Genomic DNA, 53,592 nt, shown 5'->3' on the forward strand with positions numbered 1-53,592 from the left:
GGGCCTGCGCTTCGCCATCCGCGAAGGCGGCCGCACCGTCGGCGCCGGCGTCGTGTCGAAAATCACTGAGTAAGGCGCGTAAGCGAATGATCAGACGGAAAGGGCGTCCCTCGGGACGCCCTTTTTTCGTTTTTGCCTAAGCTGATTGTAATGCTACTTATCTCATATTGAGGCATCACAACTAGAAAGAGGTCACAACATGCACTTATTCGCGCGTTCAGTTGGTCTAGTCGCTGCACTTGTTTTTTTATCCACATCAGCGTCGGCACAGCAGATCGCGGACAGGATTTATCTTGGAGGGCCCGTGTTAACGATGAACGACAAGGCTCCGTCGGCTGAAGCGGTCGCAGTCAAAGACGGACGCGTTCTTGCCGTGGGGTCGTTGTCTGATTTGTCGATGCATCGCGGTGAAAAAACCGAAACGTTTGACCTGGAAGGCCGCGCGATGCTTCCGGGTTTTGTAGATAGCCACGGTCATGTGGTCATGGGGGGGTTGCAGGCATTGTCCGCCAACCTTCTTGCGCCGCCTGATGGGAAAGTCGTTGATATCGCCAGTCTGCAAGCCACGTTGTCTGACTGGGCCGACGAAAATGCGCAAGCCGTTGAACAGGTCAAAATGATCATTGGCTTTGGTTACGACAATGCTCAATTAAAGGAACTGCGCCACCCTACGCGACAAGAACTGGACATTGTGTCTGAGGACTTGCCGGTCATTATCGTTCATCAGTCCGGGCATTTGGGAGTAGCAAACTCGAAAGCTCTGGAGTTAGCAGGCATCACAGCCGCTTCAAAAGCCCCTCCGGGCGGAGTGATTCAACGCGATGACGCCGGTGAGCCAAACGGTGTTCTGGAAGAGTATGCATTCTTTTCGGTCCTTGTGCCCATGTTGGGAAATCTGGGTGAAGAAGGCCTGGCGGCATTTGCCAAAGCTGGAACTGAGCTTTGGGCAATGTTTGGATACACCACCGGACAAGAAGGCCGAACCTCAGGAGAAATTGTTGACGTTCTCAAGAAAGTTGCCGCCGAAGATGGGCTCCCAATTGACGTGGTAGCTTTCCCGGATGTTCTTGAGGCTAGGGAATTTATTGGTGCAAACACCTCCAAGAACTACGACAACCGGGTTCGGGTCGGGGGCTGTAAACTAACGATTGACGGCTCGCCTCAGGGTTTCACGGCTTTGAGGGATCGGCCCTATTATGATCCGGTCGGAAACTACTCTGCCGGTTATGCAGGGTATGCCGCTATTACGATGGAGCAGCTACAGGACGCCGTTAATTGGTGTTACGAAAATGGGTTCCAAATCCTTGTGCATTCTAACGGGGAAGGGGCTTCTGACATGCTGATAGCAGCTCTCGAAGAAGCACAGATGAAGTATGGCGACCCGGGAAATCGTCCGGTTCTGATCCACGGTCAGTTTCTGAGAGAGGATCAGGTTGCGAGTTTTAAACGCCTCGGCGTATTCCCATCGCTATTCCCGATGCACACGTTTTACTGGGGGGATTGGCATCGTGATCACACCGTTGGGCCGGTCAATGCAGACAATATCTCACCCACAGGATGGCTGCACGAGCGGGACATGATGTTTGGTACACACCATGATGCCCCGGTGGCCTTTCCAGATAGCATGCGTGTTCTTGCAGCGACGGTAACTCGACGCACACGCTCTGGAGATATTTTGGGGCCGCATCAGAGGGTCGATGTTATGACTGCCTTGAAAGCCATGACAATTTGGCCCGCTTGGCAGCATTTCGAGGAAGATGAGAAGGGGTCTATTGAGGTTGGCAAAGTGGCGGATTTTGTGATCCTGTCGGACGACCCCACAGCCGTTGACCCAGAAACACTGGCGGAGCTTGAAGTGCTTGTAACCGTGAAAGGCGACGAGATTGTTTATGAAGCCGAAGTGGGTGTCCGAGAGGGCAAATTGGACTACTCGCCGTTCTCAAATGATCCTGTGATTGCCCATCTGTATCTGCATGCGGTTTACCAAGGGATGAAGGTAGAGGACGCATGGCTAACCAATGGCGTGTCTGGTGGCGAATAAAACGGTGTTCTTTGTGGCGTTTACCTCTTGCCAAAATGCTCAGGTCCCTGTAGGTCGCGCGAGTTCTCGACAAGAACATCAAGGCGGGGTGATTCCCGCCTTTTGGGTTCGATGAGGGTTGGCGATGCGCGTCTGTCCTCCTCTCAACCTCAACGCCTGATAAAAGGCTGTATCTATGCAAAGCCAAAACATCCGTATTCGGCTGAAGGCATTTGACTATCGCGTTCTGGATGCCAGCACGCAAGAGATCGTCAACACTGCCAAGCGGACCGGCGCGAACGTGCGTGGCCCGATCCCGCTGCCGAACAAGATCGAGAAGTTCACGGTTCTCCGTGGCCCTCACGTTGACAAGAAATCCCGCGACCAGTTCGAGATCCGTACGCACAAGCGTCTGCTCGACATCGTTGATCCGACCCCCCAGACCGTTGACGCGCTGATGAAGCTCGACCTCGCTGCTGGTGTGGACGTCGAGATCAAGCTGCAGTCGTAATCGGAGGGTATGAGAATGCGCTCTGGTATTATCGCAAAAAAAGTTGGCATGACCCGCCTGTTCATGGAAGACGGCAAGCAGATCCCTGTGACCGTTCTTCACCTGGACAACCTGCAGGTTGTTGCACAGCGCACCGCTGACAAAGACGGCTACACCGCCGTTCAGCTGGGCGCCGGTGCTGCCAAAGCAAAACGCACCTCGAAAGCCATGCGCGGTCACTATGCCGCTGCAAAGGTTGAGCCCAAGCGTAAGCTGGCCGAGTTCCGCGTCTCCGAAGATGGCCTGATTGATGTGGGCGCCGAGATTTCGGCAGAACACTTCCTGGAAGGTCAGAAAGTTGACGTTTCGGGCACCTCGATCGGTAAAGGCTTTGCCGGTGCGATGAAGCGCTGGAACTTCGGTGGTCTGCGCGCCTCGCACGGTGTGTCGATCAGCCACCGTTCGCACGGTTCGACCGGTCAGTGTCAGGACCCGGGCAAGGTTTTCAAAGGCAAGAAGATGGCCGGTCACATGGGTGCTGCCCGTGTCACCACCCAGAACCTGGAAGTCGTCAAAACCGACGCCGACCGGAACCTGGTCTTCATCAAAGGTGCCGTTCCCGGACCAAAATCGGGCTGGGTCACCGTCAAGGACGCCGTCAAGAAGAAAGCACCGGAAGGCCTGCCTTTCCCGGCTGCTGTGAAATCGGCTGCAACCGAAGCACCTGCGGAAGAAGCTCCCGCGGAAGGTGGTGAAGCATGAAACTTGATGTAATCAAACTGGACGGCGGCAAAGCCGGCAACATCGAGCTGGATGCGGACCTGTTCGGCCTCGAGCCGCGCGCGGACATTCTGCACCGTGTGGTCCGTTGGCAGCGCAACAACGCGCAGGCCGGCACCCACAAGGTCAAGACCCGCTCGGAAACCAGCTACTCGACCAAGAAGATCTATCGCCAGAAGGGCACCGGTGGCGCACGCCATGGTGACCGTAACGCGCCGATCTTCCGTGGTGGTGGTATCTACAAAGGCCCCGTCGTGCGTTCGCACGGCCACGACCTGCCCAAGAAGTTCCGCAAGCTTGGCCTGCGCCACGCTCTGTCGGCCAAAGCCAAGGCAGGTGAACTGGTTGTGATCGAGAACGCCGAAGCCGAAGGCAAGACCGCCGCTCTGGCCAAACAGGTTGCAAACCTGGGCTGGAAGCGCGCTCTGGTCATCGACGGCGCGACCGTGAACGAAGGGTTCCTGAAAGCGTCCAAGAACATCGAAGGTCTGGATATCCTGCCGTCGATGGGCGCAAACGTCTATGACATCCTCAAGCGTGACACCCTGGTGCTCACCAAAGCGGCTGTCGAAGCACTGGAGGCTCGTCTGAAATGAGCGCGAAGGCAGAACACTACGACGTGATCCGCAAGCCGATCATCACTGAAAAGTCGACCATGGCCTCTGAGAACGGCGCGGTTGTCTTTGAAGTGGCGATCGACAGCAACAAGCCGCAGATCAAAGAGGCCGTTGAGGCACTGTTTGGTGTGAAGGTCAAAGCGGTGAACACCACCGTGACCAAAGGCAAGGTCAAGCGGTTCCGCGGCCAACTGGGCCGTCGGAAAGACGTCAAAAAAGCATATGTGACCCTGGAAGAGGGCAACACCATCGACGTGTCCACCGGTCTCTGATCGGACCCGTTTTTGGGCAAAGCGTTAAGACCCCCGCGAAAGCGGGGGTTTTTCTTTAGCAGCGACACAGAAAATTGAGCGTAAAACAATCATGTTTCGCACAAATCTCTTGCTATGTGGGGTCGGTAGTCTATCCGGTTCCCAACAGACAAGAGACATGGCAGGCGCATGACAGACCCCACTCACTCGACCCGGGAAAATCCGGATGTGACCGCGGCGCGAGACTGGGTGTCTACACTTGCCAAATATCGCGAACCCAATCAGTGGCGCAGTTCCTTTGAACTGGGTGTCAGCATAATCCCGTTCTTTGCGCTTTGGGCGCTGTCCTGGGTGACGCTTTCGGTCAGCTATGGGCTGGCATTTGCGATTGCCGTTCTCAATGCCGCCTTCCTGCTGCGCTTGTTTGCCATTCAGCATGATTGCGGGCATGGCGCGTTTTTCAGGAACCGGCTGGTCAGTGACTGGGTCGGGCGGGTGATCGGTGTGCTTACACTGACGCCTTATGATGTCTGGCGCCGATCACATTCCATCCATCACAACAGTTCGGGCAATCTGGACAAACGCGGCATGGGCGATGTTCATACTTTGACCGTGGCCGAGTATCAGTCGAAAACACCCCTGAACCGGTTCTGGTATCGTGTTTATCGCCACCCCATCACCCTGTTCGTCCTTGGCCCCGGCTATCTGTTTCTGTTCCAGAACCGTCTTCCGCTTGGCCTGACGGGCAGTTTCACATTCTGGGTCAGCGCGATGGGCACGAATGTGGCCATTCTGGCCGCCCTGTTGACGGTGTATTACTTTGGCGGTCTGATGCCGGTTCTGCTGATCTTTCTGCCCTCGACCCTGATCGCGGCAACGGCCGGAGTATGGTTGTTCTACATACAGCATCAGTTCGAGGATACGCATTGGGACACCGATGAGGACTGGCAACTGCACGAAGCCGCCCTCCATGGTAGTTCGCATTACGTCATGCCGTCCGTGTTGCAGTGGTTCAGCGCCAATATCGGCATCCATCACGTGCATCACCTCTACAGCCGTATTCCTTTCTATCGCCTGACCGAAGTGCTGCGCGATCATGAGGAGCTGGCCAACAGCAACCAGATGACCATCCGCGAGAGCCTGGCCAACGCGCGCCTGCATCTGTGGGATGAGAAAAGCCGTCGTCTTCTGTCCTTCGCCGAGGCCCGTGCGCTCTATGGCTAAGAGGGTCGGCCAGAGGTTTTGAACCCCAGCAGGAAGGTTTCCGAATGCATCACACTTGTCTACGTCGCAGCCGTTGCCCCGAGCACGTGATGCGGATAGGGTCGCATCCATGAAACATGTCCCCAAAGAAACGACAGATGAGGCCCTTATTCAGGAGTTCCTGGATAAAGGCGGCAAAATCAGCGTCGGCAAGACCAAACCTGCGCCCGCAGAGCTGGGTCTGAGCAAGAATGTCTGGAATGCCAAGCTGACAAAGGAAGAGAAGGCCGCGCGCGACAAGAAGTGATCGTGCGAGGCCGGTAGGGTACTGAAAGATGTTAGAAACGCAGATGTGACCCTGGAAGAGGGGAACACCATCGACGTGTCCACCGGTCTTTGATCGAACCCGTGTTTGGAGAGAGACAAAGGTCCCCGCGAATGCAGGTATTTTTGTTTGGGATATGCGTAAGCCGCGCCAGCGACTGCCCGTGGGATGGCGCTGCAATGGCTGATCAGCGCGCTTTATGGTGCCAAATACATCCGAACTCATAGCGACGTGCAAACCTCCCCAAAGCGCCAGCCCGCCGGGACGGGCAGTCGCTGGCGCGGCGGCCTTCGGCCTTGTCCCGCGCTGGGTGCACTCATGAGACAACTTATCCCAGAACGGCGTTTTCGGGCGGTTCGATGTTGTCCCACCGCTCGGCGATCGTAGCGCAGGCAGCTTCCATGTTCTGAAATCGTCTTGTGGCATCTGTGGGTGCCGGAATAAACTTTCCGGTTGCACAGTCCAGCGTTAGGCACAGTTTCTCTTCCGGCGCAGTTTCGTCTTGCACGTCGATCATCTTTCGGCAGCCGAACAACACAGACGATTGATAGGCTCCTACTTCTTCATCAAGTGGTTTGCCTTTAGCATAACGGATTGTCCCGAGGCCTGTTCTGAGCCGGTTTGTTCGCGTAACCCGTTCGACACCGAAGCGGATGTCCGGGTTCACTTCGACACCATGCAGGTTAACCTTGAAGTTGGATGGAGAATCCGCGAATTCAGTCGTTTTTGGGAATGTGTCCATGCTGAATACGTTCCCATATGCGATCAAGAAGTCGCCATTGATATCCAGAGTGTGTCGCTCGAAATCAGTATCAGCCATCATATCCAAGATTCGCTGACCTTCGATTCTCAATTCTTCATTGTTTAACGTGCCCGCGAGCAAACCATTTGTGATGAAAGCTTTCGCTCGGTCATGCTGGATTGCACGGGCGATTTTGCGATATTTGCAGTCGCGAATGATCGAGCGTTTCTTACGTTCTGATGCGACCATATAATCACTTAGGTAGCGGCTATTGACTTTGGGCGTCTTGACCAATCGGTGTGTTGGCGATTCACTCATCTAAAACCTCTGAGGTAAATAAAATGGCGGAACTCTATTTTACCGGGAAAGCACAGGATGGAAAGCGCTTGATGATTGCGCCGATAACCTCGACTAGGCTAGCGAGGTGCCCAGAACCTCCAAAAGATACAAGTGGTTACTTTCTGATGGAGGAGCATGAGGACAATTCGACCGGTGTGGTCACTATTCTGGCACATGTCCCAGATGCTGACGCGGCGTTTCGCCTCGGTCGACTGTTCTGTATGACTTAATACCCTCAAGCCAAACCTGACGACATTACCGAGAAAAATTTCAATAAATGAATTCTCGCTTCCTATAGACACCCACCCCCAACACTGCTAAATGCTCCCAATCTTGCGGCCTCGGATTCGTTCCGGGGCCTCTGATATTTGTAACCGGGGACCTTCGGGGCCCTTCACCTCGGGCACCTACGGGGGCCTATCACATAGCAGGGAAACTCCCTGCACTTGCTAAACGGAAGACAGAAAGCATGGCACTCAAGTCGTACAAGCCGACGACGCCGGGCCAGCGCGGGCTGGTGCTGATCGACCGTTCGGAGCTTTGGAAAGGACGTCCGGTCAAGTCTCTCACAGAGGGTTTGACCAAATCGGGCGGCCGGAACAACACCGGACGGATCACTTCACGCCGCCGCGGCGGTGGCGCAAAGCGTCTCTACCGGATCGTTGACTTCAAACGGAACAAATTTGATGTCGCGGCAACCGTCGAGCGGATCGAATATGACCCGAACCGGACCGCATTCATCGCACTGGTAAAATACGAAGACGGCGAGCAGGCATATATCCTGGCTCCGCAGCGTCTGGCTGTTGGTGACAAAGTCGTGGCATCCGCCAAGGCTGACATCAAGCCGGGCAACGCAATGCCGTTCTCGGGCATGCCCATTGGTACCATCGTCCACAACATCGAGATGAAGCCTGGCAAAGGCGGTCAGATCGCACGTGCGGCCGGTACCTACGCTCAGTTCGTTGGTCGCGATGGCGGCTACGCACAGATCCGTCTGAGCTCGGGCGAGCTGCGCATGGTCCGTCAGGAATGCATGGCCACCGTTGGTGCCGTGTCCAACCCCGACAACAGCAACCAGAACCTCGGTAAAGCCGGTCGTATGCGCCACAAGGGCGTTCGTCCGTCGGTTCGTGGTGTTGCAATGAACCCGATCGATCACCCGCACGGTGGTGGTGAAGGTCGTACCTCGGGTGGCCGTACACCGGTTACACCGTGGGGTAAGGACACCAAGGGTAAGCGTACCCGCAACAAGAACAAAGCGTCCCAGAAGCTGATCATCCGCTCGCGGCACGCCAAGAAGAAGGGACGTTAATCCATGTCTCGCTCTGTTTGGAAGGGTCCTTTCGTCGATGCTTACGTGCTGAAAAAAGCCGAAGCAGCGCGCGAGTCGGGCCGCAACGAAGTCATCAAAATCTGGTCGCGTCGTTCCACCATTCTGCCCCAGTTCGTGGGTCTGACCTTTGGTGTGTACAACGGCCAGAAGCATATCCCCGTCAACGTCTCGGAAGACATGATTGGTCAGAAGTTCGGTGAATACTCGCCAACTCGAACCTATTACGGTCACGCCGCTGACAAAAAAGCGAAGCGGAAGTAAGTCATGGGCAAGGAAAAGAACCCCCGCCGCGTGGCTGAAAACGAAGCAATGGCGAAAACGCGCATGCTTCGCACCAGCCCGCAGAAACTGAACCTGGTTGCGCAAATGATCCGCGGCAAGAAAGTTGAGAAGGCTCTGACCGATCTGACTTTCTCGAACAAGCGTGTTGCGCAGGACGTCAAGAAGTGCCTGCAATCCGCAATCGCGAATGCCGAGAACAACCACAATCTGGATGTTGACGAGCTGATCGTCGCCGAAGCATGGGTTGGCAAGAACCTGGTCATGAAGCGCGGCCGCCCGCGTGCCCGTGGCCGTTTCGGCAAGATCATGAAGCCGTTCTCGGAGATCACCATCAAGGTGCGTCAAGTTGAGGAGCAAGCCTAATGGGTCATAAAGTAAATCCGATCGGCATGCGCCTGCAGGTCAACCGCACCTGGGACAGCCGCTGGTACGCCGACACCAAGGACTACGGTGATCTTCTGCTGGAAGACCTCAAGATCCGTGAGTTCATCAACAAAGAGTGCAAGCAGGCCGGTGTTGCCCGTGTGATCATCGAACGTCCGCACAAGAAGTGCCGCGTTACGATCCACACTGCACGTCCCGGTGTCATCATCGGCAAGAAAGGTGCAGACATCGAAGTTCTGCGCAAAAAGCTTGCTCGTATGACCGACAGCGAACTGCACCTGAACATCGTCGAAGTGCGCAAGCCCGAGCTTGACGCGCAGCTGGTTGCCGAGTCCATCGCTCAGCAGCTGGAACGTCGTGTTTCGTTCCGTCGCGCCATGAAGCGCTCGGTTCAGAACGCCATGCGCATGGGCGCCCTGGGTATCCGGGTGAACGTCGCTGGTCGTCTGGGCGGCGCTGAAATCGCACGGACCGAGTGGTACCGCGAAGGCCGCGTGCCTCTGCACACCCTGCGTGCCGACATCGATTACGCACATGCCGAAGCGATGACTCCTTACGGGATCATCGGGATCAAGGTCTGGATCTTCAAAGGTGAGATCATGGAACACGATCCGCAGGCACGTGACCGTAAAGCACAGGAACTCCAGGACGGCCCTGCACCTCGTGGTGCTGGTGGCGGTCGTCGCTAAGGAGGGAAAGATATGCTTCAACCAAAGCGTACTAAATTCCGCAAGATGCACAAAGGCCGGATCAAAGGTCTCGCCAAAGGCGGCTCTGATCTGAACTTTGGCACCTACGGCCTGAAAGCTCTTGAGCCTGAGCGTGTAACTGCACGCCAGATCGAAGCTGCACGTCGTGCCATGACGCGTCACATGAAACGTCAGGGTCGTGTCTGGATCCGCATCTTCCCCGACACTCCGGTTACGGCCAAGCCAATCGAAGTTCGTATGGGTAAAGGTAAAGGTTCGGTCGACCGCTGGGCCTGCAAGGTCAAGCCTGGCCGCGTGATGTTCGAGATCGACGGCGTCAATGACGACATCGCCCGCGAGGCCCTGCGCCTGGCTGCGATGAAGCTGCCGATCAAGACCCGCGTCGTGGTTCGCGAAGACTGGTAAACAGTCCGGGGAAACCCGAACAACATTGCCCCCGTCGAGAAATCGGCGGGGGCTTTTTTTGATCTGTACTTCGCCATTAGGGCCCTAATTCCAAAATTCAATAGCGGCATTGCAAAAAACACGTGACTCAGGGGTGGCATATTTTCTCATCTGGTGAAAAGAAGCGCTGGAAAACGCCAATCCAAACATGGGTTGGTCATTCTCCGATACGTCTTGTGCACGCAACGTGCCTTGGCTTCGAAATTGCGCTGAAAGACCGAGGACAGGTATGGGCCTTACTTGCCGGGACGTGATGGTCCCCCCCGAAGACCAGCAAACAATTCTTCCAGAAGATACCGTAGCCAAAGCGTTCGAGATCATTCGCGACAGCCGCGCCCGGTTTTTGCCGGTGGTGGATGGTGAAGGTAGTTTCAAAGGCGTTTTCACCGCGCCTACATTGATCAAAATGATCCTGCCTCAGGCCGCGCGTATCGGCGTAAGCGATGAGACGTCGCGCGTGCCGATTGGTCACCTCAGCTTCATGAGCCTGACGAAGGAAGATTTTAGCGAGCAGATCAAACGACTGCACGAGGAGCGGGTTGTCGATCATACATCCAATCCGGCCAATATCCCCGTTCTCGCCCCCGATACGCCGGTGATGGAAGGCGTCTTCCTGATCCACAAATTCAAGCGCCACGTCTTCCTTGTCGAGCCTGAGACCAACCGATTTATTGGTACCGTCAGCCCGAACTCGCTGATTGACTACGCGCTGAGCTAACCTCCCCCAAAAACCGGATCAGAACCTTGACCGATCATTCCGTTTCGCATGGAGAACACGCGTTCTCTGTTCCTCAACTGTTGGGGATCGATCCCCTTTGGGTCGCTACCGGCATCCTGATTGCAGTATATGCTGTCCTGATCACCGAAAAAGTGAACCGCGCGATCCTTGCCATGTTGGGTGCGTCCCTGATGGTGTTGTTTGGTGTTCTAAATCAGGCACAGGCCGTGGCGGGTGTGGATGCCAATACGCTGGCACTGCTTATCGGCATGATGGTGATTGTCGGGATCACCAGCAAATGCGGGCTGTTCCAATACGTTGCGATCAAAGCGGCGAAAGTGGTCAAGGCCAAACCGATGGGCATCCTGATCATGCTAACGCTGATTACAGCTGTGTTTTCGGCCCTTTTGGACAATGTGACCACCGTGTTGTTGATCGCTCCGATTACCTTGCTGATCACCGACGCGCTGGATACGCCGGTGTTTCCCTTTTTCTTTGCTGAAATTCTGGCCTCGAATGTCGGGGGAACCGCGACCCTGATCGGGGACCCGCCCAACATTATCATTGGCTCTGCGGCAAACCTCAGCTTCAACGAGTTCGTGGTCAATCTGGCACCGATTTCGGCGATCTGTCTGGTGGTGCTGACCGGCATAATCTATCTTATGAACCGTCGCACGCTTGCACGCATTCCACAGTCGGCCAGCGAAAAGATCATGCGCTTCAATGAAGATGAGGCGATCACCGATATCCGTCTCATGATCAAATCCCTGTCGGTTCTGGCGCTGGTTCTGATGGGGTTCACGCTGGGTCATGGATACGGGATTCAGCCGGGCACCTCGGCTTTGGCGGGTGCCGCGCTTCTGATGCTGTTGGCTTACGGACATCAGAGCGGTGAAGAACAGTCTGAATCCGTTCATCACATTTTTGGTGAAGTTGAATGGGTCACCATCTTCTTCTTCGGTGGGCTATTCGTGATCGTTGCTGGTGTCGAACATGTCGGTCTGCTCGACTTCTTCGGCCAGAAAGTTCTGGAACTGACCGAAGGGGATATGATGTGGACCGCGTTCTTCATTTTCTGGGCCTCGGGCATCCTGTCTGCCATTCTGGACAACATTCCCTTTGTTGCGACGATGATCCCGTTGATCGAATCCACAGCGGATACGTTCGGCGGCCCTGATGCGATTGAGCCACTTTGGTGGTCGCTGGCATTGGGCGCCTGTCTGGGCGGCAACGGAACCCTGCTTGGGGCCAGCGCCAACCTGACCGTGGCAGCCTTTGCCGAAAAGGCTAAGCAACCCATCGGCTTCGTCAAGTTCGCGATCCTGGCCTTCCCGATCATGATCCTGACCCTCATGATCGCCAACGTATATATCTGGCTGCGCTACTTCTATTAAAGCGTTGTGCGTTTCGGCCGATTGCGTGCATCGACCGTTAAACGATTAGTCGCACCCGGCCAGCCGCTTTTCTAAGGCGGCTGGTCTCGCGCTTACGTCCCGGCTGGGCTATAGCCGGGACATGGCACAGATTGAATCACTCTTTGTTACCCGCCTCTATCGCGCCGCTTTGTCCGAGTTCGATCCCAAGATCGACGCGGGTGAGTTGGAAAGCTCTTGCATTGTCATCGCCGAGGATGACGAGGCCGGGCAGGAGTGGTGTGAGGAAAACGGCTATCCCGGCTACACCAGCTATGCCTCGCTGACCGATCTGCCGTGGCGGTTCCCGATCTTTGCTGATCTGGTAAAGGCGCTGGATCAGCACGTGGCGGCCTTTGCCAAGGATCTGGAGTTTGATCTGGGCGACGGCGAGCTGAAGCTGGAGGACCTGTGGATCAATATCCTGCCCGAAGGCGGCATGCATTCCAGCCACATCCACCCGCATAGCGTAATCTCTGGTACGACCTATGTGGCGATGCCGGAAGGAGCCAGCGCGTTGAAGCTGGAAGACCCTCGCTCGGGTCGCATGATGGCGGCGCCGACGCGGCTGAAGGGCGGGCGGCGCGATTTGCAGCCCTTCATCTACATGAAGCCGCAGGTGGGCGATGTCCTGTTGTGGGAAAGCTGGTTGCGCCACGAGGTGCCGATGAACATGGCCGAGGATGAACGGATCAGTGTGAGCTTTAACTATAAGTGGGACTAGCGCGGCCGCCTGTCACGATCACGTTTCAAGACTAAATGCGAATAGTTCTTGCAATGTGCCGCCACATCAACGATGTGATGCACGCTTTCGTTTTTCTATTTCGACCACTGTCTCCCGATTATTCGGCGTTCAGTCTCTCGATCCAGACCGACAACGCCGCGCTGTCGCAATCCCGCGGACAGCAATTTACTAGGAGACTACGGATATGGCCAATGGCACCGTAAAATGGTTCAACACAACTAAAGGTTTTGGCTTCATCGCACCGGAGACCGGTGGCAAAGACGTGTTTGTACACATCTCTGCTGTCGAGCGCTCGGGTCTGACCGGCCTGGCTGACAACCAGAAAGTAACATTCGACATCGAGCCCGGCCGTGACGGCCGCGAGTCGGCTGTGAACATCGCTCTGGCGTAAGTCCCCCGGACTTAGATAGTTGAAGACGCGGTCTCGTGCAAACGAGGCCGCGTTTTGCGTTTGTGGAAGGTAGTGCCGAAATTGCGATCGACTGCGCATTGACGCACTGATGAAGATCGCTGCGAAGGAAGTGATCGGTGTTAGCTTTGATAACAAGTGATATAAACCCGTGCCTCAGGCAGGCCATCGAAACTGCTACTCCAGTATTTTAGGGGGGCGTGTTGGTGCTGTTTCTGCGGTTACTTTACCGAACGGGTTGGAACGTGAGGGAGAGCATTCTGGCGATCATAGGATTACGCGGAATGCGAAACATCACCTCGGTTGAAATGGTCGTTTTGGCGGTGACGATCAGCGCAACGTTTTATGTCCTGCTTCAAGCTTTGGAAGCCTGCAAACAGATTTAGTTTTTACTTGGCTAGTTTGCTTGCATTCCCATGCGCCAAACTTTCCCTTGCCACCCACCCCTGAACCCCCTATAGAGCGGCATCTTGCGATCACCCGGCGTAGTCGGGCGATTCGTATGTCTATCATTCATCCACCAGGTCAAAGGTGACCCTGTAAGGGGCCTTCTGGTGTTTTGAGCAAAGGAAAAAGGCGATGAACGCCCAAGAACTGCGTGACAAGACCCCGGACCAGCTCCGCGAGGAACTGGCCAACCTGAAGAAAGAAAGCTTTAACCTGCGCTTTCAACAGGCAACCGGTCAGCTGGAAAGCACCGCCGGCATCAAAGCGGCCCGCCGCAACGCTGCCCGCGTCAAAACCATTCTGAACGAAAAGGCCGCTGCTGCGGCATCGGAGGAGTAATCCTATGCCCAAGCGTATCCTGTCCGGCACCGTAACCAGCGATGCCAACGCACAAACCGTAACCGTATCCGTCGAGCGTCGCTTTACGCATCCGGTTCTGAAGAAAACCATCCGTAAGTCCAAGAAGTACCGGGCTCACGATGAAAAGAACGCCTTCAAGGTCGGTGACTCTGTTCGCATCATCGAATGCGCGCCGAAATCGAAGACGAAACGTTGGGAAGTTCTGGAAGCGTAAGCTTTCAGGATTTTTCATTTGTCGAAACCCTGGGGGATCTAACCAGACCAGCCCCCACAGGTCGGGAGAAACCACATGATCCAGATGCAGACCAATCTGGATGTCGCTGACAACTCCGGCGCACGCCGAGTTCAGTGCATCAAGGTCCTGGGTGGTTCCAAGCGTAAATACGCCTCCGTCGGCGACATCATTGTCGTCTCGGTGAAGGAAGCCATCCCGCGCGGCCGCGTAAAGAAAGGGGACGTCCGTAAGGCCGTCGTCGTACGCACCGCCAAGGAAGTCCGTCGCGAAGACGGCACCGCGATCCGTTTCGATCGCAACGCCGCCGTCATCCTGAACAACAACAACGAGCCCGTTGGTACCCGTATCTTTGGCCCCGTTGTTCGCGAACTGCGCGGCAAGAACTTCATGAAAATCATCTCGCTGGCTCCGGAGGTGCTGTAATCATGGCTGCTAAACTCCGCAAAGGCGACAAGGTCGTCGTGCTGGCCGGCAAGGACAAGGGCAAAGAGGGAACCATTTCCTCGGTTGATCCGAAAGCCGGCAAAGCTGTTGTCGACGGCATCAACATTGCCATCCGCCACACCCGTCAGTCGCAAGCGTCGCAAGGTGGTCGTCTGCCTCAGGCAAACCCGATCGAGCTGTCGAACCTGGCGCTGCTGGACAAAAACGGCAAAGCAACCCGCGTTGGCTTCCGCACGGAAGGTGACAAGAAGGTCCGCTTCGCCAAGACCACGGGGGACGTGATCGATGCTTGATACCGCAACCTACACCCCGCGCCTGAAGGCTCAGTACGCCGAAACCATCCGCCCCGCTCTGAAAGAAGAGTTCGGCTACAAGAACGACATGCAGCTGCCCAAGCTGGAAAAAATCGTTCTGAACATCGGTTGTGGTGCTGAGGCGGTCAAAGACTCGAAGAAAGCGAAAGCTGCCGTCGAGGATCTGACTGCGATTGCTGGCCAGCAGGCCGTTGCAACCAAGGCGAAGAAGTCGATCGCGGGTTTCCGCGTCCGTGAAGACATGCCGCTGGGTGCGAAAGTAACCCTGCGCGGTGACCGGATGTACGAATTCCTGGATCGTCTGATCACCATCGCGATGCCGCGTATTCGTGACTTCCGCGGTGTGAAGCCGTCTTTCGATGGTCAGGGCAACTTTGCCATGGGCATGAAAGAGCACATCGTGTTCCCGGAAATCGACTTCGACAAGGTCGACGAGGTCTGGGGCCTGGATATCGTAATTGCCACCACAGCGAAAACCGACGCTGAAGCTAAGGCACTGTTGAAAGCGTTCAACATGCCGTTCAACGCATAAGCGCCGGGAGGATTGAGACATGGCTAAAAAAGCAATGATCGAACGCGAGAAAAAGCGCGAACGCCTGGTGGCCAAATATGCCGCAAAGCGTGCCGAGCTGAAAGAAATCGCGAATGACGAGAGCAAGCCAATGGAAGAGCGTTTCAAAGCGCGTCTGAAACTGGCGAAACTGCCGCGCAATAGCTCGGCAACCCGTCTTCATAACCGCTGTCAGCTGACCGGTCGTCCTCACGCTTACTACCGTAAGCTGAAGGTCAGCCGTATCGCGCTGCGCGAGCTGGGTTCTGCTGGTCAGATCCCCGGCATGGTGAAATCGAGCTGGTAAGGGAGACATAGATATGAATGATCCTATCGGCGATATGCTCACCCGTATCCGCAACGCGCAAATGCGCGGTAAGTCCACCGTTTCCACCCCGGCTTCCAAGCTGCGCGGTTGGGTTCTGGACGTACTGGCGGACGAAGGCTACATCCGTGGCTATGAAAAGACGACCGGTGAAAACGGTCATCCGGCCATCGAAATCAGCCTGAAATACTACGAAGGCACCCCTGTTATTCGCGAGTTGAAGCGGGTCTCGAAACCCGGTCGTCGCGTATACATGGGTGTCAATGACATCCCGCAGGTCCGTCAGGGTCTGGGTGTGTCGATTGTCAGCACTCCGAAAGGTGTGATGTCGGACCAGAACGCTCGCTCCAACAATGTTGGCGGCGAAGTGCTCTGCACCGTCTTCTAAGGAGGTCTGCAATGTCTCGTATTGGTAAAAAACCGGTCGAGCTGCCCAGCGGCGTTACCGCCTCTGTGTCGGGTCAGACCATCGAAGTCAAAGGTCCGAAAGGCACCCGCAGCTTCACCGCAACCGATGACGTCACGCTGTCGGTCGAAGACAACGTCGTTCAAATCAACCCCCGTGGCATGTCCAAGCGTGCCCGCCAGCAGTGGGGCATGAGCCGCACCATGGTTGCCAACCTGGTAACCGGTGTGACCCAAGGCTTCAAAAAAGAGCTGGAGATCCAGGGTGTTGGTTACCGGGCTCAGATGCAGGGCAACACTCTGAAGCTGAACCTGGGCTACAGCCACGATGTTGATTTCACTGCTCCGGAAGGTGTCACCATCACCGCGCCGAAGCAGACCGAGATCGTTGTGGAAGGTATCGACCAGCAGCAGGTGGGCGAAGTCGCGGCCAAAATCCGCGAATGGCGCCGTCCCGAGCCGTACAAAGGCAAGGGCATTCGCTATAAGGGCGAGTTCATCTTCCGCAAGGAAGGCAAGAAGAAGTAAGGACGCAAACAATGGCAAACAGCAAAAGAACCCTGTTTCTGAAGCGCCGCCTGCGCGTTCGGAACAAACTTCGCAAAGTCAACGCCGGCCGTGTACGCCTGTCGGTTCACCGTTCGAACAAGAACATCAGCGTTCAGTTGATCGACGACGTTCGTGGCGTGACCCTGGCATCGGCCTCGACCCTGGAAAAAGATCTGGGTGTTGTTGGCAAGAACAACGTCGAAGCGGCCACCAAAGTGGGCGCGGCCATCGCCGAGCGTGCCAAGAAGGCAGGCGTCGAAGAGGCCTATTTCGATCGTGGTGGCTTCTTGTTCCACGGCAAGGTGAAGGCAGTCGCCGACGCCGCGCGTGAAGGTGGCCTGAAGATCTAAGACTTGCGGGCGGGTTTCGATCTGCCCCGATGATCCGGGGGCCTCGGCAACAGTCGGGGCTCACTTGGATTGAACAAACGGCGCCATGCGCCACATGAGAAAAGGGATGCCAAATGGCAGAACGTGAAAACCGTCGGGGCCGTGGCCGCGACCGTGACGAAGCACCGGAGTTTGCAGATCGCCTGGTCGCAATCAACCGCGTGTCGAAAACCGTAAAAGGTGGTAAGCGCTTTGGCTTCGCCGCTCTGGTGGTTGTCGGCGATCAGAAAGGCCGTGTCGGCTTTGGCAAAGGTAAAGCGAAAGAAGTACCTGAAGCCATCCGTAAAGCGACTGAGCAAGCCAAGCGTCAGATGATCCGCGTGCAACTGCGCGAAGGTCGGACCCTGCACCACGACATCGAGGGCCGTCACGGCGCCGGTAAAGTGGTTATGCGCACCGCACCTGAAGGTACTGGTATCATCGCCGGTGGTCCGATGCGTGCTGTGTTCGAAATGCTGGGCGTCAAGGACGTTGTGTCCAAGTCGCTGGGCTCGCAGAACCCGTACAACATGATCCGCGCCACCATCAACGGCCTGACCAAAGAGCAGAGCCCGCGTTCGGTTGCCGCACGTCGTGGTAAAAAGGTTGCCGACATCCTGCCCAAGCGGGACGAAGCCCCCGTTGCTGAAGCGCCTGCTGCTGAAGCAGAAGCATAAGGAGAGCGACCCATGGCAAAAACCATCGTCGTCAAGCAGATCGGCTCCCCGATCCGCCGCCCCGCCGAACAGCGCGCAACCCTGATCGGTCTGGGCCTGAACAAGATGAACAAGACCCGTGAGCTGGAGGATACTCCCTCGGTCCGCGGCATGGTCAACAAGATCCCGCATCTGGTTGAGATCATCGAAGAACGCGGCTAAGCGCAGCATCTTTGAAAAGTTTAAGGCCCCCGTGTTTTCGGGGGTCTTTTTTTTGTGCTTGCGATCAGGTTCGTCGGCTGTGAGTCCATACTTACATGCTGACCTTGCGCGGCGCTGAAGAACAGCTCGCCTTCGAATACCGTTTCGTCGCTTACGGTCGCGGCAATTGGCTGGAGATTATGGTAGGATGAAAGGCTGCAGTGGGCAGGTGACAACACAAATCTGTCAACAATGAACCTGCTGACAACCGGTTGCGTAAGCAAGATCGGGGTTTACGGGTAAAGCTCTGCACATGGCTTGCTTAACCGACTTTCGATTGAATCCAGATCGTCTTGGTTTGCAGGTACTGTTCCAAGGCTTCAGTACCGTTATCTCGCGCCAGCGATCCAGACTGCTTATAGCCGCCAAACGGAGTCTTGATGTCGCCCTCAGAATAGCCGTTGACAGAGACTGTACCACACGGCAGCGACCGAGCCATGTGAATGGCTTGGTCAATATCCTGCGTGAATACGGTGGCGTGCAGGCCATAGTCGGTGTCACATGCGATGGCGAGCGCCTCTTCGGCAGAGTTCACCGACATTATGCCGAGAACCGGCCCGAAAATTTCTTCGCGCGCGATTTTCATCTCTGGTGTTACGTTCTGGAACACGGTGGGTTCAATGAAATGCCCTGGCAAGTCACTGTTGCCACCCAGTATCTTAGTTGCGCCATCATCGAGACCGCTTTGGATATAGCGCATGACCATTTCCTTGTGGTCGCTCGTGATCATCGAGCCGATATCGGTGGCAGGATCCAGCGGATCGCCCAGTTTGAACGCCCTAACACGGTCAATAATGCGCGATGAGAACTCCTCGACCAACGGCGCAGCGATCAATTGACGCATGTTGGCCGAACAATTCTGCCCGCCATTCCAGAAGGCCGCCATTGCGGCATGGTCAATCAGATCGTCATCCATGACGGCGTCACCGAGCACGATGAATGGGCTTTTGCCACCCAGTTCCAGGCCGACAACCTTGAGGTTGCTGTCTCCGGAATAGCGCATGAACATCCGGCCCACTTCGGTCGAGCCGGTGAAGGACACAGTGTCTATATCGCTGTGCAGACCGACGGCTTTTCCGGCGGTCTCACCGTAGCCCGGAATGACGTTGATGACGCCTGCTGGCACTCCGGCTTCATGCATCAGCTCGGCAAGGCGGAGAGTTGACAGTGGTGTCTGTTCGGCGGGTTTAATCACGGCGGAGCACCCCGTGGCGAGAGCCGGAGCGATCTTGAAAGCGGCCATCAGCAGCGGAAAGTTCCATGGTAAAATCGCCCCGGCCACGCCGATAGGTTCCTGCACCACCAGCCCCAAGGCCCCTGGACCCGTGTTGGCAACCTTGCCAAAGGTCTTGTCGGCCAATTCGGCGTACCACTGGAAGAATTTCGGGACCTCGACGCCGATCTCCTCCATGCAGTCATTGATTGTTTTACCGGCATCAATGCTTTCAAGAACTGCTAGTTCATGGGCGTGCTCGCGTACCAGTTTGGCGACTTTCAGAAGGACCTCTTTGCGCTCTTCCGGCTCCGCTCGCGACCAGGTGCCTTCATTGAACACACGCCGTGCCGCGGCAACCGCACGGTCCACATCCGCTGCCTTGCAGTGTGCAACCTCAGCCAGGACGTCTCCCGTTGCTGGGTTGGTTGTCTCGAATTTCTCGCCATCCGCAGCATCACAGAAAGCGCCGTCGATGAATGCCCGACCATTGAGATTCAGTTTAGAGGCAATAGCCTGATAGTCGGTGTGGGAAAGCGTCATGCCTAGTCTCCGTTGGATCAGCCGCGCAACGTGCGCGCAAATTTGCGAATGTCATTCAAGAGCATCTGCGGCTCTTCCATCGCCGCGAAATGACCGCCCTGCGGCATCTCGGTCCAGTGCTGAATGTTGTAGATGCGCTCCGCGTAGCTGCGCGGTGGCCAACGCAGCATTTCGGCGGGAAAAACGGCGCAGCCAGTTGGCACTTCGACGCGCTTGCCTTCAGGCGACAAGATGCGCCCGCCTTCCTCGCGCCGTCCGTAGTAAATCCATGACGCCGTATTGAAGCAGCGCGTGGTGATGTAGATCATGATGTTGGTCAGAAGCTCGTCTTTTGAATGGGCGTTTTCGATGCCACCCACCGGCACATCTGACCAATCATGGAACTTCTCGATCAACCATGCGGCTATGCCCACGGGGCTGTCCATCATCGCGTAACTTAGCGTCTGTGGTCGCGTCGCCTGTTGCGTACGATATCCATTTTGCATGATCTGTTCATGGTCAAATTGCGCTTCCCATGCTCTTTCTTCAGCAGTCTGAGGTCCGTCCGGGTGCCGCATGGTCAGAACGTTGACATGGATCGCAGAACAGGCGGGGGCATGGTCGTAGCCCAGCCATGAACAAACCGCGCCCCCCCAGTCGCCGCCCTGCGCGAGATAGCCGCTAAAACCCAACGTGTCTGTCATCAGGGAGTTGATGACATGTGCCATCTTGCGCGGCCCGTAGGGGCGGGGCGGGCGACTTGAAAACGCGAATCCCGGCAGTGACGGGGCGATAACGGTGAAGGCATCAGCGGCATCGCCGCCAAAGCGTTCGGGATGGGCCAACGGCTCGATGATTTCGAAGAATTCGGCCACGGAACCCGGCCAGCCGTGACTGATCATCAGCGGCATCGGGTTTTTGCCGCTTCCGGGTTCATAGATGAAATGCATGTCGATCCCGTCGACCGAAGTGCGGAAGTTGGAAAACGCGTTGATGCGCGCCTCTTGAGCACGCCAGTCAAACTCATTTACCCAATAGGCACAGAGCTCTTTCAGGTAGTCCATGTTGGTGCCGTAGTCCCAACCGCCGTCATCGGGCATCTCGTGCCAAGGGTAGTTGGCGACACGGTACAAGATGTCATTTAGTTCCGCGTCTGGCACCTGAAAGTGGAATGGCGCCACATTCGGGTTGGAGGTAACTTGGTCTTTCAAAAGGCGGGTCCCCGGATCTCACAGACATCATCGCGCACCCCTCGCAAAGGGGGCGTGAAATTCAGATAACTAGAGAACTCGGCGGATCGCGAGGGACAGAACGCGCATTTCACAGTGACAGATCGCGACTTGCGCCCCGAAGAGGCCTCACCACCCTTGGCGAATCTCGTCGGCGATAAGCTTCACGCCGGACTGAAACTTGGATACCGGCACATATGCGAAGCCAAGACGGAAGCTTCTGCTGTCGCTGTTGCCGATGTAGTAGCGCTGCCCCTTGTCGATCAGAACGCCATTTTCGCGCAGCCGTTCCGCCAACGCACTGGAATCAAACCCCTCGGGCCCGGTCAGCCAGAAGGATGTACTGCCTTCCGTCCTGGATCGCTGCATCATGCCAAGATGAGTGTCGATGGCGTTATTCATCGCATGCCAGCGCTCGCTGAACCGATCGCCGATCCGCTGCACATGCGCGTCGTAGTGACCAAGCCGAAGAAATAGCGCCAGGATTTCCTGAACGATTGTCGGTGGATGGCGCATCATCACGCCGCGGGCGATACGTGCCTGACGAATGATATCGCGATGGGCCACGACAAAGCCCATGCGAAGCCCTTTTGAGACGATTTTTGACAAGCTGCCCACATATATCACCCGACCTGTCGTATCCAGTGACCGTAATGAAAGCGGGGGCTGTGTGATAGAGTTCATGGCGACGTCATAGTCGTCTTCGACAATGATAAGGTCTTTCTCCACGGCCGTTTTGATCAGTTCCTCACGGCGGGTTTGACTCATTGTGACCATCGTCGGGAACTGGTGGCTGGGAGTTGTAAAGACAAGCTGGCAACCCTCTGGTATCGCCGATGGGATCAGGCCTTCCTGATCTATCGGAACCCCCATGAGTGTGTTGCCGGACTGCACAAAGGCATTTCGTGCGCCGAAGTAGCCAGGGTTTTCCATCGCAACCGGGTTTCCCTGAGGCGCGAAGATCGACCCCAGAATGAACAAGGCATTTTGCGCACCGAGCGTGATCAGGATTTCATCGTCTTCGGCATAGATACCGCGTGTGGACAGAAGACGCTGGCGCAGTTGTTGCAACAGTTGCGGGCTGTCGCTTTCGACGGCATCGCTGGCCCATGCCGGCATGCGCGCGCGTCCCAGCACCTGTCTGGAGCATTCCCGCCAACCGTCAACGGGAAACAGATCCGGATCAGTTTGATTGTAGATGAACGGATAGGGATACCTCCGATAGTCCACAGGCATGATGATCGGTTCAAGATTGTTTGGCTTGAAATTGACCGGGCACTCTTGGATCTCACGCTCGGCCGCCTTGGCCTTACCGCGCGCGGTTTGCAGTGCTGCCATCTTCGGGTGAATGAAGTAGCCTGATCGATCACGCGAGACCAAGAACTCAAGATCCACCAGACGGTTATAGGCGGCGAAGATCGTGTTTCTGGATACTCCAAGCTGGTCCGCCAGCTGTCGGCAGGACGGTAACGGACGGTCGTAGGCCAGCGCATCCGACGTTATTGCCGTACTGACAATTTCGCAGACTTGGTCGCGCAAACTGAGGCGTGAGTATTCGGGAAGCTTTATAAATCGCAGTGCGGTCGAGCTCAAGCCTGCCACCTTATCCTGTGCTTTTGCCATTTGTTGTAACGTTTCGTAAAGTAGACTGTCAGTCTCCTGGCAATCTGTCACCTGCTTTTAATCAATCTGTCACTTTCACCGGCTCGGGGGCAGGCCGATGATGTGAGCAAGAGAAAAAGCTCAACGGGAGAATGATCTAATGACTATGTCGTCTATACTGAAGGCAGTCTGTTTTGCGTCGGCGACCGCATTGTTCGCGCAATCCGCGGCTGCCGAGAAAGTGCTAAAACTGGGAACGGTCGGTTTTATTGGCATGCCGATTGGTGATGCCATCGATCAGGCTTTGATCCCAACGCTGAACGAAGTGTCGGGCGGTCAGTTGACGATCGAGCCGCATTACCGCAAGTCGCTTTGCAGCGAGCAGACATGTGGCGAACAAGCGAACCAGGGACTTCTGGCGCTTTGGACAAGCTCCACGGCGAACTTTGGCAACTTCGGAACGGCGCTTGCTATTTTTGATTTGCCCTACATCTTCAAAAGCATTGAAGATGCTGACCGGATTTCGTCGGAGTGGTTGGCGGAGAAACAGTGTCAGGTCGCTGCCGAGGAAGCGGGTCATGTTTGTCTGACCGTCTATTCCTCGGGTGGTTTCCGGCAGCTGGGTAATGCGAATGGACCGGTGCGGGTGCCAGCGGACATGGAAGGGCTTAAGTGGCGCGTTACCAAGAGCCCAATTGAATACACGCTGGTCAAGAATTGGGGGGCTGTCCCCGTGCCGTATGACTGGGCGCAACTCTATCAGGGGTTACAGACCGGCGTTGTGTCTGGCCAGTATGTCGCAACTCCCTGGCAGCACGTGGCCAAGCTACATGAGGTTGCTCCATATTTTACCGAGATCGGTGGCTCGTGGTCTGGCAATCAGCTTTCCATCGACAAGCGCCAGTACGATGCGCTGACCGATCAGGAAAGGGAATGGCTGCACACAGCAGCGAAAGCGTTTGGCCAAAGAGTGCAGGAACTGGACCGCGAATGGGTCGAGGCGGGTGAGATTTCCATCAAGGAAACCGCAAAGGACTGGTATGTTCCGACCGAAGAAGAGCTGACACTCTGGCGTGCCGGGGCCATCGATGCCTGGCTGAATGCCAAGGGCACCTACGACCCAGTAACCGCGCGCCGCGTTCTAGAAGAACAGGGCATGAGCAATTTCATTGCTCAATTGGAAGCAGCGGGCGCGCTCTAAATCGAGCGGACCACGATTGAGATTGGCAAGGGCGCGGGATCGGGTTCCGCGCCCTTACATAACAACAAACTGCAGCGAGGCAGATTGAATGGAAAGCGTCGCACTTCTGACTATCCTGGTCGTGATGATCATGCTGGGCGCGCCTGTTGGCTTCGTGATGATCCTGATCCCGGTGGTCTATATCCTGATCACTGACGCTGCTCCGATGATCCTGATCCCCAGCCAGATGTTTCAGGCGATCGACTCGGTGCCGCTGACGGCCATTCCTTTCTTCATGCTGACCGGCGAGCTTATGACTTCGGCCACGATCACCGATCGTCTGGTGGATTTGAGCCAGCGGATCATCGGGCGGATGCGCGGCAGCATGGCGCAAGCCAATGTGCTGGTTTCCATGTTCTTTGCGGGAATGAACGGCTCGGTCGTGGCCGACACGGCGACGGTTGGGTCGCTCCTGGTGCCGGGTATGAAAAAGGCGGGATACCCGCCGGAATTCGCCGCAGCCATCACCGCAGTCAGTTCCACAATTGGCGGAATCATCCCTCCGTCCATCATGATGATCGTGTTAGCGAACGCTGGCGGCATCTCTGTCGGCGCATTGTTCGCAGGCGGGATCATACCGGGCCTGATGATTGGCGGGCTTCTGATGATAATCAACTATGTCATCGCGCGTCAGAAAAATTTCGAGCGCAGTGAGGAGCCCTTCAGTCTCAAAGGCATCGCCATTTCCGGGTACAAGTCGTCCTTTGCACTTCTGATCCCGGTGGTTCTGGTCGGCTCTGTCGTTTTCGGCATCGCCGGCGTGGTGGAGGCAGGTGCGTTGACAGCGACAATCGCACTGTTCGTGGGTCTGTTTATCTACCGCACCATCACTTGGACCAATTGTAAGAGTGCATTCGTGCGGGCCTTTCGCAACTCCGCGATGGTCTTCATCATTATCGCGGCGTCTGGCCCGTTCAGTTGGCTTCTGACCTCGCTGGGTGCGATCAGCCAGCTTGAACAATGGTTGCTAAGCTACACCTACAACCCGCTGGTTTTCGCACTGGTTCTGGTCCTGTTTATCTGTCTTCTGGGCATGGTGATGGACTCGGCGGCCAACATTATCGTGGCAGGCCCGGTCCTGGTGGACGTGATGGTCAAGGCGGGCTACCCGGACGTGCAGGCGGCATTGGTAGTCGTGGTGGGATTCCTGATCGGGTCGGTCACGCCGCCCGTAGGCGTTGCCTTCTTTACTGCGGGCGCCATCGCCGAAGTGCGGCTTGAGAAAGTCGCCCTCGCCATGCTTCCCTACCTGGTAGCGCTTTTCGTGTTGCTTTTCGTGCTGATCGTCGTTCCGGACATTACTATGTATCTTCCACGCGCTCTCGGCTTCGCGAGTTGAGAAAGGAGCTTCCGATGATTGCCGCCGTAAAGTTCATCGACAATGCCGTCAAGAAGACGCTGACCGCCTTTTGCGCGGTGCTGCTTCTGGCGATGGTGGCCTTCACGGTCTACTCGGTCGTGATGCGTTATGTCTTCAAGGACCCGCCGATCTGGGGTGATCTTCTGACAGTGCTAAGCAACATCTGGCTGGTCTTCTTCGCACTCGCCCTCACTGTTCGGGATAAAGACCATATCGCGCTTGACCTGATCTACAACTGGCTTCCACGAAAGGCGGCGTTCTTTATCCAACAGTTCTGGACTGCCGTGATTTTCTGCCTGGGCATCGTGATGATCGTCTGGGGTATCGAGGCGGTGCAGACCATGGGCGGCAAATACTGGGAGATGTGGTATTTCACCTGGGAGGACGGCGGTATCGTTTTCAAGCCAAACTACATGCCCAAGAAATTCGCCATCGCGATTGTGCCCATTTCGGGTTTTCTCGTCTGCGTTGCCGCCGTTGCTTCTGTAATCGAGGACAGCTTGCGTCTGAAGGCCGGCACATATCGTCAATCTGGTGATCTAGATGCCTTCGAATAATGTCCAATCCCGGTGGAGAACTGCAGTCGCAGTGATAGGTGTCAGGAAACGTGTTCCCGAAGATGCCGCTCTTGTTTTTGCGCTCGCAGCGAATGTTGGGCTGCGACCGTAGCATTCAAAAGGCAGGGTCAGCGGCAGCACTGGGCCGAACCAAGAGTTTAATATGTTTGCTAGAATGCCCTTGAAATGTATGTATAAAAGCCTGCGTTGACCGTGATGATTTTGAGAAATTTCTTGGTCGACCTTCATGATCCACGATCAGCTTTTCGCCCCGCCACGCACTTGGCGCATCTGCCGGATCAATGTCCGATGGCTCCCAATCTTCCTTTGGCGTCGAATTCTGTTTGCTCGCATCTGCCTCAATCAGACTGGCATCAACCGCCATGCGCTGGTCGCTGATGAGACCCTCCTTAATGCAGCGTGCCACGGTCGTCTCGAACAGATGACGCGGCAGTTCATTCTCGCGGAAACGCCGATGCCGGTTCTTCGAGAACGTCGAGTCATCCGGGATATGCGCTGTCTGCTGCGCACGAGTATCGTCACACTGCCAACGATTCCGCTTCGATTTACCAGTTGTTAACCAGCTTTGCGCATGGTCGCAGAAAAAGGGTAACGCAGTGCGTCGATGAAAAGAAAGATCGTCAATCAACTCAAGGAGTTCATCGCTACGGAAAAGACAAGGTTCGGTAAGCTGGTTACGTATGATGAGCAGGCAGGCTTTTCGGAAGAGGCGGCACAGGGGCTTAGGGATCTGGACGCTCGCACGCCTCCACCCGATGCTGTGATTGATACAGCGTTTTCTCCGTCTTATGTGCACCGTGATCGGTTGTCGCCCAGCAACGCAGCCGGCGGCGGCCTGATCGTGGGTGATGATGGCGCAAAACGCCCGCATTATTGGGGGCACCGGAAACGCCTCAGGGACCGGTTCCTTAAGGGTGGCCATGAGCCAATGCCGGAATATGAGTTGCTGGAACTGTTGCTGTTCAACGCAATTCCGAAGATTGATGTAAAACCTCTGGCCAAACGCTTATTGGCGGAATTTGGCGATTTGAACGGAGTCGTCGCGGCGTCGCAGCACCGAATTCTTCAGGTCGAGGGGGCAGATGACTGGGTGTACTACCATCTTCGGGTGATCGAAGTCTTCGGTCACCGCATGGCGCAGGCGCAGGTCATGAAGCGCGATGTGGTATCTTCTTGGGATGCGCTGGTGACCTATTGTCGGACGGCCATGGCGCACCGGGAGGTCGAACAATTCCGTGTTCTGTATCTGGACCGTAAGAACATACTGATTTCGGATGAGGAGCAGGCAAAAGGCACGGTTGACCATGTGCCGGTCTACCCGCGGGAGATCGTCAAGCGAGCTTTGGAGCTCAACGCCAGTTCGCTTATCCTTGTTCACAATCACCCATCCGGCGATCCTACACCAAGCCGATCAGATATCGAGATGACCGATCGTGTGCTAGACGCGTGCGATACGCTTGGTATGCTCGTCCATGACCATGTTATCATTGGAAAAAAAGAAGAATACTCATTCAGTGCAAACGGCTTGCTACAAAGACATTAGCAAAGAGTTTTGACCGGTGATGTTTGATTTATTGAAGCGATCCGGGATGAGGTTGTGCGCAGAATGAACCATGCTTTGGCGAGGTTATATGCGGGCTAAGCGATTATCGTTTGACCGTCTTCAAAAGAGATCCTGCGTGCTGCGACCAAACCCGACCCTAACGCAGTTTGCGTGACAGTCCACAGTTCAGCAAGTCTTACAGAACGAGCACCCTACTTCGGGTGAGCGGCGTTTTTATCACATTCAATGGGCTCCGCGCCATCAACAACCTTTCCTTCCAGATCGGTGAGGCAGAGTGGCGTGCTGTCATTGGTCCAATCCGGTATCTCAGAGCCACGAACGTAATGGCAATTGTTTTGGTTGAGCAATGTTTCGACTTTGCCTCTGACCTTGTCGACAAACTGGTCGTGTTGCGGCGTGGAGAAGTCATGGTCAAAGGTGCAAGGGAAGAGCTGACACGTGATCTGGCCCAGGCAGGCAGTTAAAGCTTAGTTGATCGGATTTGAATCCCTTCTGCAACAATCTTTGTTATGTTTGAATTTGGTCTCTTTTTTGCCGGAATTCGGATTGATAAAGAGCCACTGTTAGTAAGTGTGTGTTTCGGGATGAGTTCGGGCAGATGAAATCAGAACATAGAGGTTGTATCGCGATATCATGGGCGCAGACCGAGCTTGATGAGCTTGAAGCGGCGCCTTTGGAGTCTTTGATGGTTGGAGCGGCCTGGTCCTGGCGTGGGCAATCCGTGGTTTTGGCCACAAGCTTAGAGCAAAGCATCGAACGCGTTGGTGCGATGGGTGCGGCCTCGTCTTCTGTAGCAGATCGATTCGCTGTTATCCGGGAAATCACAGGCGATACCTGCGCCTCAGTCGTTCTGTCCAACGGGGCGCAGCAGTTCTGCGCTGATCTGGTGATGCAGGAGGGTGACGTTAACCCTACATTTGTATTTGAAAACGGCTGCCCCGCGCGGGACCAGTTGTTTTGGATCAGCGAAGTGTCGCACTATGTCACGCCTGCTTCGGCGCGCGTTACACCAGATGCGAATGTCGTAAGCTTTCCTCACCCAGGTTTTTCCTGAACTCTTCTTCCTTCGATACCTGCATGGGTTTGGACGTGTTTGGTCTGATTGATCCATGATGTGCGTATGCCTTGTGGGTTCGAAGCATTTACTCCCGAATTCGCATGTTGACTCTGATCTCTTTGCAGATATAAGCGCGGCTTCATTGGTGTTGGTGGCCCCCGCAAGGGGATGCCTGTCATGGGGGAAACCTCAAGAGGACAACGCCCTTCATTGTTGCGGTGCGGCCGAAACTATCTCGCATCGGGTTGAGCGGAAACGCTATTGCAGCCCGAAAAGTGGGAACCGGTTTTTTGGATCAAGCTGCAATGCCACTAAAGAAGGAGATCAGCCGTGACCAAACGCACGTCTGCCAAGTACAAAATCGACCGCCGGATGGGCGAAAACATCTGGGGTCGTCCGAAATCCCCGATCAACCGTCGTGAATATGGCCCCGGCCAGCACGGTCAGCGCCGCAAGGGTAAACTGTCGGACTTCGGTCTGCAGCTGCGCGCCAAGCAGAAGCTGAAAGGCTACTACGGCGACCTGACCGAGAAGCAGTTCCGCCGCATCTACGCGGAAGCTGAGCGTGTCAAGGGCGATACCGGTGAAAACCTGATTGGCCTGCTGGAGCGCCGTCTGGACGCTGTTGTTTACCGCGCCAAGTTCGTGCCGACCGTGTTTGCCGCGCGTCAGTTCGTGAACCATGGCCACGTCAAAGTGAACGGTAAGCGGGTAAACATCCCGTCCTACCGCGTCAAAGAAGGCGACGTGATCGAAGTGCGTGACAAGTCCAAGCAACTGGCCATTGTTCTGGAAGCCGCTGCACTGGCCGAGCGTGATGTGCCTGATTACATCGACGCCGATCACTCGAAGATGACCGCGACTTTTGTGCGCGCACCAGGCCTGGGCGATGTGCCTTACCCGGTGATGATGGAACCGAACCTGGTCGTCGAATTCTACGCGAAGAACTGATCTTCTCATTTCGATGTGGAATACAGAGCCGCACCTTCGAGTGCGGCTCTTTTCGGTTTCAGCCCAAGAGAACGATATCCGAGGCCCCTGCGCTCCGACGCAAGTCGTGGACATTCTTCAGCTCTGGGTCGTTGATCCATCCGAGCGCTGCCTCCCGGTTGGGAAACGAAAGCAGGGCAGCAACGTCGGGCAGATCCGGCGTGCCGTCCAAAGCAGTTGTTTCTGCTGTGGCGTGTTCTACCTTGCCGCCGTGACGTGCGAGAGCGGGCCCGGCCTGCTCGCGATAAGAGGTGAGTGCGTCGGGGTTCTTTACGGTTAGTTTTGCGTACGCATAGATCATGGCTTTGCTCCTTGATGTGTGCACAAAAGCTAAGGTCTGACCCATTCTGCGAAAACGCGTGCTTTTGCACCATCAGTATGCAAACTTGCATATATGGACGTTCATTGGGATGATTACCGTGCCATACTTGCCGTCGTAAGACGGCGAACCCTATCCGCTGCGGCAGAAGAACTGGGTGTCAACTACACGACTGTTGCACGTCGTATCGCCCGCGCTGAAGCGGCGACAGGGGAAGTGCTCTTTGAACGATTGGCGGACGGGTACCGGCCGACAGAAGCGGGGCATTTGGTGGCGCTGCACGCTGCCCGGATGGAAAGCGCGGAGCATGCGATGCTGCGTGGTTTGTCGGGTCGAGATGTCCGGCTGGAAGGGCAACTGACCTTAACTGCACCGCAATTGCTGGTTGCCCATGTACTGGCCCCGGCGCTGGGCGAGTTTGCCCTAAAACACCCTTCAGTGACGCTGCAGGTGCGCGCGGCAAACGAGATCTTGGATCTCAACCGGCGCGAAGCCGATATCGCGATCCGGATCAGTCGCGATCCCGGAGATACCTTGAAAGGGTTGCGTCTGACACAACAGCATAGCGCATGTTTCGCCACTGCTGACTGGGCGGCGCGAATGCTGCAGGACCCGGAAGCACCTGTGGATTGGTTGCTTTATGAAAAGCAAACAAGCCTACCCGATGGCGTCGGCCGAACCTATCCAAACTCGCGCATATACATGCGCTTTGACGATATGGTCGCGATGGCTGGTGCGGCGCAATCAGGTCTCGGAGTTGTTCGTATGCCGCTGTTTCTGGGTCGCTCTCTTGAGGGCCTGGTGCAAGTTCCGATCCTTTTGCCGCAACCCTACGCGGACATCTGGATCGTGGCGCATCCGGATGTTTGGCCCTCAGCAAAACTGGAAGCATTCCGAAAGATCACTGTACCCTTTTTCAGGCAAAGACGCCCGCTGTTTACAGCGTGATCAAATCGGCAGCGGGCGTCCCTCGGCGATGGCTTCCATAGCGAAGTAAGATGTGACGCTGTCCAGTTCGACCTTTTCGATCAAGCGTTGATAGACCTTGTCGTAGGATGCCATATCCTGCGTGACGACTTTGAGCTGGTAGTCATAATCCCCGCCGATACGGTGGAAATCCACCACTTCGGGGATCGTCAATACGTGACGCCGGAAGGCCTGTAACCAGTCGGCCGAGTGGTGACGCGTGCGGAGCATGACAAAAACCACAAGCGTCAGGCCCAGTTTCTCGCGTGCGATACGCGCAGTTGAACCGATCAGCACCCCGTTTTCATTCAGGGCCTTCAGTCGTCGCCAGCAGGCATTCTGAGACAGGCCGACGCGGTCCGCCAGCTCACGCTGAGACAGTGTGGCGTCTTTTTGTAGTTCTTTGAGAATGCGTGTGTCTATTTGATCTAAATTTAAGGACATAACTAATCATATGACACAAATAGAAAGAAATCTACGCAAAATTAGAGAGGGTTTTTCCAATTCTGATCAATCATCTTGGTGGCATAGTAAGGAGCGATGCCATGACCCTGTCCAGATTTCGTGCGGAACTCAGTTCCACCACTCAAAATTCCAATCTGCGCGACGGATTGATCGGAGAGAACGTTCAGATCCCCGGTTTGAATGGGGATGTCCCGCTTGTATATGCGGACTATGTAGCTTCAGGTCGCGCGTTGCAGCAGGTCGAAGACTATGTGGCCCACCATGTTCTGCCGTTCTATGCCAATAGCCACACCGAGGCCTCGTATTGCGGATCGTATATGACCGGTCTGCGCCGCGAAGCACGCGCCGAAATTGCCCGCATCGTGGGTGCTGCCGAGAAAGACGCTGTGATCTTCACCGGGTCGGGCGCAACTGCAGGGTTGAACCGTCTGGTCAATTTGCTGGGCGTAGAGGACGCAGCGCAGCCGGTTGTTTTGATTGGCCCTTATGAGCATCATTCGAACATTCTGCCATGGCGGGAAAGCAAGGCACGCGTCATTGAAATTTCCGAAGCCGATGGGGGTGGCGTTGATCTGGAGGCGTTGGAAGAGGCGCTGTTGGCGCATGCAGATGCTGATCTGGTGATCGGGTCTTTTTCTGCAGCTTCGAATGTCACGGGCATCATCACCGACCCGGACCCGGTTACGCGGATTCTCAAGGCGCATGGCGCGCTGGCCGTTTGGGATTATGCCGGGGGTGGGCCATACCTGCCGATGGATATGGGCCCAGAGGATGCGCGCAAGGATGCGATCGTGGTTTCTCCGCATAAGTTTCCCGGTGGGCCGGGGGCATCCGGTGTCTTGATCGTGAACGAGCCGGCGGTGCAACGGCGCTGCCCAAGTTGGCCAGGCGGGGGAACCGTCAGTTTCGTGTCGCCCTGGCGTCATGACTACAGTGACGATCTGTCGACACGGGAAGAGGCCGGAACGCCCAATGTGATCGGCGACATCCGTGCGGCGCTGGCCTTTATCGTCAAGGATGTTGTTGGCACTGATGAGATCGCCCGGCGCGAAGTGCAGTTCAATCAGATGGCGCTGGACGGTTGGAAAGACAATCCCAATCTGACCTTGCTGGGGGTCGAAGCCGCGCATCGGCTGCCGATCTTCTCGTTCCTGATCCGGGACAACTCTGGCCAGCCGGTGCACCAACAGCTGTTCACCCGGATGCTGAGCGATGTCTATGGCATTCAGGCGCGCGGCGGTTGCGCCTGTGCGGGCCCCTATGCGCATCGTTTGCTGGGGATCGAACGCGCCGCGTCGGACGAGCTGCATGCAGCGCTCTCTGCTGGGGAAGAGATGAAGAAGCCAGGTTGGGTGCGTTTGAACTTCTCATACCTCATGAGCGAAGAGACGGTTCAGTTCATCATAGACAGCGTCAATGACCTGTCCCGCCGGACCGAGGAGTTTACGCCCTACTACAACGCCGACCCGGTGACGGCGCGTTTCAAGGCTGCATAGGGGAATTGCCGCTTTTCTCAATCTCTTGAGACAGGTATGAGAGGCCCATTGAACGGAGCCTCTCATGACCAAGATCACCCCACAACCCGGCATTATGGATATCGCGCTCTATCAGGGCGGGCAGTCGCATGTGGCCGGAGTGGAGCATGTGATCAAGCTGAGTTCGAACGAAAACCCATTTGGGCCAAGCCCCAAGGCAATCGAGGCGGTGCGAGACAGCGCGGCTACTCTGCATCGCTATCCCAGTACCGATCACGCCAGCCTGCGTGCGGCTATCGGCGCGCGGCACGGGTTGGATCCGGCGCGGATTGTCTGCGGTGTCGGCAGTGATGAGGTGCTGCAATTCATCGCGCAGGCCTATGCAGGGCTGGGGGATGAGGTCATCTATACCGAGCACGGATTCTCAATGTACCCGATCATCGCGCGCATGGCCGGGGCGACACCCGTTATGGTGGCCGAGCGGGACCGCAAGGTGGATGTGGATGCCATTCTGTCTGCCGTGACCGGGCAAACACGGATCGTATTTGTCACAAACCCAGGCAATCCAACCTCGACCATGATCTCGGATGACGAACTGGAGCGTCTGGCGCAGGGTCTGCCCGACACTTGCCTGATGGTTCTGGATGGGGCCTATGCCGAGTTTGTGGACGGGTTTGATGGCGGAGCCTCACTGGTCGACGCCTATGAGAATGTGATCATGACCCGGACCTTTTCGAAAGTGTACGGTCTGGGCGGTATGCGGGTTGGTTGGGGCTATGCGCATCAGGCCATTGTCGATGTGCTGAACCGGGTCCGACAGCCCTTCAACCTGTCGCTGACCGCTCTGGCCGCGGCAGAGGCTGCAGTGAACGACTTGGAATTCCTGTCCTTCTGTCAGGCAGAAAACGCGCGGTGGCGTGTGTGGTTGAGTGAGGAGCTTGCCAAAATCGGTGTGCCCTCGGACCAATCCTGTACCAATTTCATCCTGGCGCGCTTTGCCGACAGGGCCGAAGCCGAAGCCTGTGACGACTATCTGAAAACGCAGGGTTTGATTGTGCGACGGGTTGCGGGCTACAACCTGCCAAACGCTTTGCGGATCACCGTGGGTGATGAGCAAGGCTGTCGCCGCGTCGTTGCGGCGATCACTGCATTCAAAGAGGGCGCCGCATGAGCCAGATTTATGACCGCGTTGCGCTGATCGGGCTGGGCCTGATCGCCTCGTCCATGTTCTGGGCCATCAAACGCGCCGGTCTGGCCGGAGAGGTCACTGGCTATGCGCGGTCCGAGGCGACCCGTGAGACGGCCCGCAAGATCGGCCTATGCGACCGTGTTTGTGACACAGTGCGCCAGGCCGTGGAAGGGGCCGATCTGGTGGTGCTCTGTGTCCCGGTCGGTGCGATGGGGGCGGTGGCCGAGGAGATTGCGCCTGTTTTGAAGCCCGGTGCAACGGTCTCGGATGTTGGGTCGGTCAAACGTCACGTCATCCAAAGCGTCCAACCGCATATTCCCGAAGGTGTGCATTTCATCCCGGCGCACCCGTTGGCAGGGACTGAGCATTCCGGGCCCGAGTCCGGCTTTGCCGAGCTGTTCGACAATCGCTGGTGTCTGCTGGTTCCTGTTAAAGGCACTGATCCGGGTGCGATTTCCCGCTTGCGCGGGTTGTGGGAGGGTATGGGCTCGAATGTCGATGAGATGGACGCGGATCACCATGATCTGGTTCTGGCTGTCACCTCGCATGCGCCGCACCTCATCGCTTACACAATGGTCGGGGTTGCGGATGATCTGCGTCGGGTGACGGATACCGAGGTCATCAAATACTCGGCTGCCGGCTTCCGTGACTTTACGCGTATCGCGGCTTCGGACCCGACGATGTGGCGGGATGTGTTCCTGTCCAACAAAGACGCGACACTGGAAATTCTGGGGCGGTTCACTGAGGAACTTTTTGCCTTGCAACGCGCCATTCGCACCGGGGATGGAGAGCACCTGTTTGACTATTTCACCCGCACGCGGGCGATCCGGAGGGGTATTATCGATGCGGGTCAGGATACGGATGCGCCGGATTTTGGCCGGGGGAAGATCGGATCATGAGGCCGATTGCTGGGCGCGTTCTGATCGTGATAGCCGCACTCTGGTGTGGCACCAGCCACGCGTCAGCACCCGAGCAATCGTTGGTCCCCATCGCGCGCCCGTCAGAAACTGTCGCTCTGGCGGCTATTACCAGTCGGACGGCAGCACCGATAAGTATCCCAAACATGCGGCCCGTCCCGCGACCTGTGTCGCCTCAGATCGCCGCTGTTGCTGCACGACCGTCTGATCTGCCGCTGTTAAGCCCGGATACCTCTTTGATGCCGTATGCGCGCCCAGAGGCTTTGGAACAGCAGATTTTGTTCAAGAAACGTAAGCTGCGCAAAGGCTCGGTCTGTGGGGATATTGCGATACAGGGCAAGCCTGTGGGTCGTGTGACCAGCAAGACCAAGGCTTGCGGGGTTAAAGATGCTGTACAGATCACCTCGGTCTCGGGCGTCACGCTCAGCCGGGCGTCTACGATGGATTGCGGTACGGCGATCGCACTGAATAAATGGGTCGATAAAACCGTCAAACCGACATTCAAGCGACGCGGGCCGGTGGTGCAGTTGCAGGTGGCGGCCCACTACGCCTGTCGGACCCGCAACAATCGCAAAGGCGCGCGGATATCTGAGCATGGTAAGGGCCGTGCCATTGATATCTCGGGCTTTGTCATGGCGGACGGAGAGGTTGTGACTGTCTTGAACGGATGGCGCAAGAACCCGTCGCAAAAGCAGCTCAAAAAGATCTGGCGTGGGGCTTGCGGGCCGTTTGGCACGGTTCTGGGCCCTAACTCAGATCGGTATCACCGGGACCATTTCCATCTGGATACGGCCCGCTATCGCAGCGGTTCCTACTGCCGCTAACGCAGGATCAGGCGCGGTGCTGGCCCCAAGGGTAGGGGGCCCAATGCCACGAACCCGTCGCGGAAATTCAATTGCAGATCCAGCGCATTTGGATTGCCACCCAGCCCCGCCAGAAAGTTCAGCGCCCGAGTAACCGGATCAACAGCTTGATCGGGCAGAGCCCCCGCTGCATTGGCCATTGCGATCATATCGCGCCAGTTCTCGGCCTTGACCGCGATTTCACCGGTCGGGATGCCCTGAGCATCCACATCCAGTTCACCCGCGGCAAACAAACGAAGCTCACCCCATTTTATTTCGGCCAGTTTCAACGTGATTTCGACAGGTTGAGGGCGGTTCTGTTCAATGGCGGTTCGATCCCACGGTTTGTCAAAAACGGTCACCATATCCAGTTCCAGCGTCTCAAATCGTTGAGGTAGCGAAGTGGCCGAATGCATGAGCGCCCGCAGGTCGTTCCCCGGCGCAAAGCCATCGATCTGCGCGGTGATCGCATAGGCTTCGGACGCATCTGTCTGTTCCATAATCAGGCTTAGCGTATTGCCACCTGCCAGCGCATCGGCGTCATCAGTGATTTGCCAGGGTCCTGCTGTCAGCGCCATCTTCTCCAGCACCAGTGCCACACCGGGTTGCAGCTGCAGTTCAGCTTGCAGATCATCAGCAGCGATGGTGGCCGTTTGATCAAAATAGGACAAGCGCTGAGGTGTTTCGGCAAACCGCAGGATCTGGCGTCCAGGCCAGATGGCGGGGCTTTTGAATTCGATCCAGTCCGCGCTCCACGCGGTTCCGGTGGCGGGATCGGCCAGTGCGGGGCTGTTCAGGCGGGTAACGTGATGTCCGGGAAAGCCCGAGGTTTCAACGTCGGCGAATTCTGATTGCCATCCGCGCGCCTGCTGCGCATCAAACCAGTTGGTGATCGCATTGCGCAGCCCATAACCCGCAACGAACCAATACAGGCTCCATAGGGTGATGATGAAAAAGAGAACTCGTATCAGTCGGCGCATCCGCTTTGGCCTTTTTCCTGCCTCGGATTTGATGTTTATAGGCCCAAACGGGCAAGGACCAGTGCAATGACGATGTGGGTATTCGGGTATGGGTCGCTGTTGTGGAATCCGGGGTTTCCGGTGGCCCGCAGCGAGCTTGCAACACTGCACGGTTACGCGCGGTCCTTCTGCATGAGCTCGATCCATCATCGCGGCACCGAAGAACATCCGGGCCTTGTTCTGGCACTGGATGAACAGGCTCAGGCCCATTGCAAAGGGTTGGCTCTGGCCGTTGAGGCTGGCCATGAAGACCGCACGCTGCACGAATTGCGAGAACGCGAGCTGATCTCATCTGCCTATGTGGAACGGATGCTGGATGTGCATCTGGACAACGGGGATGTCGTCAATGCCGTCACCTACGTGATCGACGCACATCATGTGCAGTATTGCGGGGGAATGCCGCTGGAAGAGCAGGCCCAGATCATTGCCCATGCGATTGGCGGGCGAGGGCCAAACACCGAATATTTGTATAACACAACGGAACATCTGGCCGAGATCGGGCTGCATGACCCTGATCTTGAGTGGTTGTCGCAACGGGTGCGAAGCATCACCGCATAAATCCTTGGCGTCACCGGCGCAATTTCGCTAGTTTCGCAGCAGAGCAGGCAAAATCAGGAACCACGCGCATGGCGCAGGCACATCAGGGCGCGAGACCCCATTTCTCGCATCCCATTCGTCAGATCGTGATGATGCTGATGGCAATCGGTCTGGCCGCGCTGGGTGTGTTTCTGGCACTGCCCTATGTGCTACCGGTCTTCTTCGCCAACCCATATCTGAATGGCTTCATTCTGATGGTTTTTGTCATCGGTGTGTTTGCCTGTTTCTATCAGGTCACTCAGCTGATCGGGTCGGTCCGCTGGATTGAGGCGTTTGTTGGCGGTGTCGTGCGCGAAGATGCGCGCACGCCGCAACTGTTGGCGCCTTTGGCCTCACTGCTGCGCGAACGCGGCGCCCGGTCCCAGATCAGTTCGACCTCTACCCGGTCCATTCTGGATTCGGTCGCGGAACGGGTGGAAGAAGAACGCGAAATCACGCGTTACATCACCAATGTCCTGATCTACCTGGGCCTATTGGGAACCTTTTTTGGCCTTGCCACGACAGTCCCCGCGATCGTGGACACGATCCGCAGCCTGAACCCGCAAGAGGGTGAGGAAGGTCTGGCGGTGTTCAACCGACTGATGACGGGGCTTGAAGCGCAGTTGCAAGGCATGGGCGTTGCGTTTGGCTCTTCGCTGCTGGGCCTTGCCGGGTCGCTGATCGTGGGCCTGCTTGAGGTGTTCGCGGGCCACGGGCAGAACCGGTTCTATCGCGAGCTTGAAGAATGGCTGTCATCAATCACCCGTGTTGGGTTTGCCTCGGGCGAAGAAGGTGGTGCGGAAATCGCCGTACTGGCCCCGGTTCTGGATGCGATGTCCGAGCAGATGGATGCGTTGCAGGACCTGTTTTCAGCACAGGAACAAGACCGAGCCGATGTGTCGGGCAAGCTGGGGCAGCTGGTGAGTGCCATCGGTGAGATGAACCAGCGCCAGGCAGACAATGAGGGGATCACCGCTGCGTTGGAACGCGTGGCGCTTGGACAGGATGCGCTGCTGGATCACATGCGCGAACATGGTGCAGGTGAAGGCATTGATGCCGAAAGCCGGATGCGGTTGCGTTCCATGGATGTGCAATTGCTGCGCATTCTCGAAGAGATTTCGGCAGGTCGTCAGGAAAGCATGAATGAATTCCGCAAGGATATCGAATTGCTGGTTAAGGCGCTGACTCTCCCACGTGGTGCGGTGCGCAGCACGCACGAAGGAGAATAACACATGGCCCTGTCCCGGCGCACTGGTCAACGGTTCCAGGGCTCAGTCTGGCCCGGTTTCGTGGACGCGATGACGGGCCTGTTGATGGTGCTGACCTTTGTGCTGACCATTTTCATGGTTGTGCAGTTCGTGTTGCGTGAAACAATCTCTGGCCAAGAAGATGAGCTAACCGCGCTGGCGGATGAAGTGGCTGCTCTGGCGGGTGCTTTGGGTTTGGAAGAACGCGAAAACAGCCGATTGCAGGCCCGGTTGGGGGCTTTGAACGCAACCCTGACACAGGCCGAAGACGATCTGGCCCAAGCGCAGGGTCGGATCACCGATTTTGAAGCTCAGGTCGCGGCGCTGTTGGCCGATCAGGCCCAGGCGCAAGAAGATATCGCTGCATTGGAAGATCAGCGCGCATCTTTGAACCAGGCCCTGGCGCAAAGTCGCGCGGAAATTGACGCGCAGGCTGAGGCGGCGCGCCTTGCCGCTGCCCGCCGTGAAGCGCTGGAAGCTCTGGTTGCCGATCTGGAACAAACCGGAGCGGAGCGGGCTGCGCAGATTGCAGAACTGGAACAACAGCTGACCGAGGAAGAGGCCGCGCGCCTCGCTGAAGCCGCAGCAGCCGAGAACCTGCGCAATCGGTTGCAGGATGCCGATGCCGAATTGACGGCCATGACCCTTGCGCTGGAAGCGCAGCGCAAAGAGGCCGAGGAAACCCTGACATTGCTGGCCGCAGCGCGTGCCGCACGCGCGGAGCTGGAACGTCAGTTCGGTGATCTGGACACTGAAGAGCTTAGGGCGCAGCTAGAAGCCGCTTTGGAGGCCCAGACCGAAGCGCAGGCAGACGCCGCTGAACAGAGATCGCTGGTTGAACAACAAGCCGCGCTTCTTGATGTCGCGCGCGAGACGCTGTCGGCAGAGCAAGCGATTTCCGCCAAGGCACAGCGCGAGGCAGCATTGCTGAACCAGCAAATCGCAGCGCTGCGTGGTCAGTTGGGATCATTGCAGGCACTGTTGGATGATTACGAAGAACGCAACACCGCTGCAGAGATTCAGATCCAGACCCTGGGTCAGGATCTTAACGCCGCATTGGCACGCGCCGCCTCAGAGGAGCGCCGCCGCCGATTGCTGGAAGAGGCAGAGCGGATACGGCTTGAGGCCGAGGCCGAGGAACTGACGGATCAGAACCAGGAGCTGACGGCGCAGGCTGAAGACTTGCAACGCTATCGGTCTGAATTCTTTGGCCGGCTACGCGATGTTCTGGGCAATCAGGAAGGCGTGCGGATCGAAGGCGACCGGTTCGTGTTCTCGTCCGAAGTATTGTTCGACACAGGTTCGGCCGTGTTGTCGCCAGAAGGTAGACAAGAAGTGGCGAAGGTTGCTGCGATCCTGCGCACTGTGGCCGCAGAAATCCCTGAGAGTTTGAATTGGGTCATTCGGGTGGACGGGCACACCGACAATGTCCCGTTTGCCGGGTCGGGCCGGTATCGGGACAATTGGGAGTTAAGTCAGGGCCGCGCTCTGTCGGTGGTGCGTTATATGGTTGACGCTTTGGGTATCCCGCCGAACCGCCTTGCGGCCAACGGGTTTGGAGAGTTCCAGCCGGTAAACCAAGACAATACGCCACAAGCCCGCGCACAGAACCGTCGTATCGAGCTGAAGCTGACCGAAAGGTAGAGTTGTGGGCGCTGGATCACAAAATCGGGTCGCGCGCTATCTGATCCACCCCGAAGTTCTGATCGATCCTGAAATCAGTGTCCCAAACTGGTCACTGAGTGCGAGGGGACGTTTTGTCTGTTGGACACGGGGTGTCGGTATTTTGCTGTTTTGTGGGCTGTCTGGCGTGGCCATTGATCGGGCTTACGATCAACGCGCAGGCGGAGGGGGAATTGGTTTCAATTCGATCTGAATCAGATGATACCGCAGACGAGCTGGCGCCCGATGGAGGAGCTTTGGCAAAATACCTAAAGCGTTTCGGGCTTTGTCAGACTTATATGTGGCCAACTGTCCCGAAACTGCTAACGGCGTGGCAGGGCATTCGTGTCTCAAATGAAAGCCGAAACGCAGTAGGATCGACGTGTCGAGTGAAATTGTCCTAACGTGAAAAAGCCCGCTGTTTCGTCAGCGGGCTTTTTCGTTCAATTCTTCAGCTTATCTAGTCAGCTGTCAGCAAAGGAGGCTTGTCCCCTGGAATTCGCGGCTGATTAGGGCCCAGTATCTCAAGGTTCAGGTCACCTTTCTTGACTGAGACGCGCACCACACCGCCCTTGGCCAATTTGCCGAACAGCAGTTCTTCGGCCAGAGGCTTCTTAATGTGCTCCTGGATTACGCGGCCAAGCGGGCGGGCGCCCATCTTGTCGTCATATCCTTTGTCAGCCAGCCACTCAGCAGCCTTTGGAGTCAGGTCGATGGTCACGCCACGATCCAGCAATTGAGCTTCAAGCTGCAGCACGAATTTCTCGACCACTTGCAAGATGACCTCTTTCGGCAGCGGCGCGAAGGAGATCACAGCATCCAGACGGTTGCGGAATTCTGGCGTGAACATACGCTCGATCGCGGCGGTGTCTTCGCCTTCGCGCCGGTCACGTCCAAAGCCGATGGCGGCCTTGGCCTGTTCCTGCGCGCCTGCGTTCGAGGTCATGATCAGCACAACGTTGCGGAAATTCACCGTCCGGCCGTTATGGTCGGTCAGCTCACCGTGATCCATAACCTGCAGCAGGATGTTGAACACATCCGGATGCGCCTTTTCGATCTCGTCCAGCAGCAACACGCAATGCGGGTGCTGGTCGACGCCATCAGTCAACAGACCACCCTGATCGAACCCGACATAGCCCGGAGGTGCACCAATCAGGCGGCTGACGGCGTGTTTTTCCATGTATTCCGACATGTCAAACCGCAGAAGCTCTACACCCAGCGTATCGGCCAGCTGTTTTGCCACTTCGGTTTTACCCACACCGGTCGGACCAGCAAACAGGTAGTTGCCTATGGGCTTTTCGGGCTCACGCAGACCGGCGCGGGCCAGTTTGATGGCGCTGGACAGCGCTTCGATTGCCAGATCCTGCCCAAACACGACGCGTTTCAGCGAGGCTTCGAGATCTTTCAGAACCGCCGCATCGTCCTTCGTGACATTCTTTGGCGGGATGCGCGCAATCTTGGCCACCACAGCCTCAATCTCTTTGACGCCAATGGTCTTGCGACGCTTGCTTTCAGCAACGAGATGCTGAGCAGCACCTGCTTCGTCAATTACGTCGATGGCCTTGTCCGGCAGCTTGCGGTCGTTGATATAGCGCGCCGCCAATTCAACTGCAGTCTTGATTGCATCTGCGGTGTATTTGATGTCGTGATGCTCTTCGAAATACGGTTTCAGACCGCGCAGGATTTTGACGCTGTCTTCGACCGTCGGCTCGTTCACGTCGATCTTCTGGAACCGGCGGCTTAGCGCGCGGTCTTTTTCGAAATGCTGACGGAATTCCTTGTAGGTGGTCGAGCCCATGGTACGCAGCTTGCCACCCTGCAGCGCAGGTTTCAGCAGGTTGGACGCATCCATCGCGCCGCCCGAGGTCGCCCCGGCACCGATTACAGTGTGAATCTCGTCAATAAACAGCACCGCGTCAGGATGATCTTCCAGCTCGGTAACAACCGCTTTCAGGCGTTCTTCGAAGTCGCCTCGATAGCGTGTTCCGGCCAGCAGGGCCCCCATATCAAGCGAATAGATGGTGGTTTCGGAAAGCACGTCAGGCGCCTCACCGCCCACGATCTTGTGGGCCAGACCTTCGGCAATCGCAGTTTTGCCAACACCGGGATCGCCCACCAGAAGCGGGTTGTTCTTGCGACGACGGCACAGGACCTGGATGCAGCGTTCAACCTCATCCGAGCGCCCGATCAGCGGGTCCACATCGCCAGCCCGCGATTTGGCGTTCAGGTCGACGCAGTATTTTGCCAGCGCGCTTTCCTTTTGCTCGCCCTCGCCAGCGGTGGCCTGAACCTCTTCCTCAGCCTGATCGGCGCCGGAAACTGTGCGGCTTTCGCCATAAGCCGGATCCTTGGCGACACCATGCGCGATAAAGTTGACCGCGTCGTAACGCGTCATGTCCTGTTCCTGCAGGAAATAGGCAGCGTTGCTTTCGCGCTCGGCAAAGATGGCGACCAACACGTTGGCGCCGGTCACTTCGGTGCGGCCAGAGCTTTGAACGTGGATCGCGGCACGCTGGATCACGCGCTGGAAAGCAGCCGTTGGCACGGCCTCCGATCCATCGATATCGGTGACAAGGTTCGACAAATCTTCGTCGATAAACTCGACCAAAGTGCTGCGCAGCTCATCTAGATCGACGCTACAGGCTTTCATGACGCGGATCGCGTCAGGTTCTTCCAGAAGCGCCAGAAGCAGATGCTCCAGCGTTGCAAACTCGTGTCGCCGTTCATTCGCAGCCGCCAGGGCCGCGTGGATGGCTTGTTCTAATGTGCTCGAGAATGAAGGCACGCGGGTGCTCCTCTGTCTTGGGTCAGAAGGGGGCGGGCTGTCGGCCGGATCCCCATCCCAACCATGTCCTCATAGTATTAGAGTTTGGTTGATCGTGGCCCGGCTTCAAGGGTTTTCTTTCACTTGACAGTCACATTTATTGTGACAGTGGCCGTGAAGAGGGGGAAATAGGCATCAAAACCGGTCTTTTCTAGCCCTGATTTCGGTAAACACTTCCGCAGGATCAGCATCAGCCATCCCAAGATGCGCCTGAATCGCAGTATCTGCGGCGCGCAGAAACGGATTTGTCGCCTTTTCCAGCGCCAGAGTTGAGGGCACCGTTGGTTGCCCGGCATCCCGCATCCGTGCGATATCCACCACGCGCTGTTGCAATTCGGCGTTGTCAGGATCGACCGTGACGGCAAATTTGGCATTGGAGTGTGTATACTCGTGGCCCGAGCAGACGATTGTTTCGTCAGGCAGCGCCGCCAGTTTGCTGAGTGACGACCACATTTGTGCGGGTGTCCCCTCGAACAGACGGCCACAGCCCAAGGCCATCAGGCTATCTGCGGTGAAGACTGTTGCGCTGTCGGGCAGGTAAAATGCGATGTGACCGACTGTATGCCCTGAGACGTCCAGCACATCAACCGGTTCCCCCCCCAGTTCGAAACGGTCCCCTTCCGACACCTGTTGGTCCAGTGGCGGCAGGCGATGGGCATCTGCGGCCGCACCAATCACCTTCGCCGGGTGCTTTTCGAGAATGCCCGGCAGGCCATCGACATGATCCCAGTGGTGATGCGTCAGCAACACGTGGCTCAGTGTCCACCCGCGTCGGTCCAGCTCGGCCAGAATCGGGCCGGATTCGGGCGCGTCCACCAACGCGGTCTGGCCAGAGGCCGCATCATGCGCCAGAAAGGCGTAGTTATCGCTGAGACATGGGATAGTTACGATCTCAAGAGGCATGGCCTTTTGCCCTTTCGTTGCTAGACTGCGCCCAGCTAAGCCGATTGATCAGGTCACCGCAATGCATCTTGATGTGCAGGATCTCAGGAATTTTTACTACCGCAGCACTTTGGGGCGCGCGGCGCAGGGCGCTATTCGCGGTCGCCTGCTGGATCTGTGGCCCGAAGCCAAGGGGCAGACAGTTGCCGGTTTTGGCTTTGCGGTACCGCTCTTGCGGCCATACCTGAAGGATGCGCGCCGCGTAATCGGCCTGATGCCGGGGCCGCAGGGGGTGATGCCCTGGCCTGCCGGTATGCCAAACGTGTCGGTTCTGACGGAAGAAACCATGTGGCCGATTGAGACTGGTCATGTGGATAAGCTGGTGGTGATGCATGGGCTTGAGACATCGGAACGACCAAGCCAGTTGCTTGAAGAATGCTGGCGCGTGCTAGGTCCCGGGGGCAGGGCCTTTTTCGTGGTGCCGAACCGGGCGGGGCTATGGTCTCGGTCGGATAAAACCCCGTTTGGATATGGGCGACCTTATTCTGCGACACAGTTGGAAAATCAGCTGAAGGCGCATCATTTCGTGCCCGAAAATCACTGTTCCGCGTTGTATCTTCTGCCCTCGTTTCGAAAATACTGGCTGAAATCCGGCGGGCTGATTGAAAAAACTGGTCAGCGCTTGCCAACAATCATGGCGGGCGGCGTGTTGATGGTTGAGGTCAGCAAACACCTGCGGCCACCCAGCGGCAGCGTGACAAAAGATGCGGTGAGACGCCCGATCAAGGCATCCGACGGATTGCTTAGACCGGCCTGACATGTTGTCGTCTCCATGAGGCGGGTTCAGCAGCAAATCCGCTGCAAAAAGGCCGCAGGAATCGCAAAAACCTTCAGTTTCGAAACATTTTTGAAACGCTCTGATGGGTTCAAAGCGTCGCACTTTTTCTAACATGCTGAATCTAAACAGTTTGTGGATAAATTCATTGCCACTATATTATGTTGCTAGGTTGGTTCACCTCTGTTACATCCCCGGTGATTTTGATCCCCGCCCTTTAAGGACGGGGTTTCTTCACGCCCCCGGGGTGGCTGCGCGCGCGGTTTTCGGGGCCTAAAATATCGGAAGGGTGGACGTGTCCGAACCAGCTTCGATTTCCACAGGCATCGCCGAGCGCTATGCCACTGCGATCTTCGCGATCGCGAAAGAGAATAACGACCTTGCAGGTCTGGAAACCGGAATCAACGATCTGGCAGCAGCTTTGGGCGACAGCGCCGATTTGCGCGATCTGATCGCTTCGCCGCTGGTTTCCCGTACCGAGCAAGAGGGCGCGATTACCGCAATCGCTTCGAAAATGGGTCTGAACACCCTGCTCAGTAATACATTGGGCCTGATGGCACAGAAACGCCGCCTGTTTGTTGTACCGCAGCTGGTGCAGGTTCTGCGCGAGATGCTGGCTGAAGAGCGTGGCGAAGTGACCGCTGATGTTGCCTCGGCCAAAGCGCTGACCAAGACGCAGATGGAAAAACTGTCCAAGACGCTGTCCGAGCGTGTGGGCAAGACCGTGACTATCAATGCGACCGTGGATGAAAGCCTCATCGGCGGTCTTGTCGTTAAAGTGGGCTCGAAAATGATCGACAGTTCGATCCGTTCGAAGCTGAACTCCCTACAGAATGCAATGAAAGAGGTCGGATAAATGGGAATCCAAGCTGCAGAGATTTCTGCAATCCTGAAGGACCAGATCAAGAATTTTGGTCAGGAAGCCGAAGTGGCCGAAATCGGCCGCGTGCTGAGCGTCGGTGACGGGATTGCCCGTGTATACGGCCTGGACAACGTGCAAGCCGGTGAGATGGTTGAATTCCCCGGTGGCATCATGGGCATGGCGCTGAACCTGGAAAGCGACAACGTCGGTGTCGTTATCTTCGGCTCCGACCGTGACATCAAAGAAGGCGACACTGTTAAGCGCACCAACTCGATCGTGGACGTTCCGATCGGTGACGAGTTGCTGGGTCGCGTTGTTGATGGTCTGGGCAACCCGCTGGACGGCAAAGGCCCGATCAGCGCAACCAAGCGTGGCGTTGCAGACGTCAAAGCGCCCGGCATCATCCCGCGTAAATCGGTGCACGAGCCGATGGCAACCGGCCTGAAATCGGTTGACGCGATGATCCCGATTGGTCGTGGCCAGCGGGAACTGATCATTGGGGACCGTCAGACCGGTAAAACCGCCGTTGCGCTGGACACCATTCTGAACCAGAAGGTTTACAACGAAGCTGCTGGTGACGACGAGTCGAAGAAACTGTACTGCGTTTATGTTGCGGTTGGTCAGAAGCGTTCGACCGTTGCGCAGCTGGTGAAGAAACTGGAAGAATCCGGCGCGATTGAATACTCAATCGTTGTCGCCGCGACCGCGTCCGACCCGGCGCCGATGCAGTTCCTGGCGCCTTACGCCGCGACTGCGATGGCCGAGTACTTCCGTGACAATGGCCGTCACGCGCTGATCATCTACGATGACCTGTCAAAACAGGCTGTGTCCTATCGTCAAATGTCCCTGCTGCTGCGCCGCCCGCCGGGCCGCGAAGCGTATCCGGGTGACGTTTTCTATCTCCACTCCCGCCTGCTGGAGCGTTCGGCGAAGCTGAACGAAGATTTCGGCGCGGGCTCGCTGACCGCTCTGCCGGTTATCGAAACTCAGGGTGGTGACGTTTCGGCGTTTATTCCGACCAACGTGATCTCGATCACCGACGGTCAGATCTTCCTGGAAACCGAACTGTTCTACCAGGGTATCCGTCCTGCCGTGAACACCGGTCTGTCGGTTTCGCGTGTGGGCTCCTCGGCTCAGACTGACGCGATGAAGTCGGTTGCCGGTCCCGTGAAACTGGAGCTGGCTCAATACCGCGAAATGGCGGCCTTTGCGCAGTTTGGTTCGGACCTCGACGCCGCCACTCAGCAGTTGCTGAACCGTGGTGCGCGCCTGACCGAGCTGATGAAACAGCCGCAGTACTCGCCGCTGACCAACGCCGAGATCGTCTGCGTCATCTTTGCGGGCACTAACGGTTATCTCGACAAGATCGACGTCTCAGACGTTGGCCGCTATGAGGCCGGTCTGCTGGCGCATCTGCGTGGTAAGCATGCTGACCTGCTGAAGTGGATCACCGACGAAGATCCAAAGATCAAAGGTGAAGCGTCCGACAAGGTCAAAGCAGCGATCGACGAATACGCCGCGACCTTCGCTTGATAGGAGGTTCCGATGCCTAGTCTGAAGGACCTTAAAAACAGGATCGAGTCGGTCAAATCGACCCGCAAGATCACCAAGGCCATGCAGATGGTCGCGGCTGCAAAACTGCGCCGCGCCCAGGAATCTGCCGAAGCCTCGCGCCCCTATGCCGAACGGTTCAATGCCGTGATGGCGGGGCTGGCGGCGTCGGTCGGGGGCAGCGACAGCGCCCCCAAGCTGCTCCGTGGTACGGGCAGTGATGATGTCCATCTGCTGGTTGTTATGACAGCTGAACGCGGCCTGTGTGGTGGCTTCAACTCGAATATCGCCAAGCTGGCCCGCCAAAAGGCGGGCGAGCTGCGCGGCCAGGGCAAGACGGTCAAAGTTTTAACCGTCGGCAAGAAAGGCCGCGATGCGCTCAAGCGTGATTTTGGCGATCTGTTCGTTGGACATGTCGACCTGAGCGAGGTCAAACGCATTGGGTATTCCAACGCGCAGGACATTGCCAAGGACATCCTGTCCCGCTTTGACGGGGGTGAGTTTGATGTTGCGACGATCTTCTATTCGAAGTTCGTCAACGTTGTGACCCAAATTCCGACGGCACAGCAGGTCATTCCCGCCTCGTTCGAGGACGATGCGGCAGGTGACGACAGCGGTGCCATTTTCGATTACGAGCCCAGTGAAGAAGCCATTCTGGCCGACCTGCTGCCCAAGGGGGTTGCGACCGCGATCTTCTCGGCTCTGCTCGAAAACGGAGCGTCTGAACAGGGTGCACGGATGTCCGCGATGGACAACGCGACACGCAACGCGGGTGAGATGATCGACAAGCTGACGATCCAGTTCAACCGCTCACGTCAGGCCGTGATCACCAACGAGCTGATTGAAATTATTTCCGGCGCCGAAGCGCTGTAGAGACTAACCGGAGACGAAACATGGCGAATGCAAAAGGCAAAGTCACACAGATCATCGGGGCCGTCGTTGACGTGCAGTTCGATGACGCGCTGCCTGAAATTCTGAACGCGCTGGAAACCACCAACAACGGCAAGCGCCTGGTGTTGGAAGTTGCTCAGCACCTGGGTGAAAACACTGTCCGCACCATCGCGATGGACGCGACCGAAGGTCTGGTCCGTGGCGAAGTGGTCACCGACACCGGCGCACCGATCTCGGTTCCGGTTGGCAACGCCACCCTGGGCCGTATCCTGAACGTCGTCGGCGAGCCGATCGACGAAAAAGGTCCGGTTGAGGCAAGCGAAGCCCGCGCCATCCACCAGCCTGCGCCGACCTTCGCGGAACAGTCGACCGAGTCGGAAGTTCTGGTTACAGGCATCAAGGTTGTTGACCTGCTGGCCCCGTACGCCAAGGGCGGTAAGATCGGCCTGTTCGGCGGCGCTGGCGTAGGCAAAACCGTTCTGATCATGGAACTGATCAACAACATCGCAAAAGTGCACTCGGGCTTCTCGGTGTTCGCGGGTGTTGGTGAACGGACCCGTGAAGGCAACGACCTGTACCACGAGATGATCGAATCGAACGTGATCAAGCCTGACAATCTGTCGGAATCGCAGGTTGCGCTGGTTTACGGTCAGATGAACGAACCTCCGGGAGCACGTGCGCGTGTTGCTCTGACCGGTCTGACTCTGGCCGAGCAGTTCCGCGACCAGTCCGGTACCGACGTTCTGTTCTTCGTCGACAACATCTTCCGCTTCACACAGGCGGGCTCCGAGGTTTCGGCTCTGCTGGGTCGTATTCCTTCGGCTGTGGGCTACCAGCCCACACTGGCCACCGACATGGGCGCCTTGCAGGAACGCATTACCTCGACCAAGTCGGGCTCGATCACCTCGGTGCAGGCGATCTACGTGCCTGCGGACGACCTGACCGACCCCGCGCCGGCAACATCGTTTGCTCACCTGGATGCGACCACCGTTCTTAACCGTGCGATCTCGGAAAAGGGTATCTACCCGGCTGTTGACCCGCTCGACTCGTCCTCGCGTCTGTTGGACCCGGCCATCGTTGGTGAAGAGCACTACGCGGTTGCGACCGACGTTCAGCAGATTCTCCAGCGCTACAAGTCGTTGCAGGACATCATCGCCATCCTCGGCATGGACGAACTGTCGGAAGAAGACAAACTGACCGTTGCCCGTGCCCGTAAGATCGAGCGCTTCCTGTCGCAGCCGTTCGACGTCGCCGAAGTCTTCACCGGCAGCCCTGGCGTTCAGGTTCCTCTGGATGTCACCATCTCGTCGTTCAAGGCCGTTGTGGCCGGCGAATACGATCACCTGCCCGAAGCGGCCTTCCTGATGGTTGGCGGTATCGACGATGTGATCGCCAAAGCGGAGAAGATGGCCGCAGAAGCCGCCTAAGGAGTATCCTTGATGGCAAACACGATGCAATTCGACCTCGTCAGCCCCGAGCGGAGCCTTGCTTCGCTTGAGGCCAGCGCGGTCCAGATTCCCGGCGCAGACGGGGACATGACGGCGATGCCGGATCATGCCCCGACGATCACGACGCTGCGCCCCGGTCTGCTGAAGGTCGAGGCACCCGAAGGCACCAGCGAATACCTGGTCACCGGTGGGTTTGCCCAGATCAACGGCGACAGCCTGTCGGTATTGGCCGAAAAGGCCATCCCGGTCTCGGAAGTGACCCGGTCGCATCTGGATGAGATGATTGAAGAGGCGCGCGCCTCGCACGAGGCCGCCAAGGCCGGTGACGATCAGACCATCGTTGATGATGCCGCCAAGCTGCTGGCCGATATGGAAGCCCTTGGAACGCATATGAGCCTGTAACAGGTTCAACACGCAACACTTGAACGGCCTCGCTTTTGCGGGGCCGTTTTTTGTCGTGCTTTCGCCAAGAAGGCAGAGTAGGTTTCTGGAATTCAAGAACAATGATGACAGAATGAAGAAATTTCTAACCCATCCCATCGGCATCGATCAGGGCGAAGAGGTGCTGTTTTCCGAGTTCGCCGAAGGGGGCGACATGTGGACGGGCGAGGGCCCGCGCGAACGCCGATCTGCGATCCGGTTCACCGAAGCGTTCCGCTCTGCGCCAGTGGTTCAGGTCGGGATCTCGCTCTGGGATGTGGATACATCCTCCGCATTGCGCGCCGAAGTCAAAGCTGTGGATGTGACGCCCGAGGGGTTTACTGCGGTGTTTCGCACGTGGTCTGACACCCGGATCGCTCGCATTCGGGTGAGTTGGACAGCCTTCGGTGAGGTGGCGCATGCAGATGATTGGAACATATCCTGAGGTTCAGACGATGGTCAGACGCGAGCGTTCGTGATGAGTTTGGTAGCTGCGCGTCGAACACTCGTCCTTCTGCTGATCACGCTCGCTTTGACGACCGGCTACATCCTAACATTAGATCGAACGAATGAATCTTTGCCCACTTTGTTGCGAGGACTTCCTGTCAACTTCGTAAAAGCAGGGGATGAACTTCAAGCCCGCCTAGAGGTTGAGTTCACGCCGCCGTTTCCCGAAGAGGAACTGGTTCATCAGTTGCAGTTACAAGGTATTCCCATCGACCCCGAGAACCGATTTGCACGCGTCAGAAAAGGAGATTTTGCGTGCACTTACATCTGGGATATCTGGTGGCAATCCGAAGATGGTATGGTGAAAAGATTGGAAGCCCAGGTTGGGGCAATTTGCCTTTAGCCTAGAGCTACACCCGTGGCGTTTGACCGATGGCGATGACTAAGCGCTCAGTCTTCAATCATATCCACGCGAGTTGCATGTCGGCCGCCTTCGAATTCAGCATCCAGAAATGCATCTACGATGTCCAATGCCGTGCCTTCCCCCACGACACGCGCGCCGATGGATAGCATGTTGGCATTGTTGTGCTGACGGATCATGCGGGCCGAGAACGTGTCGGAACATACGCCACAGCGAATGCCTGGAACTTTGTTGGCGGCCATCATGATGCCTTGGCCGGTGCCACACAGCACAATTCCCAACTGACAGTCACCCGACGCTACGGCCTGTGCGGCGGCTTTGCCGTGCAGAGGGTAGTGCGTGCTTTCGGGCGTGGTTGGGCCGATATCCAGGACGTCCCAGCCTTGCCCAATGATGTGGGCTGCAACCGCCTGACGCAAATCAATGGCGGCGTGGTCACTGGAAAGGACGATACGTTTGGATGCAGTCATCTCAGCGGTTCCCTGTTCAATATCGGTGGTGTGGTCGGAATGTGCCCGACCCCACACTCAGTCCATGTGATAGAGCGACTCGTAGATCGGCGTCAGCGTCTTGTCTTCGAACAGTGATGACACGCTGGTGCCGTTCCAGATGTTCAGAATGGCCTGCGTAAAGATCGGCGCGGTGGGCACGATACGGATGTTCGGTGCTTTTACCACCTCGGGTCTCGGCTGGATCGTGTCGGTCAGCACAAGCGACTTCATCACCGAGTTCGTCACACGTTCAACCGCCGGGCCGCTCATGACGCCGTGGGTGATGTAGGAATGGACTTCCTTGGCGCCGTTGTCCAGCAGTACCTGCGCCGCCTTGCAGAGCGTTCCGGCGGTGTCGCACATGTCGTCTACGATCAGGCAGATCTTGTCCTTCACGTCCCCGATGACGGTCATTTCCGCCACTTCACCGGCTTTTTCGCGGCGTTTATCCACGATCGACAGTGGCGCGTTGATCCGTTTGGCCAATTCCCGTGCACGGGCCACGCCGCCGACATCGGGTGAGACCACCATGATCTCATCTAGGTTGTCCTTGAACTGGGTTTTCACATCCAGCGCAAAAATCGGCGAAGCATAGAGGTTGTCGACCGGGATATCAAAGAACCCCTGTATCTGGGCAGCGTGTAGATCCATGGTCAAAACACGCTCGATCCCGGCGCCGGTCAACATGTTTGCCACCAGCTTGGCACTGATCGGCGTGCGCGCCTTGGTGCGGCGATCCTGACGGGCATAGCCGAAATATGGGATGACGGCAGTGATCCGCTGGGCCGATGAACGCCGCAGCGCATCGGCGATGATCAGCAGCTCCATCAGGTTGTCATTGGCCGGGTTCGAGGTCGGTTGGACAATGAACATATCCTCGCCGCGCACATTTTCGAACACTTCGACGAAAATCTCGCCGTCATTGAACCGTTCAACCCGCGCATCGACCAGTCCCTGGTCAACACCACGATGCAAGCTCATGCGGCGTGCGATGGTTTCGGCAAGTGGAAGATTTGCGTTCCCAGCAATAAGCTTGGGTTCGTGAAGTGTCGGCATCGGCTGAGGTCCCCGGGCAGCTTTGGCAATGTGACAGATTCGTGATGTTGACACCGCTTAGCATGGCCTTACCGTCCCGCAAAGATAACCCAGCGGAGAAAGTGAACATGACCCGGATTGACTACTATTTTGCGACAATTTCGCCCTATAGCTACCTGGCAGGCACACGGCTGGAAGAGATCGCGGCAAAGCATGGCGCGGAGATCAATTACAAGCCACTGGATATCATAGCCTTGTTTGCGCGCACCGGAGGTACGCCGCCGAAAGACAGGCATATCTCTCGCATCGAGTACCGCGCGCAAGAGCTGCTGCGGCAGGCCAGAAATTTGGGTATGACGTTTAATCTGCAACCGGCGCATTGGCCCACGAATATGGCCCCATCTTCCTACGCAGTGATTGCCGCGATCAAGGACGGATCAGGCGATGTGGGCAAGCTGTGCCATTCGCTGCTGCGCGCCTGCTGGGCTGAAGAAAAGGACGTGGCACAGGATGATGTGATCCGTGCCTGTCTGGCTGACGCAGGGTTTTCCCCGGATTTGGCCGATAGCGGCTTGTTGCTTGGGGCTGAGACCTATACCGCCAATCTGGAAGAGGCCGTGGAGCGCGGTGTGTTTGGTGCCCCATTCTATATCACCGAGGACGATCAGCGGTTCTGGGGGCAGGATCGGCTAGCGGACCTGGAGCGACATCTGGCCGACCAACAAGGGTAGAAGATCAAGATGTCCGTAGCGCAAAACTTACATGTCAGCCACCTAGGCCAAGGCGACCGCAAGGTTCTGGCCCTGCATTGCACTATTGCCCATTCGGGCGTCTGGGCCGGTCTTGCTGCGGTGATGAATGGGCAGGCGAGTTTTGTTGCGCCGGATATGCTGTCGCACGGACGCAGCCCGGACTGGGACCGTCAGGGTGATCTGTTTGAACGTTTGACCGAGGCTACGCTTGAACATCTGACGGAACCTATGGATGTGATCGGCCATTCCTTTGGGGCGATGATCGCCTTGCGGCTTTCGGTGGAACATCCTGAACTGGTCCGCAGCGTTGTTCTGATCGAGCCGGTATTCTTTGCCGTAGCACAGCAGGCGGCGCCGGAACTGGTCGCAGAATATGCGCATGTCGCGCAACCCTATATGGATGCGATTGCAGCCGGGGATGAACCTTTGGCCGCCCGCCTGTTCAATCGCATGTGGACCGGGGGCGCCGGGCCGCACTGGGCCGACCTGCCCGAAGCTGCACGCGCTGGGATGGTGCGCGGTATTCATCTGGTGGGGGCAGTGGAAAACGCACTGCTCAACGACACTATGGGGCTGCTGGACC

Annotated in this window: 64 protein-coding genes and 1 pseudogene (1 of these 65 only partly in view); 53 read left to right on the forward strand and 12 right to left on the reverse strand. The window is 56.9% G+C overall.

Going from position 1 to position 53,592, the window contains the following annotated elements; translation table 11 throughout:
- The 8 genes from AC2FGE_RS15980 to AC2FGE_RS16015 form a co-directional block, all read left to right on the forward strand.
- On the forward strand, nucleotides 1-73 hold a 73-nt coding region (locus AC2FGE_RS15980; RefSeq protein ID WP_496820373.1), incomplete at its 5' end, for an EF-Tu C-terminal domain-related protein.
- Nucleotides 74-313: 240 nt separating this feature from the next.
- Complete coding sequence (locus tag AC2FGE_RS15985; RefSeq protein ID WP_496820242.1) at nucleotides 314-2,041, forward strand: amidohydrolase; 1,728 nt, start codon at nucleotides 314-316, stop codon at nucleotides 2,039-2,041.
- Nucleotides 2,042-2,216: 175 nt separating this feature from the next.
- Nucleotides 2,217-2,531, forward strand: a complete 315-nt coding sequence (gene rpsJ, locus AC2FGE_RS15990) for a 30S ribosomal protein S10 (protein WP_008756422.1) — start codon at nucleotides 2,217-2,219, stop codon at nucleotides 2,529-2,531.
- Between the two features lie 15 nt (nucleotides 2,532-2,546).
- Entirely contained in the window at nucleotides 2,547-3,272 is a 726-nt protein-coding gene (gene rplC / locus AC2FGE_RS15995) for a 50S ribosomal protein L3 (protein ID WP_008758167.1), read from the forward strand.
- Complete coding sequence (gene rplD / locus AC2FGE_RS16000; protein WP_010437039.1) at nucleotides 3,269-3,886, forward strand: 50S ribosomal protein L4; 618 nt, start codon at nucleotides 3,269-3,271, stop codon at nucleotides 3,884-3,886. Before rplC ends, rplD begins: the two co-directional genes overlap by 4 nt.
- On the forward strand, nucleotides 3,883-4,179 hold the full coding sequence (locus AC2FGE_RS16005; RefSeq protein ID WP_008757532.1) for a 50S ribosomal protein L23: 297 nt from the start codon (nucleotides 3,883-3,885) through the stop codon (nucleotides 4,177-4,179). Before rplD ends, AC2FGE_RS16005 begins: the two co-directional genes overlap by 4 nt.
- A gap of 168 nt (nucleotides 4,180-4,347) precedes the next feature.
- Nucleotides 4,348-5,382 carry a fatty acid desaturase gene (locus AC2FGE_RS16010; RefSeq protein WP_496820243.1) on the forward strand — a complete coding sequence of 345 codons (1,035 nt, stop codon included), beginning with the start codon at nucleotides 4,348-4,350 and terminating at the stop codon, nucleotides 5,380-5,382.
- A gap of 109 nt (nucleotides 5,383-5,491) precedes the next feature.
- Nucleotides 5,492-5,668: a hypothetical protein gene (locus AC2FGE_RS16015; protein ID WP_496820244.1), complete on the forward strand. Its 177-nt coding sequence runs from the start codon at nucleotides 5,492-5,494 to the stop codon at nucleotides 5,666-5,668.
- A 346-nt stretch (nucleotides 5,669-6,014) separates the two neighbouring features.
- On the opposite strand, the gene AC2FGE_RS16020 is transcribed toward AC2FGE_RS16015, so the two are convergent.
- A complete protein-coding gene (locus tag AC2FGE_RS16020) occupies nucleotides 6,015-6,746 on the reverse strand; it encodes a hypothetical protein (RefSeq protein ID WP_496820246.1) in 732 nt (243 codons plus the stop codon).
- Between the two features lie 490 nt (nucleotides 6,747-7,236).
- On the opposite strand from AC2FGE_RS16020, the gene rplB reads away from it, so the two are divergent.
- The 20 genes from rplB (at nucleotide 7,237) to rpmD (ending at nucleotide 18,079) form a co-directional block, all read left to right on the forward strand.
- Nucleotides 7,237-8,079, forward strand: coding sequence for a 50S ribosomal protein L2 (gene rplB / locus AC2FGE_RS16025; protein ID WP_008757664.1), 843 nt, complete (start codon nucleotides 7,237-7,239; stop codon nucleotides 8,077-8,079).
- Between the two features lie 3 nt (nucleotides 8,080-8,082).
- Nucleotides 8,083-8,361 (forward strand): 30S ribosomal protein S19, encoded by a 279-nt coding sequence (rpsS, locus tag AC2FGE_RS16030; RefSeq protein ID WP_005980699.1) that lies wholly within the window; start codon nucleotides 8,083-8,085, stop codon nucleotides 8,359-8,361.
- A 3-nt stretch (nucleotides 8,362-8,364) separates the two neighbouring features.
- A complete protein-coding gene (gene rplV / locus AC2FGE_RS16035) occupies nucleotides 8,365-8,745 on the forward strand; it encodes a 50S ribosomal protein L22 (RefSeq protein ID WP_039538267.1) in 381 nt (126 codons plus the stop codon).
- Nucleotides 8,745-9,455 carry a 30S ribosomal protein S3 gene (rpsC, locus tag AC2FGE_RS16040; RefSeq protein ID WP_008758042.1) on the forward strand — a complete coding sequence of 237 codons (711 nt, stop codon included), beginning with the start codon at nucleotides 8,745-8,747 and terminating at the stop codon, nucleotides 9,453-9,455. Before rplV ends, rpsC begins: the two co-directional genes overlap by 1 nt.
- A 12-nt stretch (nucleotides 9,456-9,467) precedes the next feature.
- A complete protein-coding gene (gene rplP, locus AC2FGE_RS16045) occupies nucleotides 9,468-9,881 on the forward strand; it encodes a 50S ribosomal protein L16 (RefSeq protein ID WP_058283513.1) in 414 nt (137 codons plus the stop codon).
- Between the two features lie 268 nt (nucleotides 9,882-10,149).
- Entirely contained in the window at nucleotides 10,150-10,638 is a 489-nt protein-coding gene (locus AC2FGE_RS16050) for a CBS domain-containing protein (protein ID WP_496820247.1), read from the forward strand.
- A 26-nt stretch (nucleotides 10,639-10,664) separates the two neighbouring features.
- Entirely contained in the window at nucleotides 10,665-12,032 is a 1,368-nt protein-coding gene (locus AC2FGE_RS16055) for an ArsB/NhaD family transporter (RefSeq protein ID WP_496820248.1), read from the forward strand.
- A 121-nt stretch (nucleotides 12,033-12,153) separates the two neighbouring features.
- Nucleotides 12,154-12,774 (forward strand): 2OG-Fe(II) oxygenase family protein, encoded by a 621-nt coding sequence (locus AC2FGE_RS16060; protein ID WP_496820249.1) that lies wholly within the window; start codon nucleotides 12,154-12,156, stop codon nucleotides 12,772-12,774.
- A gap of 205 nt (nucleotides 12,775-12,979) precedes the next feature.
- A complete protein-coding gene (locus AC2FGE_RS16065) occupies nucleotides 12,980-13,186 on the forward strand; it encodes a cold-shock protein (RefSeq protein ID WP_480474053.1) in 207 nt (68 codons plus the stop codon).
- Between the two features lie 597 nt (nucleotides 13,187-13,783).
- The gene (rpmC, locus tag AC2FGE_RS16070) at nucleotides 13,784-13,990 is read left to right on the forward strand and encodes a 50S ribosomal protein L29 (protein ID WP_037311745.1); all 207 of its coding nucleotides are present in this window, start codon (nucleotides 13,784-13,786) and stop codon (nucleotides 13,988-13,990) included.
- Between the two features lie 4 nt (nucleotides 13,991-13,994).
- Nucleotides 13,995-14,225: a 30S ribosomal protein S17 gene (rpsQ, locus tag AC2FGE_RS16075; RefSeq protein WP_058272371.1), complete on the forward strand. Its 231-nt coding sequence runs from the start codon at nucleotides 13,995-13,997 to the stop codon at nucleotides 14,223-14,225.
- Between the two features lie 75 nt (nucleotides 14,226-14,300).
- Nucleotides 14,301-14,669 (forward strand): 50S ribosomal protein L14, encoded by a 369-nt coding sequence (rplN, locus tag AC2FGE_RS16080; protein ID WP_008757934.1) that lies wholly within the window; start codon nucleotides 14,301-14,303, stop codon nucleotides 14,667-14,669.
- 2 nt (nucleotides 14,670-14,671) lie between these two features.
- Entirely contained in the window at nucleotides 14,672-14,983 is a 312-nt protein-coding gene (gene rplX / locus AC2FGE_RS16085) for a 50S ribosomal protein L24 (RefSeq protein WP_496820250.1), read from the forward strand.
- On the forward strand, nucleotides 14,976-15,536 hold the full coding sequence (gene rplE, locus AC2FGE_RS16090) for a 50S ribosomal protein L5 (RefSeq protein WP_496820251.1): 561 nt from the start codon (nucleotides 14,976-14,978) through the stop codon (nucleotides 15,534-15,536). The genes rplX and rplE overlap by 8 nt, the downstream gene beginning before the upstream one ends.
- A gap of 19 nt (nucleotides 15,537-15,555) precedes the next feature.
- Entirely contained in the window at nucleotides 15,556-15,861 is a 306-nt protein-coding gene (gene rpsN, locus AC2FGE_RS16095; RefSeq protein WP_010437098.1) for a 30S ribosomal protein S14, read from the forward strand.
- Between the two features lie 13 nt (nucleotides 15,862-15,874).
- Nucleotides 15,875-16,267, forward strand: a complete 393-nt coding sequence (rpsH, locus tag AC2FGE_RS16100) for a 30S ribosomal protein S8 (protein ID WP_039523381.1) — start codon at nucleotides 15,875-15,877, stop codon at nucleotides 16,265-16,267.
- A gap of 11 nt (nucleotides 16,268-16,278) precedes the next feature.
- The gene (gene rplF, locus AC2FGE_RS16105; RefSeq protein ID WP_353010764.1) at nucleotides 16,279-16,812 is read left to right on the forward strand and encodes a 50S ribosomal protein L6; all 534 of its coding nucleotides are present in this window, start codon (nucleotides 16,279-16,281) and stop codon (nucleotides 16,810-16,812) included.
- Between the two features lie 11 nt (nucleotides 16,813-16,823).
- Nucleotides 16,824-17,183 carry a 50S ribosomal protein L18 gene (gene rplR / locus AC2FGE_RS16110; protein ID WP_039523386.1) on the forward strand — a complete coding sequence of 120 codons (360 nt, stop codon included), beginning with the start codon at nucleotides 16,824-16,826 and terminating at the stop codon, nucleotides 17,181-17,183.
- Nucleotides 17,184-17,296: 113 nt separating this feature from the next.
- Nucleotides 17,297-17,878: a 30S ribosomal protein S5 gene (gene rpsE / locus AC2FGE_RS16115; RefSeq protein WP_496820252.1), complete on the forward strand. Its 582-nt coding sequence runs from the start codon at nucleotides 17,297-17,299 to the stop codon at nucleotides 17,876-17,878.
- A 12-nt stretch (nucleotides 17,879-17,890) separates the two neighbouring features.
- Nucleotides 17,891-18,079 carry a 50S ribosomal protein L30 gene (rpmD, locus tag AC2FGE_RS16120; RefSeq protein ID WP_170402795.1) on the forward strand — a complete coding sequence of 63 codons (189 nt, stop codon included), beginning with the start codon at nucleotides 17,891-17,893 and terminating at the stop codon, nucleotides 18,077-18,079.
- A 301-nt stretch (nucleotides 18,080-18,380) separates the two neighbouring features.
- Here rpmD and AC2FGE_RS16125 read toward each other — a convergent pair whose 3' ends face one another.
- The 3 genes from AC2FGE_RS16125 to pdxR form a co-directional block, all read right to left on the reverse strand.
- A complete protein-coding gene (locus AC2FGE_RS16125) occupies nucleotides 18,381-19,874 on the reverse strand; it encodes an aldehyde dehydrogenase (protein ID WP_496820253.1) in 1,494 nt (497 codons plus the stop codon).
- 17 nt (nucleotides 19,875-19,891) lie between these two features.
- Entirely contained in the window at nucleotides 19,892-21,064 is a 1,173-nt protein-coding gene (locus tag AC2FGE_RS16130) for an epoxide hydrolase family protein (RefSeq protein WP_496820255.1), read from the reverse strand.
- A gap of 147 nt (nucleotides 21,065-21,211) precedes the next feature.
- On the reverse strand, nucleotides 21,212-22,675 hold the full coding sequence (pdxR, locus tag AC2FGE_RS16135) for a MocR-like pyridoxine biosynthesis transcription factor PdxR (RefSeq protein ID WP_496820256.1): 1,464 nt from the start codon (nucleotides 22,673-22,675) through the stop codon (nucleotides 21,212-21,214).
- A gap of 169 nt (nucleotides 22,676-22,844) precedes the next feature.
- Between pdxR and AC2FGE_RS16140 the strand changes: the two genes are divergently transcribed.
- From AC2FGE_RS16140 to AC2FGE_RS16150, 3 genes are all read left to right on the forward strand, one after another.
- The gene (locus tag AC2FGE_RS16140; RefSeq protein WP_496820258.1) at nucleotides 22,845-23,885 is read left to right on the forward strand and encodes a TRAP transporter substrate-binding protein; all 1,041 of its coding nucleotides are present in this window, start codon (nucleotides 22,845-22,847) and stop codon (nucleotides 23,883-23,885) included.
- Between the two features lie 88 nt (nucleotides 23,886-23,973).
- A complete protein-coding gene (locus AC2FGE_RS16145) occupies nucleotides 23,974-25,263 on the forward strand; it encodes a TRAP transporter large permease (protein WP_496820259.1) in 1,290 nt (429 codons plus the stop codon).
- Nucleotides 25,264-25,277: 14 nt separating this feature from the next.
- Nucleotides 25,278-25,841: a TRAP transporter small permease gene (locus tag AC2FGE_RS16150; protein ID WP_496820260.1), complete on the forward strand. Its 564-nt coding sequence runs from the start codon at nucleotides 25,278-25,280 to the stop codon at nucleotides 25,839-25,841.
- Nucleotides 25,842-26,112: 271 nt separating this feature from the next.
- Here the strand turns inward: AC2FGE_RS16150 and AC2FGE_RS16155 are convergent.
- A pseudogene (locus tag AC2FGE_RS16155) lies at nucleotides 26,113-26,394 on the reverse strand (transposase); the annotation flags it as partial.
- Between the two features lie 72 nt (nucleotides 26,395-26,466).
- Here AC2FGE_RS16155 and radC point away from each other — a divergent pair.
- The 4 genes from radC to rpsD all read left to right on the forward strand — a co-directional run bounded on the left by radC (nucleotide 26,467) and on the right by rpsD (nucleotide 29,434).
- Nucleotides 26,467-27,405 (forward strand): RadC family protein, encoded by a 939-nt coding sequence (gene radC, locus AC2FGE_RS16160; protein WP_496820261.1) that lies wholly within the window; start codon nucleotides 26,467-26,469, stop codon nucleotides 27,403-27,405.
- A 221-nt stretch (nucleotides 27,406-27,626) separates the two neighbouring features.
- Nucleotides 27,627-27,890, forward strand: coding sequence for a hypothetical protein (locus AC2FGE_RS16165; protein ID WP_496820377.1), 264 nt, complete (start codon nucleotides 27,627-27,629; stop codon nucleotides 27,888-27,890).
- Nucleotides 27,891-28,024: 134 nt separating this feature from the next.
- Nucleotides 28,025-28,480: a hypothetical protein gene (locus AC2FGE_RS16170; RefSeq protein ID WP_496820262.1), complete on the forward strand. Its 456-nt coding sequence runs from the start codon at nucleotides 28,025-28,027 to the stop codon at nucleotides 28,478-28,480.
- A gap of 333 nt (nucleotides 28,481-28,813) precedes the next feature.
- Nucleotides 28,814-29,434, forward strand: a complete 621-nt coding sequence (rpsD, locus tag AC2FGE_RS16175; RefSeq protein WP_496820263.1) for a 30S ribosomal protein S4 — start codon at nucleotides 28,814-28,816, stop codon at nucleotides 29,432-29,434.
- A 58-nt stretch (nucleotides 29,435-29,492) separates the two neighbouring features.
- On the opposite strand, the gene AC2FGE_RS16180 is transcribed toward rpsD, so the two are convergent.
- Nucleotides 29,493-29,774 (reverse strand): DUF1330 domain-containing protein, encoded by a 282-nt coding sequence (locus AC2FGE_RS16180; protein ID WP_496820264.1) that lies wholly within the window; start codon nucleotides 29,772-29,774, stop codon nucleotides 29,493-29,495.
- A 93-nt stretch (nucleotides 29,775-29,867) separates the two neighbouring features.
- Between AC2FGE_RS16180 and AC2FGE_RS16185 the strand changes: the two genes are divergently transcribed.
- The gene (locus AC2FGE_RS16185; protein ID WP_496820265.1) at nucleotides 29,868-30,740 is read left to right on the forward strand and encodes a LysR family transcriptional regulator; all 873 of its coding nucleotides are present in this window, start codon (nucleotides 29,868-29,870) and stop codon (nucleotides 30,738-30,740) included.
- Here the strand turns inward: AC2FGE_RS16185 and AC2FGE_RS16190 are convergent, their stop codons facing one another.
- Nucleotides 30,741-31,202: an Lrp/AsnC family transcriptional regulator gene (locus AC2FGE_RS16190; protein WP_496820266.1), complete on the reverse strand. Its 462-nt coding sequence runs from the start codon at nucleotides 31,200-31,202 to the stop codon at nucleotides 30,741-30,743.
- 101 nt (nucleotides 31,203-31,303) lie between these two features.
- Here AC2FGE_RS16190 and AC2FGE_RS16195 point away from each other — a divergent pair, with 101 nt between their 5' ends.
- The 4 genes from AC2FGE_RS16195 to AC2FGE_RS16210 all read left to right on the forward strand — a co-directional run bounded on the left by AC2FGE_RS16195 (nucleotide 31,304) and on the right by AC2FGE_RS16210 (nucleotide 35,628).
- Entirely contained in the window at nucleotides 31,304-32,719 is a 1,416-nt protein-coding gene (locus AC2FGE_RS16195) for an aminotransferase class V-fold PLP-dependent enzyme (RefSeq protein ID WP_496820267.1), read from the forward strand.
- A 64-nt stretch (nucleotides 32,720-32,783) separates the two neighbouring features.
- On the forward strand, nucleotides 32,784-33,869 hold the full coding sequence (gene hisC, locus AC2FGE_RS16200; RefSeq protein WP_496820268.1) for a histidinol-phosphate transaminase: 1,086 nt from the start codon (nucleotides 32,784-32,786) through the stop codon (nucleotides 33,867-33,869).
- Nucleotides 33,866-34,786 (forward strand): prephenate/arogenate dehydrogenase family protein, encoded by a 921-nt coding sequence (locus AC2FGE_RS16205; RefSeq protein ID WP_496820270.1) that lies wholly within the window; start codon nucleotides 33,866-33,868, stop codon nucleotides 34,784-34,786. Before hisC ends, AC2FGE_RS16205 begins: the two co-directional genes overlap by 4 nt.
- Nucleotides 34,783-35,628, forward strand: a complete 846-nt coding sequence (locus AC2FGE_RS16210) for an extensin-like domain-containing protein (protein WP_496820272.1) — start codon at nucleotides 34,783-34,785, stop codon at nucleotides 35,626-35,628. Before AC2FGE_RS16205 ends, AC2FGE_RS16210 begins: the two co-directional genes overlap by 4 nt.
- Here the strand turns inward: AC2FGE_RS16210 and AC2FGE_RS16215 are convergent.
- Nucleotides 35,625-36,626, reverse strand: coding sequence for a DUF2125 domain-containing protein (locus tag AC2FGE_RS16215; protein WP_496820273.1), 1,002 nt, complete (start codon nucleotides 36,624-36,626; stop codon nucleotides 35,625-35,627). The two genes, AC2FGE_RS16210 and AC2FGE_RS16215, sit on opposite strands and share 4 nt — an antisense overlap.
- Before the next feature lie 66 nt (nucleotides 36,627-36,692).
- Here AC2FGE_RS16215 and AC2FGE_RS16220 point away from each other — a divergent pair, with 66 nt between their 5' ends.
- The 3 genes from AC2FGE_RS16220 to AC2FGE_RS16230 all read left to right on the forward strand — a co-directional run bounded on the left by AC2FGE_RS16220 (nucleotide 36,693) and on the right by AC2FGE_RS16230 (nucleotide 40,132).
- Complete coding sequence (locus AC2FGE_RS16220; protein ID WP_496820274.1) at nucleotides 36,693-37,223, forward strand: gamma-glutamylcyclotransferase; 531 nt, start codon at nucleotides 36,693-36,695, stop codon at nucleotides 37,221-37,223.
- A gap of 68 nt (nucleotides 37,224-37,291) precedes the next feature.
- Complete coding sequence (locus tag AC2FGE_RS16225) at nucleotides 37,292-38,470, forward strand: biopolymer transporter ExbB (protein WP_496820275.1); 1,179 nt, start codon at nucleotides 37,292-37,294, stop codon at nucleotides 38,468-38,470.
- A gap of 3 nt (nucleotides 38,471-38,473) precedes the next feature.
- Entirely contained in the window at nucleotides 38,474-40,132 is a 1,659-nt protein-coding gene (locus AC2FGE_RS16230) for a peptidoglycan -binding protein (protein ID WP_496820276.1), read from the forward strand.
- 478 nt (nucleotides 40,133-40,610) lie between these two features.
- On the opposite strand, the gene clpA is transcribed toward AC2FGE_RS16230, so the two are convergent.
- Together clpA and gloB are read right to left on the reverse strand one after the other, a co-directional pair.
- Nucleotides 40,611-42,935, reverse strand: a complete 2,325-nt coding sequence (gene clpA, locus AC2FGE_RS16235; RefSeq protein WP_496820277.1) for an ATP-dependent Clp protease ATP-binding subunit ClpA — start codon at nucleotides 42,933-42,935, stop codon at nucleotides 40,611-40,613.
- Nucleotides 42,936-43,109: 174 nt separating this feature from the next.
- Nucleotides 43,110-43,877, reverse strand: coding sequence for a hydroxyacylglutathione hydrolase (gene gloB / locus AC2FGE_RS16240; protein ID WP_496820278.1), 768 nt, complete (start codon nucleotides 43,875-43,877; stop codon nucleotides 43,110-43,112).
- Between the two features lie 61 nt (nucleotides 43,878-43,938).
- Between gloB and AC2FGE_RS16245 the strand changes: the two genes are divergently transcribed.
- The 8 genes from AC2FGE_RS16245 to AC2FGE_RS16280 all read left to right on the forward strand — a co-directional run bounded on the left by AC2FGE_RS16245 (nucleotide 43,939) and on the right by AC2FGE_RS16280 (nucleotide 50,713).
- Nucleotides 43,939-44,673 carry a class I SAM-dependent methyltransferase gene (locus AC2FGE_RS16245; protein ID WP_496820279.1) on the forward strand — a complete coding sequence of 245 codons (735 nt, stop codon included), beginning with the start codon at nucleotides 43,939-43,941 and terminating at the stop codon, nucleotides 44,671-44,673.
- Nucleotides 44,674-44,986: 313 nt separating this feature from the next.
- A complete protein-coding gene (locus AC2FGE_RS16250) occupies nucleotides 44,987-45,547 on the forward strand; it encodes a F0F1 ATP synthase subunit delta (protein ID WP_496820280.1) in 561 nt (186 codons plus the stop codon).
- A complete protein-coding gene (atpA, locus tag AC2FGE_RS16255; RefSeq protein ID WP_496820281.1) occupies nucleotides 45,548-47,086 on the forward strand; it encodes a F0F1 ATP synthase subunit alpha in 1,539 nt (512 codons plus the stop codon).
- A 12-nt stretch (nucleotides 47,087-47,098) separates the two neighbouring features.
- Entirely contained in the window at nucleotides 47,099-47,977 is an 879-nt protein-coding gene (locus tag AC2FGE_RS16260; protein ID WP_496820282.1) for a F0F1 ATP synthase subunit gamma, read from the forward strand.
- A 20-nt stretch (nucleotides 47,978-47,997) separates the two neighbouring features.
- On the forward strand, nucleotides 47,998-49,422 hold the full coding sequence (gene atpD / locus AC2FGE_RS16265; RefSeq protein WP_496820283.1) for a F0F1 ATP synthase subunit beta: 1,425 nt from the start codon (nucleotides 47,998-48,000) through the stop codon (nucleotides 49,420-49,422).
- A gap of 12 nt (nucleotides 49,423-49,434) precedes the next feature.
- Nucleotides 49,435-49,845 (forward strand): F0F1 ATP synthase subunit epsilon, encoded by a 411-nt coding sequence (locus AC2FGE_RS16270; protein WP_170536213.1) that lies wholly within the window; start codon nucleotides 49,435-49,437, stop codon nucleotides 49,843-49,845.
- Nucleotides 49,846-49,957: 112 nt separating this feature from the next.
- Nucleotides 49,958-50,308 carry an H-type lectin domain-containing protein gene (locus AC2FGE_RS16275; RefSeq protein ID WP_496820284.1) on the forward strand — a complete coding sequence of 117 codons (351 nt, stop codon included), beginning with the start codon at nucleotides 49,958-49,960 and terminating at the stop codon, nucleotides 50,306-50,308.
- Nucleotides 50,309-50,341: 33 nt separating this feature from the next.
- Nucleotides 50,342-50,713, forward strand: coding sequence for a hypothetical protein (locus tag AC2FGE_RS16280; RefSeq protein ID WP_496820285.1), 372 nt, complete (start codon nucleotides 50,342-50,344; stop codon nucleotides 50,711-50,713).
- Nucleotides 50,714-50,760: 47 nt separating this feature from the next.
- On the opposite strand, the gene rpiB is transcribed toward AC2FGE_RS16280, so the two are convergent.
- Nucleotides 50,761-51,201, reverse strand: coding sequence for a ribose 5-phosphate isomerase B (rpiB, locus tag AC2FGE_RS16285; protein ID WP_496820286.1), 441 nt, complete (start codon nucleotides 51,199-51,201; stop codon nucleotides 50,761-50,763).
- Between the two features lie 57 nt (nucleotides 51,202-51,258).
- Complete coding sequence (locus AC2FGE_RS16290) at nucleotides 51,259-52,278, reverse strand: ribose-phosphate pyrophosphokinase (RefSeq protein WP_496820287.1); 1,020 nt, start codon at nucleotides 52,276-52,278, stop codon at nucleotides 51,259-51,261.
- Between the two features lie 107 nt (nucleotides 52,279-52,385).
- On the opposite strand from AC2FGE_RS16290, the gene AC2FGE_RS16295 reads away from it, so the two are divergent.
- Together AC2FGE_RS16295 and AC2FGE_RS16300 are read left to right on the forward strand one after the other, a co-directional pair.
- Nucleotides 52,386-52,988, forward strand: a complete 603-nt coding sequence (locus AC2FGE_RS16295) for a 2-hydroxychromene-2-carboxylate isomerase (RefSeq protein ID WP_496820288.1) — start codon at nucleotides 52,386-52,388, stop codon at nucleotides 52,986-52,988.
- 9 nt (nucleotides 52,989-52,997) lie between these two features.
- Nucleotides 52,998-53,592, forward strand: the 5' portion of a protein-coding gene (locus tag AC2FGE_RS16300) for an alpha/beta fold hydrolase (RefSeq protein ID WP_496820289.1). It continues 212 nt past the right edge of the window; 595 of the gene's 807 nt are visible here — the first part of the coding sequence; the start codon lies at nucleotides 52,998-53,000; the stop codon falls past the right edge of the window.

The sequence above is a fragment of the Ruegeria sp. YTSA075 genome (assembly GCF_059610245.1).

Excerpts from the sequence above, each read along its gene's own strand:
- AC2FGE_RS15985 (WP_496820242.1), top strand. The coding sequence starts at position 314 with ATGAACGACAAGGCTCCGTCGGCTGAAGCGGTCGCAGTCAAAGACGGA.
- rpsJ (WP_008756422.1), top strand. The coding sequence starts at position 2,217 with ATGCAAAGCCAAAACATCCGTATTCGGCTGAAGGCATTTGACTATCGC.
- rplC (WP_008758167.1), top strand. The coding sequence starts at position 2,547 with ATGCGCTCTGGTATTATCGCAAAAAAAGTTGGCATGACCCGCCTGTTC.
- rplD (WP_010437039.1), top strand. The coding sequence starts at position 3,269 with ATGAAACTTGATGTAATCAAACTGGACGGCGGCAAAGCCGGCAACATC.
- AC2FGE_RS16005 (WP_008757532.1), top strand. The coding sequence starts at position 3,883 with ATGAGCGCGAAGGCAGAACACTACGACGTGATCCGCAAGCCGATCATC.
- AC2FGE_RS16010 (WP_496820243.1), top strand. The coding sequence starts at position 4,348 with ATGACAGACCCCACTCACTCGACCCGGGAAAATCCGGATGTGACCGCG.
- AC2FGE_RS16015 (WP_496820244.1), top strand. The coding sequence starts at position 5,492 with ATGAAACATGTCCCCAAAGAAACGACAGATGAGGCCCTTATTCAGGAG.
- AC2FGE_RS16020 (WP_496820246.1), bottom strand. The coding sequence starts at position 6,746 with ATGAGTGAATCGCCAACACACCGATTGGTCAAGACGCCCAAAGTCAAT.
- rplB (WP_008757664.1), top strand. The coding sequence starts at position 7,237 with ATGGCACTCAAGTCGTACAAGCCGACGACGCCGGGCCAGCGCGGGCTG.
- rpsS (WP_005980699.1), top strand. The coding sequence starts at position 8,083 with ATGTCTCGCTCTGTTTGGAAGGGTCCTTTCGTCGATGCTTACGTGCTG.
- rplV (WP_039538267.1), top strand. The coding sequence starts at position 8,365 with ATGGGCAAGGAAAAGAACCCCCGCCGCGTGGCTGAAAACGAAGCAATG.
- rpsC (WP_008758042.1), top strand. The coding sequence starts at position 8,745 with ATGGGTCATAAAGTAAATCCGATCGGCATGCGCCTGCAGGTCAACCGC.
- rplP (WP_058283513.1), top strand. The coding sequence starts at position 9,468 with ATGCTTCAACCAAAGCGTACTAAATTCCGCAAGATGCACAAAGGCCGG.
- AC2FGE_RS16050 (WP_496820247.1), top strand. The coding sequence starts at position 10,150 with ATGGGCCTTACTTGCCGGGACGTGATGGTCCCCCCCGAAGACCAGCAA.
- AC2FGE_RS16060 (WP_496820249.1), top strand. The coding sequence starts at position 12,154 with ATGGCACAGATTGAATCACTCTTTGTTACCCGCCTCTATCGCGCCGCT.
- AC2FGE_RS16065 (WP_480474053.1), top strand. The coding sequence starts at position 12,980 with ATGGCCAATGGCACCGTAAAATGGTTCAACACAACTAAAGGTTTTGGC.
- rpmC (WP_037311745.1), top strand. The coding sequence starts at position 13,784 with ATGAACGCCCAAGAACTGCGTGACAAGACCCCGGACCAGCTCCGCGAG.
- rpsQ (WP_058272371.1), top strand. The coding sequence starts at position 13,995 with ATGCCCAAGCGTATCCTGTCCGGCACCGTAACCAGCGATGCCAACGCA.
- rplN (WP_008757934.1), top strand. The coding sequence starts at position 14,301 with ATGATCCAGATGCAGACCAATCTGGATGTCGCTGACAACTCCGGCGCA.
- rplX (WP_496820250.1), top strand. The coding sequence starts at position 14,672 with ATGGCTGCTAAACTCCGCAAAGGCGACAAGGTCGTCGTGCTGGCCGGC.
- rplE (WP_496820251.1), top strand. The coding sequence starts at position 14,976 with ATGCTTGATACCGCAACCTACACCCCGCGCCTGAAGGCTCAGTACGCC.
- rpsN (WP_010437098.1), top strand. The coding sequence starts at position 15,556 with ATGGCTAAAAAAGCAATGATCGAACGCGAGAAAAAGCGCGAACGCCTG.
- rpsH (WP_039523381.1), top strand. The coding sequence starts at position 15,875 with ATGAATGATCCTATCGGCGATATGCTCACCCGTATCCGCAACGCGCAA.
- rplF (WP_353010764.1), top strand. The coding sequence starts at position 16,279 with ATGTCTCGTATTGGTAAAAAACCGGTCGAGCTGCCCAGCGGCGTTACC.
- rplR (WP_039523386.1), top strand. The coding sequence starts at position 16,824 with ATGGCAAACAGCAAAAGAACCCTGTTTCTGAAGCGCCGCCTGCGCGTT.
- rpsE (WP_496820252.1), top strand. The coding sequence starts at position 17,297 with ATGGCAGAACGTGAAAACCGTCGGGGCCGTGGCCGCGACCGTGACGAA.
- rpmD (WP_170402795.1), top strand. The coding sequence starts at position 17,891 with ATGGCAAAAACCATCGTCGTCAAGCAGATCGGCTCCCCGATCCGCCGC.
- AC2FGE_RS16125 (WP_496820253.1), bottom strand. The coding sequence starts at position 19,874 with ATGACGCTTTCCCACACCGACTATCAGGCTATTGCCTCTAAACTGAAT.
- AC2FGE_RS16140 (WP_496820258.1), top strand. The coding sequence starts at position 22,845 with ATGACTATGTCGTCTATACTGAAGGCAGTCTGTTTTGCGTCGGCGACC.
- AC2FGE_RS16145 (WP_496820259.1), top strand. The coding sequence starts at position 23,974 with ATGGAAAGCGTCGCACTTCTGACTATCCTGGTCGTGATGATCATGCTG.
- AC2FGE_RS16150 (WP_496820260.1), top strand. The coding sequence starts at position 25,278 with ATGATTGCCGCCGTAAAGTTCATCGACAATGCCGTCAAGAAGACGCTG.
- radC (WP_496820261.1), top strand. The coding sequence starts at position 26,467 with ATGAAAAGAAAGATCGTCAATCAACTCAAGGAGTTCATCGCTACGGAA.
- AC2FGE_RS16170 (WP_496820262.1), top strand. The coding sequence starts at position 28,025 with ATGAAATCAGAACATAGAGGTTGTATCGCGATATCATGGGCGCAGACC.
- AC2FGE_RS16180 (WP_496820264.1), bottom strand. The coding sequence starts at position 29,774 with ATGATCTATGCGTACGCAAAACTAACCGTAAAGAACCCCGACGCACTC.
- AC2FGE_RS16185 (WP_496820265.1), top strand. The coding sequence starts at position 29,868 with ATGGACGTTCATTGGGATGATTACCGTGCCATACTTGCCGTCGTAAGA.
- AC2FGE_RS16190 (WP_496820266.1), bottom strand. The coding sequence starts at position 31,202 with ATGTCCTTAAATTTAGATCAAATAGACACACGCATTCTCAAAGAACTA.
- AC2FGE_RS16195 (WP_496820267.1), top strand. The coding sequence starts at position 31,304 with ATGACCCTGTCCAGATTTCGTGCGGAACTCAGTTCCACCACTCAAAAT.
- hisC (WP_496820268.1), top strand. The coding sequence starts at position 32,784 with ATGACCAAGATCACCCCACAACCCGGCATTATGGATATCGCGCTCTAT.
- AC2FGE_RS16205 (WP_496820270.1), top strand. The coding sequence starts at position 33,866 with ATGAGCCAGATTTATGACCGCGTTGCGCTGATCGGGCTGGGCCTGATC.
- AC2FGE_RS16210 (WP_496820272.1), top strand. The coding sequence starts at position 34,783 with ATGAGGCCGATTGCTGGGCGCGTTCTGATCGTGATAGCCGCACTCTGG.
- AC2FGE_RS16215 (WP_496820273.1), bottom strand. The coding sequence starts at position 36,626 with ATGCGCCGACTGATACGAGTTCTCTTTTTCATCATCACCCTATGGAGC.
- AC2FGE_RS16220 (WP_496820274.1), top strand. The coding sequence starts at position 36,693 with ATGACGATGTGGGTATTCGGGTATGGGTCGCTGTTGTGGAATCCGGGG.
- AC2FGE_RS16225 (WP_496820275.1), top strand. The coding sequence starts at position 37,292 with ATGGCGCAGGCACATCAGGGCGCGAGACCCCATTTCTCGCATCCCATT.
- AC2FGE_RS16230 (WP_496820276.1), top strand. The coding sequence starts at position 38,474 with ATGGCCCTGTCCCGGCGCACTGGTCAACGGTTCCAGGGCTCAGTCTGG.
- gloB (WP_496820278.1), bottom strand. The coding sequence starts at position 43,877 with ATGCCTCTTGAGATCGTAACTATCCCATGTCTCAGCGATAACTACGCC.
- AC2FGE_RS16245 (WP_496820279.1), top strand. The coding sequence starts at position 43,939 with ATGCATCTTGATGTGCAGGATCTCAGGAATTTTTACTACCGCAGCACT.
- atpA (WP_496820281.1), top strand. The coding sequence starts at position 45,548 with ATGGGAATCCAAGCTGCAGAGATTTCTGCAATCCTGAAGGACCAGATC.
- AC2FGE_RS16260 (WP_496820282.1), top strand. The coding sequence starts at position 47,099 with ATGCCTAGTCTGAAGGACCTTAAAAACAGGATCGAGTCGGTCAAATCG.
- atpD (WP_496820283.1), top strand. The coding sequence starts at position 47,998 with ATGGCGAATGCAAAAGGCAAAGTCACACAGATCATCGGGGCCGTCGTT.
- AC2FGE_RS16270 (WP_170536213.1), top strand. The coding sequence starts at position 49,435 with ATGGCAAACACGATGCAATTCGACCTCGTCAGCCCCGAGCGGAGCCTT.
- AC2FGE_RS16275 (WP_496820284.1), top strand. The coding sequence starts at position 49,958 with ATGAAGAAATTTCTAACCCATCCCATCGGCATCGATCAGGGCGAAGAG.
- AC2FGE_RS16280 (WP_496820285.1), top strand. The coding sequence starts at position 50,342 with ATGAGTTTGGTAGCTGCGCGTCGAACACTCGTCCTTCTGCTGATCACG.
- rpiB (WP_496820286.1), bottom strand. The coding sequence starts at position 51,201 with ATGACTGCATCCAAACGTATCGTCCTTTCCAGTGACCACGCCGCCATT.
- AC2FGE_RS16290 (WP_496820287.1), bottom strand. The coding sequence starts at position 52,278 with ATGCCGACACTTCACGAACCCAAGCTTATTGCTGGGAACGCAAATCTT.
- AC2FGE_RS16295 (WP_496820288.1), top strand. The coding sequence starts at position 52,386 with ATGACCCGGATTGACTACTATTTTGCGACAATTTCGCCCTATAGCTAC.